Consider the following 57671-nt stretch of genomic DNA (forward strand, 5'->3'; position numbering starts at 1 on the left):
CTCGCGCTCCGAGCGGCGCGTGGCCGGCGGAGGCGGCGGGAGCACGGCGTCCGCGGGCGGGATGTCGGCGGGCGGTGGGTCAAGCAGGCCGTCCGGGATCGGGGTCTCCGGCGGGGCCGGAGGGATCACGTCGTCCGCCGGACGGATCGCCGCGGACTCCGTCGGGACGGCCGCACCGGCGGCACCCGGCTCATCCGGGAGCGCGGGCTCATCCGGGGCCGCGGGCTCATGAGGCAGCAGGGGCTCGGGCGTCACCGACTCGTCCGGGGCCACAGGTCCACCCGGGGTTCCGGGCTCCTCCGGGGTCCGCCCGTCGCCGTCGCTCATGTCAGCCTCCGATCGCTCCCACATCGGTCACGCCCACGTCGGTGCGGTGGAAGTTCTGGAACGACCGCGACGCGGTGGGCCCGCGCTGCCCCTGGTACCGGTTGCCGTAGGGGCCGGAGCCGTAGGGGTTCTCGGCGGGCGAGGTGAGCCGGAAGAAGCACAGCTGCCCGATCTTCATCCCCGGCCACAGCTTGATCGGCAGGGTCGCGACGTTCGCCAGCTCCAGCGTCACATGACCCGTGAACCCGGGGTCGATGAACCCGGCCGTGGAGTGCGTGATCAGGCCGAGGCGCCCGAGCGAGGACTTGCCCTCGAGACGCGCGGCGATGTCGTCCGGCAGCGTCACCTGCTCGAACGTCGCCCCGAGCGCGAACTCGCCGGGGTGGAGGATGAACGGCTCGTCCGGATCGACCTCGATGAGCCGGGTGAGCTCGGGCTGATCCACCGACGGGTCGATGAACGGGTACTTGTGGTTGTCGAAGAGGCGGAAGTAGCGGTCCAGGCGCACGTCGATGCTGGACGGCTGGATCATCTCCGGCTCGTGCGGAGCCAGGCCGACACGGCCCGACGCGAGTTCTGCCCTGATGTCGCGATCGCTGAGAAGCACGGCCTCAGCCTAGTCACCGCACGGGTCGCGCCTCACGCGACCTGCGGCATCCGCGTCACAGGGCCGGGGCGCTGCGACGCGAGAGCAGCGGGAGCAGCGCGGCCGCCGTCACGGTCACCGCCGCCGCGACCACCGCCACCGGGAAGCCGTCCGTCACGAGCACGGCCGCGATCGTGCCGAACACCGCGATGCCGAGTCCGCCGCCCAGGGCGAAGCCCACCTCCTGCACCGCCCCGACCTGTCCCGCCTGATCCTCGGTCGTCACCTCGAACAGCGTCGCGGCGGCGAGGGTCCCCGCGATGCCGAACCCGAGCCCGACCAGCACGAGGGGCAGCGCCACGATGCCGGGGTCGAACGCGAGCCACACGAGCCCGAACGCCTGCAGCAGCAGCACCAGCACGGTGAGTGCGTTCGCCGACAGCCAGCGCAGCGCGAGCGGCGCCAGCACCCCGCCGATCGCGATCGCCGCGGCCTGCGGCAGCAGCGCGATGCCCGCCTCGGCGGCACTCTGTCCGCGCGCATCCTGCAGGTGCAGGCTCACCAGGAGCACCGACGCCGACGACGCCCCGCTGCTGACGATGATGCGCACGATCGCCGGACTGAATCCCGGCACCCGGAACAGCGCCAGGTCGAGCAGCGGGAGGGGCAGCCGACGCTGCCGCCGCACGAAGAACACGAGGCTGGCTACCGACACGACCGCGGCCACCGCGGCCGACACGGGAGCGGCCAGCACCTCGTGCAGCGCGAAAACGAGGGCGCCGAGCGCGACGATCGACGACAGGATGCTCGGCACGTCCCACGACGGCGGCTGCGTGCTGCGCGAGTCCGGCACGAGCCACAGGGCGAGCAGGGCGGCGGCCACCGCGAGCGGCACACTGCCCAGCAGCAACCATCGCCAGCCGGGCCCCTCCGCGAGGAGCCCGCCGAGCACGGGTCCGAGGGCGCTGCCCGTGCCGAAGGTGGCGGTCCAGAGCCCGTACGCGAGCACGCGCTCCCTCGCCTGGAAGGTCGCACCGATCGTGGCCACCACACCCGCGACCACGAAGGCCTCCGCAACGCCGAGCAGAGCCCGGATCACGATGAGCAGCAGGCCGCTGGTGGCGACGCCGCCGATGCCGTTGAGCACCGCGAAGCCGACGAGCCCGATCACGACGATGGTCTTGCGCCCGAACGCGTCGCCGATCCGCGCCGCCAGGATCAGCGTCGCCGCGAGCGACAGCGCGTAGACGTCGACGAGCCAGAGACCCTCGGTGTCGGTCAGCGCGAGGTCGTCGCGGATCGCGGGCAGCGCCGTGGACACGCTGCTGATCGCCAGAGCGCCGATGAGCACGCCGAGTAGGAGCGGCACCATCGCCATCCAGAGCCGGAGAGAGGAGCGGACGGGGACGACGACGGGGCTGGTGGTCACGGACTCAGTCTGTAAAGTACAGGCAAGGGCCACAAGTACCGACATTGTCGTCACGTACTTACCGTTTGGATACTGTGGAGGGCGCGATGCGCGAGAAGACGGCCAGGATCGTCCGCGAGTGGACCGAGACCTGCGACGCGGAGGTTTCGATCGCCGTGCTCGGCGGCGCGTGGAAGCCGAGCATCCTGTCGCTGCTCGCCGAGCACGGCGTGCTGCGCTTCGGTGAGCTCGGGCGCCTGCTGCAGGACCCCACGTCGCGCGTGCTCACCCGGCAGCTGCGCGAGCTGGAGGCGGACGGCCTGATCACCCGCACGGTCTACCGCGAGGTCCCGCCCAAGGTGGAGTACCGGCTGAGCGAGCTGGGCACGACCGCGACCCCGCTCGTCGACGCGCTCACGCGGTGGGGCACGATGTACGCGGGGCAGCAGCGCGACACCCCCGCGACGGCGGACGCCACGGCCTGACGCCGCGGTTCACGCTTTGGCCATCGCCCCGGAGACAGGTAGGCTTGCCCTCACCTGCTCTCGGGCGGGTTCGGGGCTGTAGTTCAATGGTAGAACTTCTGCTTCCCAAGCAGACAGCGCGGGTTCGATTCCCGTCAGCCCCTCCACTGTCACTTCCAAAGCTATTCCGGACATTCTTGAGCTACTTCAGACTGATGTTCTCTGGGGTTACTCAGCCACGCTCGCTATAACGCCAGGAGAGCGGACGCCGAGCTTCTGACCCCTCGCGAAGGCATGGATGGATAGCCGTGGCGCTAAGCGAGAGGCGCGTGCACGAGGAATGGCTTTGGGACCTTTCAGCCAGTGCAGCGCCGTGGTCGCGCTCTCCCGAGGACTCCGAGCAGCGCCGACACTCGCTGCAACAACTCCGGGTTCTCATGAGCCGAGCGCTCGCTAGCCCTCGTTGAATCGAGCGCCCGCGTTCCTACTCAACCTACCCTGGCCCCGCGCCGACCGTCTCCGCCAATTCCCGCAGCGCGTCACGAACGAGTCGCACTGATGGAAGCGCGAGGGAATCTGGTCGTGCGAGAACGTCCACGTGCCGGACCAGCGGTTCGCCCTTAAGCGGGCGAAGCACCATGCCATCCGTCGCGAGAGCCGCGGCAGTGATTCGCGGCATCACTGCAATTGCCGCCCCGGTCCGTATGACCTGTGCAGCGAGGAAGAATTCGTTGATCCTGTGAGCGACCCGCGGCGCCTCGCCTGCCAGACCCGCAATGTGCTGCAAGACACCCGCTAGAGGAAAGCCCTCGTGAGTAGAAATCCACCGCTCGCCCGCGAGTTGCCTCGGATGAATGGTCGACTGGGCTGCGAGTGGATGGTGCTCGTGCATGGCAATGTCGAGCGGCTCGACGAGCAGCGAAGTCACAACATGCCTTATTCGAGGCCACTCAGGCTGATGCGCGAGTCTGTGAGCGATGACCAGATCGTAGTCGGCAGTGAGACTCATGAATTCGTCGTGCGCGACATCGGCGTCCGCGAGCTCCACCAGAACATGGCCTTCGACACGTGCGAGCAGTGGACCGAACAAGGCGTAGCCCGCACTGTGGAAGGCAGAAACGGTGACTGCCCGCTCGGGACGTTCGAGGAACGTCTCGATGGCGCCCTGGGCTAGTGCTTTTGCTTCTTCGACCCTGGTTGCGGCGACCGCGAGTGCCTCCCCCGCTTCTGTCAACACGAGCCGACGACCGCTGCGGACCGTCAGCGGTACGGGTATTCCCGCCTGAAGAGCAGCGAGCTGCTGAGAGACTGCGGAGGCACTGACGTTCCATGCGGTCGCGACCGCAGCCACACTGCCTCGGTCGGCGAGCTCACGGAGAAGCACAAGACGATTGGAATCCATAAGGTTGAGCTTATGCGTGAGTGAATGTGATTCGTATTGCTCTAAGCCGTCACTGCTCGAAGACTGGCATCATGCTCTCTCAGTTTCGTACCGAACGCGCAGTCGACTTGATGCTGATAGGCGTGGCCGCGGTGTGGGGCGCGAGCTTTGTAGCGGCCAAAGACCTCTCTAGCGAGGTCGGCGCGCCATCAGCCGTCGCCCTACGCTTCCTCGCAGCTGCGGCGGTGACCGCGTGCATCTGCGCGATCTGGGGAGTGCGGCTTCCGCGAGGGCGCGGTCTCGTGATCTCGGGCGTGCTCGGCGTCTCCCAGGCAGCGGTCATCGGCCTCGAGACCTTCGGGGTTCACCTCACGTCCGCCACCAATGCCGGACTACTCATCAGCCTCGCGCTAGTCATGACACCTGCACTTGAAGGGCTTGCATCTCGATCTTGGTTGCCACGGTCGTACTTCGTGGCGGCCATGACCGCTGTTGTCGGCGTCGCACTCCTCGTCTCTGCGGGGGGCTTGCGGGCACCCTCCGTTGGAGACTGTCTAATCATCATCGCCGCCGCCGTTCGAGCGATTCACGTCACGGCGAGCGCCCAACTGACTCGAGGACGCACCGACAGTTCTCTGGGCGTGGTGCTCATCCAGATGCTCGTCTGCGCCTCCCTGTTCTCGATACTCGCTGGCGCCGAGCTTCCACACGCTGCGCTCCGGCTAAGCGTTGCCGGATGGTTGAATGTCCTGTTCCTCAGCCTGGGGTGCTCGGTTTTTGCGTTCGTGGTGCAACTCTGGGCGGTTCGGCGCACCTCTGCATCGCGAGCAAGCATTCTCATGGGAACCGAGCCCGTATGGGCGCTGACCTTCGGTGTTCTGCTGGCAGGTGACCAGATCGGCATCCTCGGCGTGCTGGGAGGTGTGCTGATCGTCGCCGCAAGCTACGCCGGCCAAGCAATCGAACGAAGCCATCGACGATCCGCCGAGCGCTCATCCACTATCCCTCCCGCAATGGGCGCCTCTGCGCCGGACGAGAGGGCCAGCGCCACCGCGGCTTCGCTGCCAGAAGCGGCGAGTCCCACGAGCGTCACACGCAGCCGGCTCTCACCGCGATAGCCATTGAAGATCGCTACTGCAGTCGCGCCCATCGCGGGGATGTCATAGCGAGAGGCCGTGCGTTACAGGTTCGTCTTCGCCTCTTCGAACAATGTCGAGCGTCTGGGTGGCGCGTGTCATCGCCACGTAGAGAGAGTTGACGCCGAATTGTGGCGTGTTCGCTATCCGGTCGGGGTCGACGACTATAACGCTGTCGAACTCCAGTCCTCGAGCATCATCGGGGGTGCCTATCCACGGTTCCCAATCGCCCTTGCCGAGACCAGACAGTGACGGCGCGAAGAGTTCCGACGAGATCACCGCGACCGACCGTTGGGGCGCCCGCGCGTGGCGGCGGCGTGCGATGCCGAGAGCGGTCACGTCTGGGGCTGGACTGCTGTGCTCCCGCACGGGCTCCGTCGCTGTTCGGAGCGAGGCGGGGCGGTCGTTCTCGACGTCAACGTTCGGGAGGACGGACAAGGCGTGTTGCATGAACTCTGCCGGCGTTCGATAGTTGACCGTCAACCGATGTTCGTCCCGTCGGCGTAGTTCGTCGCCGAGCACGTCATCCCAAGTTTCAACGTGACGAGCTGTAGCCGCTTGATGCAGGTCGCCGACGAGCGTGAACGACCGCGAGGGACATCTCCGCACGAGCGCCCGCACCATCATGGGTGTGAGGTTTTGGGCCTCATCCACCACCACATGCCCGTACACCCACTCCCGGTCCGCGAGTGCCTTCGCCGGAAACGCGGCGTCGTAGTCGTGTCGCTGTCGATGAGCCAGCATGCGAGCAGAGACTACGGAGCCGGCAGTTCCGGTGTCGTCTGCGGTTGTGTCCGACAGGATGTCCAGCACCCCCTGGGCGTACTGGAGCTCGGCTTCTGCCTCCGCGTCCTCGCGAGCTGAGAGCAACGCCGCTGGTCGGGGATCCTCTCCGAGAAGAGAGGCGGCCTCGTCGAGAAGTACACCGTCACCAATGCTTGTCCCCGGCGATTTGAGGTCCGCGGCAAGATGGTCGGCGGCAACCCGGGTATAGCCCGCATCTACGAGCATCTCAGGGCTGGTGGCGATGGCTGACAGCACATCCTGTGGCGCGAGCACCGGCCAGAGCCGGTCTACGGCCGCCGCGAACGCGTCGTCCGTCGCTAGTTCGACGAGGGCGTCGGCGACGTCTTCGTCGGTCACGGACAGGTTGAACCGTTGAGCGCGGTGCGATGCCCATCCTCTTGCAACAGCAGATTGCAAGTAGCGCTCGAAGTAGGGCCGGCCGCGATTGTGCTGTGGGTGTTCGGCGCGCGCTTGCTCACGAACATGGTCCACCAGGCTGGCGGGAAGAATGAGATGCCCGCCGGATTCGAGGTGAAGTTCCACAGCGGCAGGTGTGGGGGAAGTGATAATTGACACCGCGCTCGCGATGGCGCCAGCGATGGCTTGGCGGCCTTTGAGCTCAGCGATGTACGGCCCGTCCGTCTTTGTGGGCTCGACACCGACGAGCTCGGGTATGGTCGCCATCACAACGCTGGTTTCGCCGAGTGACGGCAAGACTGAGGAGACGTAGTCAAGGAACTTCGCGGACGGCCCGATGAAAAGCACACCGGCGCGCTCAAGGCGGCTGCGGTTCTCGTAGAGCAGGTACGCAGCGCGGTGCAGTGCGACCGCCGTCTTCCCGGTTCCGGGAGCTCCGTTGATGAGGAGCGTGCCAGCCAGGTTCGCTCGGATGATGGCGTCCTGCTCGGCTTGGATTGTTGCCGCCATGCTTCCCATACGGTCCGCGCGAGGCGCATCGAGCGCCGTTAGTAGTGCAGTCGTAGTACCCGTGACGGGGGTAGCGGTTCCGAGGAGATGTTCGATCTCGCAGGAGAGAATCTTCCATCCTTGGGTTCGAATGTGCGAGCGCGTCCGCACGCCCATCGGGTGCATCGGCGTGGCCGCGTAGAAGGGGCGGGCGGCCGGCGCGCGCCAGTCAACAAGCAATACCTCGTGCGTGGCCTGGTCGAGCACGGACTGCCGACCGATGAACAGCGCATCGCCGTCAATCTCCACTCGTCCGAACAGAATCCCATCCTGGGATCGCCGTAGTTGCTCCGCTCTGCTCGCGTGGTGAGCGATGCGGATGTCCCGCTCGGACAGCGCGACCCCGTCGCCGCTATCGAGCTGGGCTTGGAGCGCGTACGTTTCAGCCTGCTCTATCGAGGCGGACAGCTCGGCGCGAACGAGGTCCAAGCGCGCTTGTGCGTCTTGGATCAGTGCAGATTGTTTCCCGGCGGAGGATATAAGTGTCGGCTCAGACAAGGCGCTCTGAAAGGGTGTCGACCAGCACCTGCCACGCCGCGTCGATATCTGCGTCCGGCGGGAACCGCTTCGCGATCTCGAGGCTTGCTATCCCGTGCGCCCAGGACCACGCAGAGCGCGAGAGGGTGTGGTCGGCCTGCGTCTCGCCGAATATCGAGATCAACCCCGCCATCGCTTCCTCCTCCGCCCCGGGCTCGAGAGTCGCACGGTCCAGTGGCCGCGCTGTCATCAACAGATACAACTGAGGCCTCGCCAAGGCCTCAGCGCGGTAGATCGCCGCGAAGCTCGTCAACGCCGCCGCCCGTGTCGGAGCCGCCGGCGCCTGAGCCATAGCGGCTCCGAATCTCCGAAACCCGCGAGCTATGAGGCCCTGGTAAATGTCGCCTACCCCGGCGAAGTGCTTATAGAGGCTTGGTGGTTTGATAGTCGCTGCAGCGGCCAGCGTCCCTACACCGAACCCATCGATACCGACCTGCTCGAGAAGTTCTTCAGCAAGATCCAGCAGCTCCTCGCGCCGCGATGACGGCTTCATGCTCGCGCCTTCGAAGGACCGCGCGTACCCACGGGTCGGATGGTTCCGTCGCGCTCCCTCATGCCGAATCCGACGGCACGGTCGACGCTGATGTGTAGGAGCCATGCGACTCCTGCCAGGAAGAGTTCCAGCCCTGGGCGGAGCCCCCAACCGAGCGGGGGGACGGGAAGCATCGCTGCAAGCATCAAGGCGACAGGGATCCAGGTTGAATGAAGAATGTTGTAGAGACGCACGTACTGAACCCGCATGATGCCGCTGGACTGGAATCCGCGCAGGATCGGCACATCCGGCAGGATTGCGAAGACGGCGATAACCCCTGCGGCCACCCAGCCATACTTCACCGACTCGAAGATCGCGAAGCCCAACAGCGTGAACGCGGCGACGCACCAGGCGATTCGAATAGCGTTCATACGGCTAATCATATTAGCTCCGTCAGTGTCTCGCAAGAGCGAGGTGGGCAACCGCCGCCGTCAGCGACGCCATGGAACTTGCACACCGTGGTCCTCAGCTTTCCTCGTCAGAAGCAGTTGTTCCGTACTGGTAGAGCACGTCTGGCTGCTTTTCTTCGTTCTCGCCATCGGTAGTCCCGACCACCACGAACCCATGCCGTTCGTAGAAACGACGCGCTCGCAGGTTCCGTTGAAAGGTCCAGAGCCGAATGGGCCCGGCCGCGGCGTCCATGGCGGATCGAAGTAGCAAGGATCCGATTCCCCGCCCCTGCTGACCGGGACTGACATACAGCTGTTCAACCCAGCCCGGAGTCGTCGCGAGCACGCCGACGAGGTCCTCGTCGTGCGTGACGAGCGTGACCACCTGTTCTCTGAGGAGAACGTTGGAGACCCATCCCACATCCTCTTCTAGTGAGTGCACCACCGGAAGCCACGGCATCGCCGCCTTCTTCGATTCCCGGATCAGTCGGGCGATGGCAAACGCGTCGCTATCCGCCGCGTTTCGTAAGCACAGATCAGAGGGCGCCGGCAGGCCTGGGATGCTGTTCATGCCTCGGCCTCCTTCCAGAAACGCGAAACTCGTTGAGCAAGCCATTCGGGCTGCTCAAGGGGAATCAGAGCGCGCGCATCGCGGGCAACTGACCACGACCCTCGGGGCGTCGCCTCCGCGGCCCGTCTCGCGTCTTCCGCGGTGAACTCACCCCGGTCATCAGATGCGATGAAAAGAGTGGGAGCGGCGAGAGAACGCAGGTCCGCCGATACATCCGTGCGATTGAGGATGAATGACTGGATAGCTCGAGCGATACCCACCGGATCTGCTCGCCGCATCGCACTAACAACCTCGCCTCGCAGCATCTCGTCACTCAAGGAGTCCGGCGACAGCTGCGATGCGAGAACCGCGTTCAGGAGAGGTCCCCTATACCCGAAGGTGCGCAGGAGCGGCCGCAGCAGGGTGATCTTGCGTCGAAGTTCCGGGCTGATTTCCTTCGGAGGGGAGCTGATTGCGATGAGCGACCGCACTCGCGCGGGAAACTTGATGGCGACGGCCATGCCGACATGTCCGCCCCAAGCGTTGCCCACCCAATCCACAGGGCCGTCGATATCGAGCTCGTCCATGACCTCCCGCGCGACGGCAGCGCATTCTTCCACCGTCGCCACCCGGCTCAGCGTCTGGCTGCGGCCGTGTCCAGGCCCGTCGATGATGTGTAGAGTCCGTTCAGCTCCGAGGCTGGGGACGACTCGGTCCCAACTTGTCCCATCGATGAACATGCCATGCCACAGCACGGCGTCGGGTCCAGTTCCTTCGGTTCGGACGTGCAGGGCTCCTAGGGAAGTGGAGATCTGCTGAGTGGCCGAGGTGGCGGTCATGATGTTGTACCTTTCTCACTTCTGAGGACGAGGTCGAGGCTTTCGACGACTGTCTGATAGCTGTCTTCGACGGGTTCCGAGCGCAGAAATCCGTCAGCGGCCTCGATACTGAGGAAGCCGTGGAGGGCACTTCGCACGAATCGCGCGAGGTGGACCTGGCGCGTGGGGTGCTCGACTCCGTAGCGCTGCAGCACGCGAACCAGGGGTTGCACCGCGGCGGACTCTGCTTCGCGTAGTTCTTCCTCGAAACCGGGCAGGACACGGATGGTGCTGTTCACGAGGCCGGGGTGAGATCGCGCGAACCGGCGATATGCCGACGCGAACGGGATGATGGGCGCATGGGTGTTCTCCTCGAGTGAGGCGGCGAGTTCTCTCTCAAGGTCGCGATAGGCGATGACCGACAGTCCGAGTCGAACGTCCTCGACACTGGCAACGTGTTTGTACAGCGAAGGGGGCCGTACGCCGAGCCGTTCGGCCAGGGTCGTCAGTGACAACTGGTCATAGCCGTGAGCGTCGACGAGTTCCACAGCCTCAGCCAAGACGGTCGCGCGGGTTAGGCCTTTGCGGGGCATGTCTGCTCGATGAACTCGATGACGCGAGGCGAGACTGCGTTCGGCACCTCGGCGTGCGGGTAGTGACCGGCGCCATCGACGAGCAGCCCGTCCATCGCGCCTTTGATGGCCTCCCGCGCGTATGCGATCTCGCTCGCAGGGTTCTTGAAGTCTGGATCTTTGCTTCCGACAACCACGAGAGTGGGACGGCTGACCTCGACGATGCGAGCGTCTGACGCGGTGTTGTCGGAGAGGATCATGCGTCCGAGAGCTCGCCATCGACCCGTTTCTTTGAGGTTCTGCCTGATGGCCGCGATGTGGTCATCGAGATCGGCCGGCTTCGCGGATGTGTAGAGCGACTTGTAGTATCCCGGCCACATCCCTCGGGCGAGCGGCGAGGCCATGAATTTCTTGAGCATTCGACTCGCCATTGTTGGCGGTTCCTCGCGGATGAAGCCACCGAGAAGCACGATGCCGGTAACGAGGGCAGGCTCTAGGACGGAAGCGAGAGTCGCGGCGCCACCGACGTAGGAACTCGCTACGAGAGTGGCCGGCCCGCCGTTCAATTCTCGTATAAGCGCCAGGTAGTCGCCAGCGATTGCCTCACGGGTGAACTCGGGCCACTCCGGAGAGGAGTCGCCGAACCCACGAGCATCCACGGTCACGACGCGGTGGCCGGCTGCGACGAGGTCGCGACGGAGGAAACGGTACTGTTCGCGGACATCGCCCATGCCGGTCATCGCAATGACGAGCGGCCCTGAGCCCGTGTCGTCGAACGCCAACTTTCGTTCGCCGTCAATGGTCCTGATGCTGAGGTAATTGGTCATGAGGCTAAGGCTAATAGCCTTAGCCGTGTGTGTCAATGGGTACATATAGGGCGGCCCCCGTCTCCCCTCTCAGCACGGATCACCATGGATGGTACGACTCCATCGGAACTGGTTGACTGAGCTCCCGCACGAAACCAGAACGCCTCTGCCTGTATGTTCGCGGTGCGCCAGTCAACGCGGATCTGCGTGTACTGCCGCGCGGAGGCCCAACGATGAGCCTCGATGAGCAAAGCTGACCCGATCCCTTGGCCCCTCCTGTTCGGATCGACCGCCATGAGAGCTATCTCCGGCCCGTTCTGGGTGAGCTCCAGTGCTACGTACCCCGCGGGCCGGTCCGTGCGCGACGCCTGGTGCGCGAAGATGACCACGTCGTCCCCGGCTGCCCACTCGCGGAAACCTTCTTCGAGCTCGTCGAAGAACTGGGAGGACCGCGGCGAGAAGACTGGGCTCTGCTCCTGTTGCTTGGCTATCAGTGGAACGCGTGGAAGCAACGCGTCGAGGTCTGCGCCACGACGTATCTGCACGTCGCTGCTCCTATCCGCCCTCGGGCGCTGCACTGGGATCTTGCCATACGCCTGCTGATGACCGAATCCGAGGGAGAGCAAAGCCCGCTCGGCGGTATGCCCGGTAGGGAAAACGCACTCGTGGGTCCAGTATCCGGCTCTAGTCCACGCGTCAGCCGCTTCGGTGTAGAGAGCGGTCAGTACCTGCGGGGTATCTGCAATCCAATCGCCGGCACGGCCTCTTCCGGGTTGCTCAGGCTGGTCGAGGATGAACCCGCGGACGCGACCCGCGTCATCGATGGCCTCCCATCCAACGTAGGAGGATCCGGCGCGAACGATCCGGTGAGGACCTTGCACTTCAATGTTGATGACGATCTCTCCAATCAGACGAGCGCGGTTGCGCGTAGGGCTATCTCGTGCGCGGCGAGCGCGTTGGGGGCACGCCGAGCGTTTGTGGACGAGGTGGGCGGGGTCCGGCCGGCACCCGGTAAGCGCCGGGCGATGTGCGTTCCGCGCGAGTACGGTCTACGGTCATCCGGCACACCCAAGCCTTGATGGCGGCTCCGATAGCGCCAGTGAAGGCGACGGGTGTAGGGGTGTCATCGCGGCGGGCGAGCTGAAGGTACCCGTCCTCGCGACCGAGACTGATAGATGGCCCAAGGAGACCGATGGAGATCGGCTTGGGAGTCTTCCCTCGCATGCGGGCGAGTATCGTGTCCGCGGCTGCTCCTCCGAGAGGCAATGCAGTGCGTGCCCCCATCGGAAGGTGTCGGGCCACCCAGTCTGGCGCCTTGACGGCGTCTCCCGCTCCGAGGATCTGTGCGTTGCCGACGCAGATGAGCGTGTCGTCCACCATCAGCCTTCCGTCCCGGTCCACCGGAAGGCCGCTTCGTCGGGCAAGGTCCGGGACCTCGAAACCTGCGGACCATACGACCAGGTCGAACGGCAGTCGGTCACCGTCATCCATGGTCACTCCGTCGGCTGTCACCTCCGAGACGGTTGCCCCCTCGATGACGGTCACTCCGAGTCTGCGCAGACGCCCGCGAATCGAACGGCGCGCCGGAGCGCGCATAGCACTCAGCATCTGGCGTCCGGCCAGCAGCGTGACCTCGGTACTTGTATGAGCTTGCGCCAGCTCGGCAGCGGTCTCCACGCCGGCCGGGCCCCCGCCGACCACGCACACGGTTCGGATACGTGAGGTCGCGAAGCGGCGAGAGATCTCTTGTGCTCCCTCGATGGATCCGATGCTGACCGCGAAATCCGCCGCCCCTTGAACCTTGGTGGAACTGCAGGAACCGACCGCGTAGACGAGCCAGTCGAACGCAAGGGGATGAGAGGCGTCCGCGGTCTCGACGTGAACCGTACGGCTGACCGGGTCGATGAGCTGTGCGCGCCCGAGGAGGACGGTGACGTCGGCGTGGATCATCGAGGTGAGGTCCAGAGCGGCGTCTCGGATTCCGGCCGCGTGTTCGTGTAGTTGAATACGGTGAATGAACTGATCCGTCGGGTTGATGATGGTGACTCGGGTCCGCGCTCGTTCTTCACGGGTCAAGGATGCGAGAAGCCGGTTGGAGGCGATGACCCCCGCGTAGCCGCCACCAATGACGACCACGGAGACGACCTTGGACCTGGCCGCTGCATCTTGTCTCACGGTCGGCCCTCGTCGTGTTGTGCGTGGCGTGGCCGGGGCTGGCGATCTGTGATTCGCCAGTAGTAGCCGAATGGATCGAGCAGCCGAAAATCTTCAAGCCCCCATGGGCGGGACGTCACGTCCTCGTCAATGGGCCAGGCGGTCTCCTCGACACGCCGACGCGCAGCCGCCAGGTCGTGCACTTCGAGCACAAGTTCCACACCGATGGGAGGGCGCCGCGGACGAGTATTGAGCGACGCCCGCTCGGCAGCTCCGACGCGCACGTCGCCTCTCTGGAGCACCAAGTAAGGGGATGCCTCGGTGCGCTCATCCCGCACGACGTCGAACTCCAGGACTTCGGAGTAGAAGCTTGCAGCCAGGTCGAGATCATCAGGGAAGATCTCGATGCGCAATGCGCTCACGGTAGATCCTTTCGATTGAGGAAACCGTGGCGTCGGCGATGCACCCGGCACCACGGTCTCCGGGTTCAGAACTGAGCGATGAAGCTGCCGATGACGCGGTCAATAGCGGCGAGGTCGGGTTCGCTGTTCGCCTGAACGGCAACGGTGATGGTGTAGCTGCCGTCATTGGCAGTGGCGGCGAGGAACACATAGGCGGCTCCAGCCCCGCCGCACTGCTCGTACACCTGATACGTCCCGGTGTGCACTCCGTCATCGAACGGCGCAGACTCCTGCGGAGTGCAGTTCGCGGCGAGGAACTCGTCCGCTCTCTGGACAAGAACGTCCGGCGTGACTCTCGAGCTCGCGTCCGGCGATGCGGCCACCCAGACCCCGGGAGTGTCCCAGCCGTCCGAGAATCCAGCCATGTCGGGCGTGGCGATAACGCTGGACCAGGTGCCGTCATCGTTGGTGTACCCCGCTCCGTCGAGCTGGTTCCAGGCCGCAGGGACCTCGACTTGAATGTTGCCGGAGTCGTCGGTGATGCTGACGAAGTCACCGGTCGCGACCTCGCTGCTCCCCTCGGCTTCGTCCGGCGTGCTCAGAACCTGGACTGCCTCTAGGGCTTCCCCGTTGAATTGGCCACGGTAGTAGATGCCGTCAGCCGGTCGATAGACATCGACGTCGAGCGTTGCGTCCTGTCCGTGGGTGCGGAGCACATCGCAGTAGTCAGCGAGTGTTCCGTCCTGTGCGAGGGTGACGCCCTGCAATTTGGTGAGGAGGTCACCAGGCTCGATGCCGGCCTTGTCGGCGGGCGATCCGGACTGCACCGAGCTCACCCACACGCCGAGTCCTTGCCCGCTCTCGTCCGCGATGGCCTGCGCATTGATGCCCAGGCTCAGGATGTCCTTTCCGGCGATGAGGTCATCGATGACGGCCGTCACCTCGTCACGATGAATCGCGAGGTTCGTGTCGTAGGTGTTGTTGCCGGCGTAGTTAACGCCGACCAGTCGTCCCTTGTCGTCGATGAGTGGACCGCCGGAGTTTCCCCCGCGGATACGAGCGTCGTGTTCGATGACGGTGTCCAGGGATGCCCAGGGCGTCTCGCCCGGCGTGGATGCCTTCGATACGATGCCACGCGTCATGGTGAACGTAGGATCCCCCAGGGGGAAGCCCGCCGCATACACATCCGTCGCGGTCTTGATCTCCCCCTCTCGCCAATCGAAGAACGGGAACGAGTCGCCGGGAAGCTGAATGACCGCGAGGTCCAGGCACTCGGACGAGCCGAGAATCTTCGCGTTGTAAGTCTTGTCCGTGTCGCCCCCGAGCCAGACATCGAGCGTGCCGGCTCCCACCACAACGTGGTTGTTCGTCACGGCGATGCCGTCGGACGAGACGAGGAAGCCGGAGCCACGTCCAGCGGCTTCGTAGCCTCCCTCTTCGGGCGATACAAAGGTGCCAACGGCTTCGATCTGGATAGTGGCGGACTGAACGTCCTCGAACGTCACCGCCTTGCTGGATGACGAGGAGGGAGCCGCGGGGGCGGTGCATGCGGACAGTGAGACGAGCGCAAGCGTGAAGGCGCTGAGCGCCAGAGCGGGGCGACTGGTGGCCCGACGGGTTAGAGAAGAAGTCATGGTGCGACCGTAGAAATCAGCGCTTTCGACGTCCTTTCCCGCGACCCTCGCCAGGCTTGCATCGCTCTTGCACGTGTTCCCTCGGCTCGGCCGACGACCGACGTCATCCCGCGTCGAGCGTCGGAGATAGTGACGGGTGCAGGTGGACGCTCCCCAGCGCGATGGTGGCCTGTGCGGCGCCCTGTCGCAGGCTCTCGTCGATGCCATAACCTCCGAGGGCGGTGTGCAAGAAGCCCGCCATGAACGCGTCGCCGGCACCGTTGGTGTCCACGATGTCGACGGGGAGGGCCTGGGTGGAATATCGCGTACCACCCGCGTCCAGGGCGACGGCTCCGGCCGCTCCGCGCGTGCACACGGCGAGTCGTGGTCCTCTCTCAAGGCACGAGCTCATCAGCGCCCACGGGTCGCTTATGTTGTCGTCGTTCATGAACACCACGTCCGCCGCTTCCACGAAGGGCTCGTGATACGGGGAGGCGCCGTCGTAGTCGTGTAGGTCGACCCAGAGTTCAGCTGCCCATGCAGCCTTGGGCCGCCGCTCGAGCAGTGCTGCACCGAGATCACTGAGATCGACGACGGCGAGGTCCGTCCTTCCGAGCGCCGTTTCCAGCGCATGGAGAGTGTCCTGGGAGGCGGAGGACGGCGTGTCTACGTAGATGGATAGCCGCGCGCCCGCACGAGTCATGAGGTTGACGTGCTTCTCGGTGCGGCTCGAAGCATGCGCGTGAAGCATGACTCCCGCTGCGGCGAGCGCGGCGCGCACCTGCCGACCTTCTGGATCGTCGGCGAGGAGCGCGTGGAGCTCGCTGGACGTTCCTAGCTGTGCGAGGTGAAGCGCCTTTCCGGCCGACGTCCCCCCGATGGTGTGAGCGGACCGCCGAGCGAACTCCATGTGTGGCGTGGGTTCGGGAAGATGGTCCAGTTCGATGAGGTGGTTCCAGGATGCGGGGCCTACGATTACGACGCGCGGGGTACGCGGCTGTGAGGTTTCGGGCATGGGCAGCGTCACTCTTTCGTGGTGGTCGGGCCGTGAATGAAGAAGACGGTGTGCAACGCCGAAGCAGCGCCGCACACCGTCAGTATCTGAGGCTGGGGTCCTCAGATGGCTTCCCCATGGAGGGGATAGGGGAAGCGGCCTGCAGGGTCGTGCTTGCGACGCACCTCTCGGAGTCGCGCGGCGACGTCCGGCGCCCATGACGTCACCGGAACCCCCGGGATGGGACGGTTGGCACGGCCGAAGAAGTTGATCTGCGTGGATAGCGACCTCCATCCGCCCATCGTCGTGAAGAGGGTGTCGATGACCTCGGGGATGACCGTGTGGAGCAGCTCCGGTACGGGAGCGCCGACGACGTGGAGGCTGTACGCGGCACCGCGTCCTCCGACAGCGTTGTCTGGTTCGGGGGTGCGCGCGAGCGCACCTCCGAGCAGTCGGACTTCCACGGCAGCGAGTGGGACATCGGCGTTCGGTCCCGCGACTGCCAGCAGCGCGTCTGCAGCGGCCGCGGTGAAACCGTGGAGGAGGATGCCGCCTTCCATGACGGGCATGGGATTCACCGGGTCGGCGTGGATGCGCCCGATCTCCTGGTAGGGCATCACTCCCACCGCGTCGATGAGCGGACGTGCCACCTCGCGAAGGGGTGCCATCAGTGCCTCGGCGTCGTCAGCCGCGCCGACGTATCCAATACGCACTGCGCAGACGAAGCGTCCGCGCAGCGGCTCGGGAAGCTCGGGGAGCGGCGGAAGCCGGAGCATTGCGACCGAGGTGGTCATTTCGTCCGGGAGGTCATGGGACCATTCGGCGAAAGTACGGAGGACGGCCGCGGCGTCCTCCGCCGCGTAATACAGCGCCCCGCCGTAGAGGGTCGACAGTGGGAAGAGGTCGATCTCGACCTCGACCACAACGCCGAAGCCTCCCTTGCCCCCGCGCAGTGCCCAGAAGAGGTCCTGGTTGAACTCTGCGTCGGCGCGAACGAGCCCGCCATCGGCTGTGACGACGTTGATCCACCGGACGTGGTCGGCGGCGAAGCCGAACGTTCGGGCCACGGGCCCGATGCCACCGCCGAGCAGATACCCGACAACGCCGACGTGCGGCGCGGATCCACAGAGCGCCGCCAGCCCATGCGGAGTAGCCGCATCGAGGACGTCCGTCCACGTTGCGCCTGCGCCAACGCGAGCAGTGCGAGCCGCCGGATCCACCTCGACGAACGCCAGCCCATCGGTTGCGATGGCGATTCCCTCGGTGACGGCCGCCTGGGCTCCATGGCCCTTGCCCAGGACCTGCACAGGCAGGCCGTGCCGGTTGGCGAGCGTCACGGTAGCCGTAACGTCGCTAGAAGACTGTGGCACCACCACCAGTTCAGGCGTGTGGGTGATGTCCCGGTTGAATCCCAGCAGCGCTGAGGTGTACTCGGGGTCGCTGGCTGCGTAAGCGTGCGAGACCCCTGCGGCGCGGAGCTCGACGACGAGCGAGACGTCCAGATTGGTCGACATGATTCCTCCAGTGAGATCGACGGATGACTATTTCTCTCTCGGTCACCTGTCGCCGACCTTGCACCGGTCCGCTCGCTACCTTGCGTCGGGTCTTAGGACTTAACGCGTGGCAGCGCGCGAAGATACGCGGCGACCACCGCGTGCACGTCGAGTTGCAGATGCGGCGACGCAGCGTGGACGGTCCGCGAGAAGGTCATCGCGTCGGCGAGCAGCATGATGTCGCGTCCCTGCTGCGGGGTTGCGAGAAAGCCGAAGCGCTTCAGTAGATCGGGAGCAGCGGCGAACGCACCCGCGAGAAGTGGAGATTCAGAGGAGAGGATCCCGCTGAGCGGGTCTGCGGCGAGGTAATCCAGCACTAGCGCGTAACGAGCGCGCATGTCGTCCGGGCGCGACACCAACGCCGAGACGAAGTCTTCCACCAGCCCTGCCAGCTGCTCGATGCGGCCTTCGGCGTCGTCGGCGGGCTCGGCCGCGGCGAGGGCGGCGAAGTAATCGTTCAGATCTGCGAGGCTGCGTTCGGCGAGTCTGTCCGCCACGATCTGCAGCAGGGCAAGCCTCGTGTTCGCGTAATAGGACGTCGATCCTTGCGGGAAGCTCGCTTCTCGGTCGACGGCGCGGTGGGTGAGGGCGCGTAAGCCGCTCGTTGCGATGACTCGGATCGCCGCGTCGGCGAGGAGCTGCGGCCGATTCGGTGGCGAAGTCTCATTTTCTTGCACCCGCGACACTCTACAGGTGTATAGTCGCCTCGAAAGAGCCTCTACATCTGTAGTGAAACGGAGAGATCGATGCGTATCGCGATTATCGGAGCTGGAATCGGCGGGCTGGCCACCGCAGTCGGTCTGCAGCGTGCCGGCGCGGAGGTGGTCGTGTTCGAGCGCGCCGCCGAGCTCGCCCCTGTCGGGTCCGGCCTCTCGGTGTTCCCGAACGGAATTGCCGCGTTGGACTCCCTCGGACTCGGTTCGTCGTTCCGCGCTATAACCAGCGCGAATGCAGCGGCACTCGACGCGGGGCAGCGTCGTCCGGATGGAGGCTGGCTGGCACACTTGCCTCAGGAAGCCGTCAGTGGACTTCGTGTGGTTCACCGGGCGGAGCTTCACGAGATCCTCGTTGAGGCTCTGCAGCCCGGCACCCTGCGCCTCGGCACTGTGGCGTCTGCGTCGCGTGACGCCACCTCGACGGACGTCGAGGTGATTGAGGTTGATGGAGAATCACGCATCGAAACGTTTGATCTGGTCGTCGCCGCGGACGGCATCAACAGCGCCGTTCGCCGCTCCTGGCCCGGCGACCCAGGGCTGCGGTATTCGGGGTACTCAAGTTGGCGTGGAGTAACGAGCCACCCGGTCGATCTGTTGGGCGCCGCTGGTGAGACGTGGGGCCGGGGACTCCGGTTCGGCATGGCACCGCTTAAAGACGGCCGCGTCTACTGGTTCGGCGTCGCGACGATGCCGGCGGATGCGAAGATCGACGACGAGTACGCGCGCGTTCGTGAGCTGTTCGGCGAATGGCACGATCCGATTCCCGCCCTCCTGGATGCCACAGACCCTGCGGTCGTCTTCCGCCTCCCCATCAACGACCTCGCCGAACCACTGCCCACGTTCCGTCGAGCCAATTGGGTGTTGCTCGGCGACTCCGCCCATGCGATGACTCCCGATCTGGGTCAAGGGGCGAACCAGGCGATGGAAGATGCAGCGACCCTCGCCGCTCTCCTTTCCGGAATCGCGAGCAACCCAGCCCCGGCACAGGACCTCGTCGATTCGGCGCTGGCCGAGTACGACCACCTTCGACGGCAGCGCACACAGCCCATCGCCAAACGCGCCCGGATGCTCGGCGCGCTCGCCCACGTGCCGTCCCGCGCCGGCGTCGTTCTCCGCAATGCGGTCATGCGACTGACTCCCGCAGCCGCCATGGGCAAGCAGGCCGCAGCGGTGCAGACCTGGATGCCCCCGGCACCCACCGGCCGGGTGGCTCCTGCTGACGTGCGGTGACTGACATGGCAGGCACGTTCTCTCCGCTACATGCGAAGGTCGAGGCGCCCGCGCTCCGTCTTCTCGGTGACATGCAGGTGAGTTCCGATGTCCTGCCGCCGGTGCTCCCGCAGCCGGGTCGCGTGGCGTCTCTCCTCGCGCTCCTGGCTCTCGAGCCGGGAAGAGTGGTCTCCGCGGAGCGTTTGATGGATCAACTGTGGGAGGACACGCCTCCGCAGTCAGGAGTTGCAGCGCTGTACGTCTACGTATCGCGCCTACGGCGACAGTTGGCTCCCCTCGGCGTATCCGTCACCACCCGCGCTCCCGGCTACGTCCTCGAGGTAGCTCCGGATGTGGTCGATATCGTCCTGTTCTCGAACGTCGTCGCTGCGGCCGAGTCGGCGCTTGAGGAGCGGGATCTGGAGGAAGCCGAAGTCTGTCTACGTCACGCGCGCGCACTCTGGCGTGGTGACCCCTTCCAGGGAACATCCGCATGCAGCGATCTTCTCCTCGAAGCGCAACGTCTTCAGCGTCTTCGAGACCGAATGTCGGAGTTGGACGCGCGACTCCTGCTGGCGACCGGACAAGCCCGTGCCGCGGCTGACCTCGCCCGGACGCTGACGGAGCGCGACCCTCTCAACGAAGCCCACTGGGCACTGCGCATGGAAGCAGAGCGGGACTGCGGAAACGTCGCCGTGGCCCTCGCGCTGTTCGAGGAGTTCCGTGAAATCCTCGCGGACTCCCTGGGCATCGACCCGGGTGCCCGGTTGAGACATCTGCATACCGATCTCCTCCAGGACGATCTCCGAACCGACCTGAACGTGACGTCCGCGAGCGACACTTCTCCGCCAGCGGGCCACGCCGGAATCGGTAGAACGACGCACGTGGACGAAATCCGCTCGGCGATCTCCTCTGCCGCCGACGGTCACGGGCGTCTGCTCATTCTCGAAGGACAACCGGGCGTCGGCAAGACGTACCTCGCGGAGCAGGCCGCGCGAATCGCCGAGGATGTCGGGCTGGTGACGGCATGGGCGCGGACCGTTGAGGGCACCGGCGCTCCGCCCCTGTGGCCCTGGCAGCGAATCCTTGCCGCGCTTCCTGGGGCGAGCGATCCGACAGGTGCTGGCGAGGTCGCTAACCTGCGGTCTCAGGTCGAACCATCCGACGACGCAGACGAAGCGCGCTTTCGCCTGTCAGAAGCGCTCGTTGCACGGGTTCTCACCCAGTCCAGCCAACAGCCCATGCTTCTCGTGTTCGATGACGTGCAATGGGCCGACGACCCGACCCTGCATGCCATCGGAGTGCTGGGCTCAGCCCTGCGATCCTCCGCCTGTGCCGTGATCCTGACCGTGCGTCAACCAGTCGCGCACCGGCCCGCCCTCGCATCAACACTCGCAGGTCTCCAACGGGAGACGACGACGCGACGGGTACCAGTGAGCGAGTTCACGCTGGCCGAGATCGCCGAGGAACTGGCTCGCACGTCCGAGCTGAGAACTGATGACGTCACTGCAGTCGCAGAGCGGCTTCGTGAACGAACCGGCGGTAACGCCTTCTTCCTTACGGAACTCATGAAGGCAGCTGACGGCGTCACCCTGCCAGCCAGCATCGCAGACCTCATCCACGAACGCCTCGCTCCACTCAGTCCATCGTTGCGTGACCTCGTCGATATCGCCGCTGTCGCCGGCCTTCACATCGACGTTCCGCTCCTGGGCGCAGCGCTGGGCGCTGGTCTCCCGGAGATCATGTCGGGAGCGGACGAGCTCTGCGCGGCGGGGTTGTGGAGACAAGAGCCTGATGGATTCATGTTCGCGCACAGCCTCGCAAGAGACTCGGTACTCTCCGCGGTGTCTCGAGCGGGTATGTCGAGGGCACATCAACTGCTCGCAGACGCCCTGGAGCGGCGTTACTCTGCCGATCTCGAACCGGTGCTCGAGGCAGTCGCCTACCATCGACACCGTGCAGCCGCTGGAATGAGCGACGAGAAGGCATTTCTCGCCTGTACGACAGCGGCCGACCGAGCCACTCGAAGCCTCGCCTTCGACCAAGCGGCGACCTTCCGAGAAAGAGCTCTGGGCTGCATCCCGACTGACGAGCTAGAGCCCCGAAGGCGGGCTGAGACACTCTTTGCCCTCACCGCGGAACGACGTGCAGCCGGCGATGTCGTGGGCGCCGCTTCTGCGCTTCGCCAAGCGATCAGAGCAGCCCAACAACTTCAGAACCGCGCCTTCACGGCGCAGGTGCTCGCGCTCCTGGGCGAGGCGACACTGTGGAACTGGCGGCAGTACGGCGAGGTCGACGTCGATGCCATTTCGCTCCTCGACGATCTCCTGTCAGACCCTTCCCTGCCGGATGTTGAACGCTCCGATCTATCCATCGCCCTGGCTATGGAGCTGTACTACGCCGACGAACCGGATCGATCCCGCGCGAAAGCACTCACCGATGAGGGCGTTATCAAGGCGGCGCAGATGGGTGACCCTGCACGCCGTTCGAAGGCATACAGTGCAGCGGTGTTCTCCGTGTGGAGACCGGACAGTGAAACCGCGCGCCTGTCGATCCTTGACGAATGGCTCGCCCCCTCCTCGGCCAACGGCGCGATCCCTGGCGAGATCGTTGCGCGTCTTCACCGCGCCAGCGTTCATCTCGTGTTGGGCGAGATCGATGCGTGGAGCGAAGACATCGAACGCGCTGGAGAGCTACTCACTCGCGCGGGTCGCGCGGAATTCAATGCACAACACGCGGCTCAGATGGCGGGAGCAGCTCTACAAGCGGGAAGGCTCGGTGACGCAACGGAGCTGATGGCTCGAGCTGACGCGATTATGCGACGAACCAGCATGTGGGGAGGCGCGTGGGTCACGTGGATGCAGCGGCTCGCCCTCGCACGAATCGAAGGTCGAGTCGCCGACATCGCCGACGACCTCCTCGCCGCAGCCTCGCCGGATGGGCAGCGTGCGCTTCGCTGGGGAGCGGTGCTCGCCCTCGCGGAGGCTGGCCGCATCGACGAAGCTCGGGCGATGCAGGGGCGATGGAACCTGCGGACCATGCCGAAGTCCAGCACGTGGACCACGGACTTTGACGTCGCTCAAGCAGCAGAGGTTGCTGTTCACTTGGGAACGCCGCTGCTCACAGACGCCTACGAGGCGGTCGCGAGGTCATCTTCCCCGTTGTTGATGGCGGGCACGGGCGTTGCCATCCTCGGGCCGCGAGACGAGCTTCTTGCACGCATCGCCACGCGCCTCGGCCGTAGTTCCGCCGCAGCAGAGCATCAAGAACGGGCACGCCGCGTCACCGAGCATGTTCGCGCTGCTCTGGGCGTCGAACCATCCTGGCCTTTGAGAAGCGAGTGAGACGGTCGGAGTAACGACGGCACAATGGCCCGTGGTGTCGGAACACCACGGGCCATCGCCATCGCTAGACGCTGATGAGACGGTGGCCCTCGATGGTTCAACCATCGAGGGCCACTGTGTTACTGCTCCGTCCGACGCCGCCTGACCAGGAGGACTCCGAGCAGTATGGCGACGAGGCCGACTGCACCTCCGGCGCCAATCCCCAGCCCGGTTACAGCCAGAGCGGCGGGACCGTTCGCTCCTGCGCTCGGCGACTGTCCAGAACCGCGTCCGTCGGGCTCCGTCGGGTCTGTGGGGTTGGCCGGGTTGGTGGGATCCGTCGGGTCTGTGGGATCCGTCGGGTCCGTCGGGTCCGTCGGGTCCGTCGGGTCCGTGGGGTCCGTCGGGTCCGTCGGGTCCGTGGGGTCCGTCGGGTCCGTGGGGTCCGTGGGGTCCGTCGGGTCCGTCGGGTCCGTCGGATCGGCGGACGGTGTCCACCGCAGGTAGTTCAGCTCCCGAATGTTGTCGCCCGCGTCAGCGACCCCGGCCCAGGGCGTCCGGAAGTGGACATCGCCCGGTACGAGGGTGTTCGAGTAGGAGGCGAAGACCACCTCCGATCCGTCCGCTGTGACCGACATGAGAGGCCGCCCGGGCCAGGGCGACATACCGACGTCGCAGCGACCGTTGTCGCACTCGCCGGCGAACACGGTCACGCCCGGATTCCCGTCTCGGTCGACGTCGATACGTTCCAGTTCCTCGGTGGCGACGTTCCAGCGGTACATTCCTGCACCATCGCTTCCCTCGAAGAAGCCGAACATCACCACCTGCGAACCGTCGCCGCTCAACAGAGCTTGGACAACCGGCGAGGATGCCGCCGTGTCGGGGGCTGTGTCTCCGCTGACTTCGGTGACCTTACCGGTCTCGAGATTGACAAGGTACACGTCGTCCTTGAGGTCGGTGTCACCCCCTTCCTCGCCTAGGTCGCCTCGTCCGTGGACGAGCGCGAGCGATCCGTCGTCGGAAAGGTCAAGCAGATCGAACTCGATGGGAAGGATCTGACGCGAGCCGGCCTCGCCCGCCTGCCAGTCCTTCCAGAACAGCATGCCGACGGACACAGAGCTCGTACGCGCGATTCGGGAGCCGTCGCCGCTGATGCGAGGTGCTGACGAACCATCAAGCTCGACCACCTGTTCGTCATCACCTTGCAGGTCTCGGACGTGGACCGCTGCGCCATCCTCGGTTGCCGCGACCACCCAACGCCCATCTGCGCTGACTGTCGACTGCATCAGGTCGGCGTAGCCGCTGAGTTGCGAAGTGGCACCGGAGTCCAGGTGGAGCAGTGTCTGTCCGACGGACGCGAGCGGGTGGTCCGGGGACATGCGCACGTCGAAGTAGCGCAGATCGACCGGGACCTCGTAACGCGTCACATCTCCGGTCGTGGTGTCTTCGATCTCGACCGCGCCGACTTGCTGGCCCTGGCCCGGAACATCGAATGCATCTGTGCCGCGGAGCAGGTAGCGACCTCCGTCCGCCGACACTGATGGAGCGAAGCCGATCTCATCCGCGTAGGTCATGAACGGCGAAGCGGCGTGGTCCCGGAGGAAGTCGGTCCCACCGATGTCGCGGCGAGCGGCGACGTCGACCTGTAGATCACGTTCAGTCGCGACGCCGAACCGGTCCGTGACACGTACGCGGGCTGTGTAGGTTCCCGGCTGGTCGTAGCGGTAGAGGAAGAACTCATTTCGCTCGCCGGACGATAGAGAAGGCAGCAGCGGGCGATCCAGAGTGCTGTCCCACTCGCCGTCCCCATCTGCGTCGAGCTCGTAGCGGACAATCACCTGCTCGGAGTCAAACGCGAACACATCGAAGCGGGTGTCGTACCCCGCCTCCGGTCGGTTAGGCGTGAGCAACCCGTTGATGATGGGAGCGGTGTTGGCAGCAACGCGCACGTTCACTTCCAGCTCTGCGGGTTCATGGAATGCGTCGCCGGGGAAGTGGACCAGCATCTTGTGCACTCCTGGGGCCAGAGTGGTTCCGATGTCGACCGGCAACCCGTACCGGGCTCCGTCGCGGACCACCGCGCTTCTCGCGCCCTGCCACGTCACTTCGATGCCCGAGTCATCGACGGCACCCAGGATCCCAGCAGGTCCACGAAGGACCACGGGCAGCGTGACGAGTGAACCCTGGCCGACGGTCGGGTGCTCCTCTACGGTGACGGTGGCACGTGTGACGTACACCGTGACCGTCGCGGGCTCCGAAGTGTGCACCCCGTCCTCTGCGACGTAGGCGAAGGAGAGCTCTCCAACGAAATCCCGATCCGGGCGCACGAGCACTCGGTCATCCGCGATGGTGACGGCCGCGTCCGTCGGCTGCTCGACCACCCTGTATGTGAGGTCGTCCCCGTTGGGGTCTGTGCCTCGCAGTCGTCCGGTCACATCGGTCGCGTACGGAGTCTGCAGAGTGATGTCGGAGACGCGAGGCATGTCCCCTCCGGGACCGTCCGCTGTGGGCCCGACCCGCGACGCAGTCAGAGCGACGACTCGCGTGTTCCCGACTGACGCCGTGACCTCGGACCCTGCGTAGCCCGTAGCAAGCTCCGCCAGTTCAGCGGTATAGATCCGGTCGCCCGCAGCGTCATCGCCTGCCGTGCCATCGTCTCGCAGCGGAGTGCGGAATGTCGTCTGCTTCGCGTCCACCGTCCGCGAAGACAGCGTCGTCGGCGCAGTTGTCGCGTCTGGCAGGACGAGTGCGGCGGTGAGCTCGGCGGGAGCCTGCTCGTCAGGTTGAGCGAGTTCAGCGGTCACCCGGATGGGAAGCCCGTCCACCCACACGGCGAATGACACGGTCCGCGCTTCTGCCGTGTGGAAAGAAATCGCCCAGTTACCAGTCGTCTCTCCATCGATCTTGCCGCTGCGATCCGAGAGCACGCCGGTCTGTCCGGCAGGAACCTCGAAGGTACTTCCGTTCACACTTGAACGAATAGTGGCTGTCACCTCGCCGGGCGCGGAGAGCGTCACTCCCACGGCAGATGCTCCTCGCGGGACAGAGAAGGCCCATGTGCGTCCACCGGCCGGCACATCCATCGTCTGCAGGTCCAGAAGCTGTGGCGCATGAGGCGGGTCGCCAAGGCCGGAGAGCCAGTCGGAGACTCCGTCGATGAACGAACGCACCGAATCTGCGATCCCATCCACAGGTGACGTCGACGGAACCGACGTCAGGCGCGGCAGAAGGAAATCGGAGGTGATCTCGTCGTCACCGAGCATCTCTTCTAGACGCACCGCATAGGTGGATGCGTCGCTGTAGCCGCTCAGGACAGAGCTCGTGGTGCTGAAACCGTCGCCAGGCTCGTCGCTGAAGCACGTCGTGTCTTCAGCGTCTCCCGCCACGACAGATACGGATGCTCCGTGCGTACGGGTGACGCGCTCGTTGAACTGCGTCATCACGTCGGTGCGGTACTCCAAGTGTGCCGCGTCGAGGAAGAGGTCGGCGCAGGCCGCTCCGGCGTTCGGTGTTCCGAGGAGAATCAGGCGTTCCACGGTCCGCGCATCTTCGGACACATACTGGTCGAGGAACAGGCGGGCGGGGATGCCGCCCGTGGAGTGGGCGATGATGTCGACCCGCTCGGCGTTGGTGAGTGCCCTGACCTCGTTCACTGTGGCAGCGATGTGCTCGGCAGCGGCCTCGACGTATCCTTCGGGTCCAGCGACGACGTCGGCTGCTGCAGTCTCGATGTGCCAGTCCTCGCGTTGAGCGGTCAATTGTTCGGCGAGGGCGGTGAACCCGTCTGCAGTGCCCCACCCTCCGACGGTGATGACGGGGCGTGGCTCGACGGTTACCTCTCCGGTGAGCGCCTGAACCGGGCCGTCATCCGCGACCAGTGCGATGCGAATACTTGCGGGCGCGCTCGGAGATCCCTCGTTCCAGGAGAGACCGGTCGTGTCCCACTCCCACGTCTCGTCGCGGCGCTCTCCGGGGCGGAGACTGAACGGTTCGCTTTCGTGCCGCAGTTCACCGTTGATGAAGAACTGAGCCCGGAGCCCTTCGACGGGGTCGCGATCCGAAGCGTCGTTGTTCGCAGCGGTCGCGGTCAGCCGCACTGTGCTGCCGTCGACCGTACGGTCCACGACGAGCACTCGGTCCTCGGGGGTTGCATCGACGCGCTGCTCATCCATGCGTCCTCCAAGCTCCAGGCGTGGGGGCTGCGGAGCCTGGCCGTACGGATACAGCAGAACATGGGTGTAATCGTCGAGGTCCAAAGCGCCCAGGGACGCGACGATGACTCGGTCGTCGGTGATTCCTGAACTGCTTGTGTACGAACCCCACCCCGAGTCTTCGAGGTCGCCGACGTGGTCGAGCAGAGAGTAGACACCCTCTCGCCACACCCAGCCACGGTCGAGACGCTGAGGCCCCACGGCGACGTCCCCTACAACGTCACCACGAAGGTTCACGCCGGTAGGAACGCCGTCTCCAAGGAGGACACCGTCGCTCGCGCTTGTCCAAGACCACGCTCGCTTCGTGCCGTCCGTCGCTGCGGTCGAGCCAACCACCCGACCATCCTCGCTCAGGGCGGTCGCGACGACGTCGATGCCAGCGAATGCAACAGGGAGGGTGATGGCGACGGGTTCTCCAGCGGCCGGATGGAACCAGCTGCGAGCGCCATTGACGTAAATCAGGTCGCCTCGTGCGTTCACATCAACCACAAGCCCCGGAGCGTCGAACGCGAGCGGCTTCTCGCCCGGGCTGGGCCAAACGATGTTCTGGACGGCACCGCTTTCTTGCGGCGTCAGGTGACCGAAGACGCGACCACTGTCGTCGATCCCGACGATGTCAATATCACCGCCCGCAAGGAGCGGCATCGACTCCCAGAGTGTGCCGGTGTCGCTCCAGCACCACAAGAGATTCCCGTGGTCGTCTCGACACGACCCGACGAGAAGGTCATCAGTGACGCCCGAGATGGACTCGGCACCTGTGAGCTCTGTCTGCCGCCCGGTCTGGAGGGAGACTCGATAGGCCTGACCCTGAATAGTGACGTAGGCATCTTCATTAGTGAGCACTCCCACTCGGGCCCGGCCGATACCGGGGAGCATGCGCGTCACCCAGTCAGGCATCTGCTCATTCTCGAGAATCGTGACGGACGTCTCGACATTGCCCAAAGTCAGTCCGGCGGCTCCGGTGAGACGCACGAAGAAGTCAAGGTCGCCACCTTTGAGCTCGTCGTCGAGGATCTCGACTTCAATGAAGTTCTCGGTCTCGCCGGGTTCGAAGGTGACGACGCCGTCGCCGGCAACGAAGTCCTGACCCGCAAGGGCCGTGCCGTTCACCGTCTCCCATCCGACTTCTGCGGGTTCGTTTGGCGCCCCGGTGAGGGTAACGGGGATGCGCACCGAACTGTCGTTCTCGCCGACGACTGCCGTCTTCGGAAGATCAGCGCACAGCTGCAGCAGCACCTTCACCGCATCGGGGTGGTGCTCGATCTGCGAACACCCGTCCAGCGGTGCGTACTCGCCGCTGACGGAGCTGGCTCGGATGATGTCATACTCTCCGGGGACGGCGGCGTCGGTATCCGTGCGAAGGTCGAGAAGGCCTGCGAGTTCGGCGGTGCCCGTGACGTTCAAGGCGTCCTGGTGGAGCTGGCCGAGGCGGATGCGCAGGGAAGCGTCGGCGCGCTGTCGGTAGTTTCCATCGATGGTGAGAGTGTCGTACGTATCGTCGGTCCCAGGTTCAACAGCCCCCTGGTTCTCTACGGTTCCGAAGACAGCGCCAGAGCCGCTAAGAGCTGCTCCGGCGGCGATGGCGACGATTCCAGAGTTGGCGTCGATTCCTGCGCGCTCGGCGACCTGTGCGCGCCCGGCGAGCACGTCGACGCGCGAGGCGATGACGTCAGCGCTGTCCCGCACGTCGAGGATGCTGCTAGTGGTCAGTTCGCTCGCCAGCAGTTGTGCATCGTCGTGGAGGATCACGTCGCCCGCGAGCGCGGCTGTCGTTGCCGACGTCCACCCCGAGAGATCCATTCGGCCGCCGGCGTCGACATCGAGTCGGCCTGCTGTCTCGATCTTCGTGTCGGCGCTTGCGTCGAGGACTCCGCCTACGATGATGCGTGTCCCTTCTGCTCCCGAAAGCGCTCCGTTGAGAGTCGAGGCGCCGTCGAGACGGAGAGTGGCACCGTTCGCGACACTCAGCATCGATTCTGGTGCGAGCTCGAGCGCGGCGTCGACGTCGAGCGTTGCGGCATCGACGGTCACGATGCTGTCGAGCGCGAAGCGGCCGCCGCCGCGGATCGTCAGGGTCGCGCCTCCATCCAGCACGCCACCAGAAACGTTGAGGCGTGCGTCGTCGACGAGTGAGATATCTGGCTGCGTGGCCGCCAGGACGAGGAGGCTGGCCGCGTCGAGGGTCTTACCCGCTGCGAGGGTGGAAGCGCCGGTATCCAGGCGCAGGCGCTGCGTCTGAAGGTTGGTGGCCACCTCTCCTCCACCCCAGGTGAACTGGTCGGTCACGGTCAAGCTCTCCGGTCCAGCGACGACTCCGCCGATGAGTTCGGCGCGGTCTGCGGTGACGGGGACGTTCAGCGTCATGGTCCCGTCGCTCACGAAATAGTCGAGTTCGGCATTGTCTTCCGACTCGAACACGACCTCGCCGCCGACGAGAAGAGTGCCGAGGTCGATGTCGCCGAGCATCAGGATGCGGGATCCCTCGAGGGCTTCCAGTTCGCCCTCCCCGGTGAGAGAGCTCGGCTGTCCCCATCCGGTCCGTGTGTTGACACCGACGTAGTTGTCCACGTCGATGGTCCACTCGCCCCAGAGCGTTGCACCACCGAAAAGTTCAAGGCGGCTCTTGCTGCCGCCGACGTTCGTCTTTGATTCTGGCTCGGTGATGACGAAGCTGGTGATGCTCAGCACGGACGAGTTCACTCGGAAGGAGTCTTCGACAACGATGGTGCCGCCGTAGATGGCAGCATCCGCGGTATGTACGGACTCCAGCTCTTGAACGGTGAGGGCGACACCCTCGCTGATCCCGAGCCGAGGTACCGAGCCATGTCCAGAACGATCCGTGAAGTGAAGCGCTTGGACGCTCGACTGGCCTCTGACCACGAGGGAGCCCTCCACGACGACGACGGCGTCAGCGACGAGCCGACCGACGTCTGCCGAGAATCCCTTCGGCACCACGAGCTCGCTGTCAGTCGCGCACGCCACCTGGGAGCTGGTGGGAACAGCGGACGGGCTCCAGTTTCCAGGTATATCCCATCGACCACCCCACCCGCCGACCCACGTCACGTCACAGAGCGGAGGTTCTTCGTCGGCGAAGGCTTCAGCAGCTGTAGGGGCCGGCTCCTGATGCTGGGCGAGTTCGTCCTGCAATTCATTCACCCACTCGGGCGCGGGCGGCGTCTCCACGGCATTCTGCGGATATGTCTCTGCGGCGTAGGTCGGAGACACCGTGAGGCCCGCAACTAGGGCGACGGTGAGGAGCGCGGCGGAAGCCGCTCGGAGGGCGAAGGCGCGTCGGATGTTCATTGAGATCTCGTGTCAGCGGGTTTGTGCGGAGGGGTAGAGGGACGGGAGGAGGTGTTCGAAGAGTCCGACCTCCTCGACGTTATGGCAGATCCATGCTTCTTCCATTCCCGGTCTGAATACGCGAGAGCGGAGATAGGCGTTGATGGGAAGAGCCCAGGCCGAACGGGCGCCCACATCCATCACCGATGTGTAATGGGTGGCGGATTCCGCACGCGACCACGTGTGCTCGAGCTGGAAGAACACGACCCCCGCGATGCGGAGAACAAGTCGTATTCCGGTAGGGTCGAGCTTTTCCACTCGGTCAATTGAGTCGATATAGAAGCGCTCGTCACGTCCCATCGCTTCGACAATGCGGAAGCGTGCGCCTTCACCGGCGCCACCTCCCGGCGCCGAGCGCTTAAGCTCCCAGTGAATGTGGTCGAGCGGGTGCCAGGCGCGATACCGCGGGACGGTTTCACCCGCGTAGGACATGTGCTCACCGATGTGAGAGAACCATTGGAGGAGCATCTCGGGGGTCACCCCCTGCAGCGGCTCGTGGTCGATAGTGATTCGCAGCCGTCTGTGCGGGAACTCCTGGATCGAGGTGCGCCCTTCCGGGACGGAGCGCAGGGGAAACACCACGGGGAGCGGCTGCGGGAGCGGAAGCCTGTGCATGAAGATGCCCTTCAGATGTGTACGGGTGCTTTCAGTGCCATGTTGCGGCGAGGGTCTTGCACGGGCCTTTCGCGATGCTGAACCTGCGACTCGATCCGTGCGAGATGCCGGCGGCTACGCCATCCGACCGCGGCGGTACCAGTCCGCGGTCGCGCCGACAGACTCCGCATAGGGTGTCGCGTTCGCTCCGAAGCGTGCGGTGAAATCGGAGGCGTCGATGACGAACGGCTGCTCGAACTGATAGATCATCTCCGCTCCTTCGCGTGCGAGGGGCCAGACCATACCGAGGGCCTTGCCCGTTCTGCTGGAGATGCGGGAGAAACGGACCGGGCGGTCGTTCGACGGAGCTGCGAGCTGGATGAGATCGCGTGCCGTGGTGGGCGGGGGTGTAGGAATCATCCAGACCCGCCCGGCGGAATCATCGGCCTCGGCGAGCGTAATCAAGCCACGCGCGAAGTCGTCGATGAACATCGGAGTAATGGGGAGATCAGGGTTGCCGATGTAGATCGGTCGCTTTCCGCGCGCAGCCGCTCCGATGAATGAGGCGTTCAAGAGAGAGCCGACGTGCGGCCCGAAAAGCTCGGGCGCTCGGCCGATGGTGACATCCGCCACGCCCCGATAGTGCGCAGTCAGCAGCATCTCGCCAAGCCAGGCGCGGAGGACTCCCTTATGGCTCACGGGACTTTCCGCGGTCCGCTCGGACATCGGACCGTTGACCTTGCCATACATCCATGTGTCGTCGGCAAACACGACGCGTGCACCGACGTCCCCGGCCGCCTCGATGATGGCGCGCGTGATTCGCGGGAACTGCGACTGCCAGTTCTCGAACGTCGGCATGACGCAGTGATAGACGACCGATGCACCCTCCACGGCCTTTCGGAGGCTGGCGGGGTCGAGTGCATCGGCACCGACCGAAGTGACCCCGGCCGGCAGATCGGCTTGGACGCGTCGGCTTACCGCGCGCACTGCCGTTCCGCGAGCGCTGAGCTCTCGGACGATGACGCGTCCGGTTGCCCCGGTTGCGCCGACTACCGCATGAATGTTGTGAGACATGAAGGACCCTTCCCAGGTGGGTGGCGACTGTTGGGGTCAGCTTCTGCGGTCACGCTTGCACGATCCTTTCCCTCCCTCCACTCAGTCGACGCGGTGTCTGAGGTGAGCGTGAGTAGGCGGCATAGAGCGTGAGTTCAACCGCCAAGACATTGCGCCTCGGTAGGCATTCGCCATGACTCGAGAGAGGCAACCGAAACTCATCTACTGGCGCTCAGCGGCCGGGAACTCCCATCTGAGCCAGCAGGTGCCTCACCGCCAAGCGCTCCTGCGGATGAGAAACGCGCACACTGGCGCGAAGCCGCTCGCGTCGTTCCACAGCCACCCGCGTGGGAGGGACGAGTGCACCGGCTTCACGTACAGTGACGGCAACGCGGGTCGGAAACTGATTCGCGCCGTCGGCGGAGTCGACGATGTCAGACATTGGAGAGCCCTTTCTACAACATTCGGCTACTACTATTAGCCTCGGGACCTCTCCTTGCATGAACCTTTCGTTGCGCTCCCGTGCCCTCACAGATAGCAGAGCGCGGACTACTCGCAGGAGGTCCGCGCCTAGGGGGAATCGTCGGGCAAGCAACTTGCGGTGCAACGGCGCGTGTCAATCCAGTACCGACGGAGAGCCGGGTAGCCGAGCTCCGACTGGTCGGATACGTCTTGAAGCACCCCGCCTACTCGCTCGATAGTGCGGTAGGAGCCGACATTGTCGTCATTGCACGTCACCATCACCCTGTCGACGCCGATCTCTCGCGCGCGCCGCACAGCCAGGGCGAGAGCGGCCGTTGCGTACCCTTGGCGCCGCATAGTCGCACGCACTGAGTAGCCAACGTGCCCGCCGACGGCGCGAAGCCAGTCATTCAGCCGATGACGAACCGACAAGAAGCCGACAACCTCGTCGTTGTCGACGAGCCAGAACAGGTCGTTATGGACCGCATCATCGGGGAGCTCGACAGAAGTATCCGCCAGCAGCTTCGCCTTCTCGATGAGCAGGTCGAGGGTTGCCCGGTCGGGTGTGACGGGAGCCACGAGGCCCGACCCGTTGATGTGCCCCTCGCCGAACTCCGCGATGGCGCGTGCCCAGGAATCGAACAACTCGACGCTGGGTCTCTCGAGAGAAACCGACCTCGCCAGTTGAGCGAGTTGTGGCGGATCGAAATTCGACATGAAGTGCCTCCAAGGGTGCGATGCCTTCTATGGCAATGCTCTTCGCGGCCCCTTGCACTCAGCTTTCGCTCCCTCTAGGGTCGACGCTGCAGGCGGCTCCCCTCGACCGCGAGCACCAACGCTCTCCATGAGAGATCGATTAGATCGAACGGTTTACGCCCACGGCGTCATCTCCGTCCGCGAGCGCATAACGCAGAACCATCTCGGCGTGTGTCCAAAGGAGGGCACCGCCGGCCCCTGCAATGAGCTTCCTATTGGCAGTCGGGATCCGACTGGCCAGCGTCTCCGATTGGTCCGGTGAATGGCCGAGATCCTTCGCTCCGACAAGTATGTCTACCGGGCGCTTGATGGCTCCAAGAGGCAGGTCCCAGCGCCCCATTGCCAACAGCGTGTCCCGCACGTATCCGGCTCCGTCGTTCGCAAAGCCCTCTTCCAGCGCGCGACGGTACATGTCGACGAAATCCCGGGAGCTGTAGACCCTGCGGTCCTCGTCGGACGCGCTTTCGAGGATCATCTGCTCCATCTCCCGCGGACCGAAACTGGCGAATAGGCTCGCTGCCTCAGCTGGGTCGGTCTCGACCAGCTCAGCGAGGGCCGCCGCGTGGGGCGCGAGCAGTCCTCGGATTCGCGGATCAGCAACCTCGTCTGCGGGCGAGACCAGGACAAGACGCGAGGCCCAACCGGTCACCGCTGCAGCGACGCCGAAGATGCCTCCCTGCGAATTTGCAACCACAGGGACGGGCCTGTCCTCCCCGAGCACGCAATTGACGAAGGACTGATAATCCTGCGCGGTGCTCCAGACATCCCGCATCATGTGGTCGGATGAGCCCTCCATCCCGGGACGGTCCATCGTGATGAGCCGGACGCCGAGTACCCCAAGGGCGTCTAGACCGAACCGCATGGTCTTCCCTGTAGCAGCTCCGGCCACGAAGAGCACAGGTCGACCTCCCTCGGGACCGGAGCTCGTTCCCGTCAGCTGGCGACCATCGGGCAGGGGCAATAGGTGTTCACGTACGCTCATAGCGGCCTCATTATGGCAATGATGAATGCCTATCGCGACCCTTCAAGTGTTGTGCGGGTCCGCCTCGCCTGCTCGCTACCGCACCTAGGTAGATGCCGGAAGCGGGCTCAGGAATTGTGGCCGTGGTACCGTCGGACTTTGTGCCTACTCCTCAGTCTTCTCTCGACGCGCCGATGAGGGCGACGGCCGACCGCCAATTCCGTTCCTCAAGGCTGGGATAGCGCCGCGACCGCATCGGCATGAGAAGAAGAGTGGTCATCGTCGATCTCTTGCCCTGCAGATGGGTTTCTTTGAGGATCCAGCGTATCGCCGACCAGGCAGGCTTACCGGCCGGGTTGGGCTTGCCTCCACCAAGGCGCAGAGTTCCTTGCGCATGAATAGAATCATGGAGGTTGTCGAGAGAGGCTGAACTATGGGGTTCAAGGTCCGCAAGTCCATCAAGATCGCGCCCGGCGTGCGACTGAATGTATCCAGCAAGAACATCGGTGTATCGGCGGGTGTCCGGGGCGCCCGCGTCAGCGTGAACACCAACGGGCGCATGACGCGTACGGTCGGGATCCCGGGCACCGGCATCTCGCACACACAGTCGTCGAGTATCAGCGCGAAGCGTCCTGCATCCCGTCCGCGGCAGCAACCACAACCGACAGCTCCACCGAAGCCGAAGAAGATCAAGCCGGGTCTCACTGCCCCGGCGTGGGAGAAGCAACTGTTCAAGCAGCTCAGCGGACCCGGTGACGCATCGGTAATCCATGCGGTTGGTCAGCAGACCCCCGCGGCCGCGCCAACGGCCGCAATGGTCGAGGTGCTGCGGGTGGCTGCTCCGAACCGCGATGACGCACGGGCTCGCGTACTGCTTGGGTGGCTTTTCGACTCTGGATACGACCCCACCAGCGACCCGTTCATCACCAAGTACGTGGATACAGCCGAAGTCAGCATCCCGGTTGCGACCGGCGTGACGGCGATGATGAAGTGGGACCGTCAGGCCCTCGGCCTGCTGGCCGCCGAGCTAGAGCAGGCCGCCGGCGATCCCGAGCGAGCCATATCCATCGTCGAAGCACTGGAGCCGACGACAGTTGCTGCCGTGTCCCTCGCCGAGCTCTACGCGGAGCAGGAAAGATGGGCAGACATCATCGACCTGACCAACGGTCTCACCAACGAGGACGTCGCAGCGACGTTCCTCCTCATCCAGCGCGGCACGGCGCTGCGTGAACAGGGGTACTTCGAGGCCGCTCGCGAAGCGCTGAAGGAAGCGCTACGCGTGCGTTCGCGCCCCGTCGAGCTGCGACACCTCGCGCTTGTCGCACGAGGGCACACCTATCTCGCCGAAGGGAAGAAGGCCATGGCCCGCAAGGACTACGAGCGGGTACTGGCGGACAACGCCGCCTATCCCGGACTCACCGAGATGCTCGCCGCGGTGAGCGCGTGAGCACCCCTCCCGCCGGCTGGTTCCCCGACCCTGAGAATCCCAAGCAGACCCGCTGGTGGGACGGACAGCAATGGAGCGCGCAGACCGCGCCGCCCCCACCGACCGGCATGCTTCCTCCGCCCGCGACAACCTTCGCGACCGCAGCAGCGAAGCGAAAGATACCCACTTGGCTGTGGATTATCGGCGGGCTAGCCGCCGTGCTCGTAACAGTCTTCCTCTCCCCGCTCGTCGCGCTGATCGCGCTGATCGTCACGATCACCGGTGTGGTCGCCCTTGTCCGCAACACCCCGACTTGGCTGCGCTTCACCTCGCGCCGACGAGCAGTGATCTGGACCATCGCGTCCGCCGTGGTCTTCTTCGTCGTCGGAAGCATCAGCACCGCGCTCTACCCGACGGACGAGAGCACCGCTGTTGAGGCGCCTGCTGATGTCGTCTCGACAACGACCGCGAGTCCAACGCCCACTCCATCCGCGACGCCGTTCGCGGATGACGCGTCAGAGGTGCAGGCCTTCGCGGGTCTGGCCGGCACTGCGAAGGATGCATCGGCGACGGCTAACCAAACTGCTCTCGCAGTTCTCGCCACCCTCGAGGTGAAGGGTCGCGCCCCGAAAACCGGATACGACCGAGACGAGTTCGGCCAGCGATGGCTCGACATCGACCGCAACGGCTGTGACACCCGGAACGACATCCTCGCCCGCGACCTCGCCGACGCCACACGGTCGGGTCCGTGCCGCGTGATCTCCGGGTCGCTCGCCGATCCCTTTACCGGAACCGAGATTGCGTTCTCCCGCGGACAGGGCACGTCCGAGCTGGTGCAGATCGACCACGTCGTGTCACTGTCCGACGCCTGGCAGAAGGGCGCTCAACAGCTCACTGCAGATCAGCGCGCGACCTTCGCAAACGATCCGCTGAACCTCCTCGCGGTCGATGGCTCGGCTAACGCGCAGAAGGGCGACGGCGACGCGGCGACATGGTTGCCCTCGAACCGAGACTTTCGCTGTGCCTACGTCGCGCGGCAGGTAGCGGTGAAGGCCACCTACGGTCTGTGGGTGACGCAGGCCGAGTACGACGCTATGGATCGCGTGCTGGTGACCTGCCCGGACGAGCCCGCACCTAGCTCAGCTTTCGCTGCACCCGCTCCGCAGCCGACATCGGAACCAGCGCCCGTCGAGCCAGATCCAGCGCCGGTCCCGGCACCAGCACCCATCCAGCCCGCACCCGCTCCGGTAGAGCCGGTACCCGCTCCGGCGCCACCCGCGAACACGTTCTACGCGAACTGCGATGCGGTGCGCGCGGCAGGCGCTTCGCCCCTCTACGCCGGCTCGCCTGGATACAGCCGGAAGCTTGACCGAGACGGAGACGGCGTCGCTTGCGAATGAGCGATGCGCAAGCACGCTCTGAAGTGGCACGACCATCTACAACATCTGCCTCAACGGCCAACTCCTGCAGACAGCGACATCGACCGTCGCTACGCGGTCGTCAGCCGCGGATGATGGATGTGGCGACCGTGAGGAAGGTCGCAGCAGCTAGGCAGGCTCTCACCTCGAGCTCCGCCGGATCTCGAACGTGCTCGGGCGGCAGGCGTGCCGCGGTTCGCTGTGGACTTGTCAGATGTCGAACACAGGCCCCGGCGCGAGGACTCCTCCCCCTGCTACGGTCGCGGCCGCTCGGCAGCCCAATGGGTTGCTTCGACCGGGGATATGTTCTCCGCGACTCTCTCTCACCGACTACCCTGCGGCGAGTCCGGGGCGATTGCGGCAGATCCGCCAGAAAATTGATGTCACGGTCAGTCCAAGGACTCTGCCAAGGCCGGAATGAGCCGTTTCGCCAGTCGAGAGTAGGGGACCACCTCGATCTGCCAAGGTGACCAAGTGCATAACGTAGCCCTGTAGGGATTTCAGAGGGTAGCTAGGGCCCCCTTTACTACTTACTTACTCTTGATCTCTCATATGAACTACCTACTACTTGGCAACCTTGCTAACAGCCCCCGATCCCTTGGAATCACTGGGGAAACTCCAGCCAAGGTGCCCTTGGTCAGCAGTTGTCGTTTTCGTCTACCACAGGTCCACCCGCACTAGATCTGCCGAAATATTTTTGGCAGATCCGATGCGGGTGCATCAACGGTGGAGTCATGGGCGACGCGAACTTGATGCTGTGGAACGTTCGCGTCAGTCAGCACGTGGGCCAAGTGGAGCTCGCCGAACGATCCAACGTTTCTCAAGCTGTCATCTCGGGGATCGAGAGAGGCCGCCTCACTCCCTCCGCCGACGCTGACGCTCGCCGGGCAGGAGATCAACCCGCAGTCGTACGCGATCTGCAAGGCCGACATGACCGTCAAAGGCCAGTCGGTCGATGCCCCATCTTCTTCGGCGACACCCTCATCAAGGACAGCCACGCTGGCGCGACGTTCAGTTACGGTCTCCCTAATCCGCCGTTCGGCGTCGATTGGAAGTAGCAGCAGAAGGCCGTCACGGACGAACATACTCAGCGCGGATTCGCGGGACGGTTCGGACCTGGCCTGCCGCGCGTCTCGGATGGATCGATGTTGTTACTCATGCACCTCATCTCGAAAATGCGCTCCGCCTCGGATGGAGGCGGGCGGGCTGCCATCGTCCTCAATGGCAGCCCGCTGTTCACCGGTGGAGCAGGGTCAGGCGAGTCCAACATTCGCACGTGGGTGCTCTAGTGCGATCTGCTCGAAGCAATCATCGCGCTACCCACCGACATGTTCTACAACACCGGCATCGCCACCTACGTCTGGGTGCTCTCGACCAAGAAAAGCGCCGAGCGCACGGGCCGGGTACAGCTCATAGACGGCACGAAGCTCTTCCGCAAGATGCGCAAGGGGCTTGGCTCGAAGCGCAACGAGCTCGGTCCCGACGACTCGCCCTCCCTGCATCGGCCGCGGCACGCTCGGCAACCGTGGGCTGCTCGACCGGGGGGTGCTTCCCGCGACTCTCTCTCGCCTACTACCCTGCGGCGAATCGAGCAGACTGCGGGGAAACTGCGCACATTTGGTGCATTGCCCACCCCCTGCCCAGGCGGGGAGGGGCCTCGATCCCTGCCGGGAGAAGGGATCGGCGCGATCTGCCCAGGTTGCCAAGTGCGGAACGTACCCCTGTAGGGGGATGAGAGCGAAGTTGGCCCCTTTTACTACTTACTTACTTTTCCCTTATGAATACTCACTACAACTTGGCAACCTGGGCAGAGCCCTCGGATCCCAGTCGGGAGTATGGCAAACTCCAGCCCAGGTGACCTTGGCAGCACTGGCCACACCTGGCAGAATCCAGACCTCAGCACCTCTGCGGGCGCCGTGCGGTGCGGTCGTCGGTGATGGCGACGAGGACGAGGATCCCCGCCATGGTGGTGCTGATGGTCAGGCCGGGCAGGCTCGCGCCCAGAACTGCGACCGCAGCGCATATGAGGATCGCGAGCGGTCGTGCCGGTGTCATGCGGCCGGTGGCCCTGAGCTCGATGAGCAGTTGCGCAAGGAGGAAGAGGATCGGGCCTGCGGTCACGGCGACCCGCTCGGCGGTGGCGAGAGGGTGGAGGGGGCGGGCGATGACGAGTTCGTCTCCGACAGCAGAGAGGATGATGCCGGCGATCACTAGGATGTGACCGTAGGTGTAGACGTCTCGGGCCCGCCGCGTTCGGGTGTCGTCGCCTCGCAGGGCATGTTCGCCGATCTTGCTGGTCGTGAGGAAGTACAGCCACCACATCGCCGCGGTGCTGATGAACGCGATGATCAGCGCCGCCACCGTCGCCGCGTTAAGGTCGTGTGATGTTGCCGTGACGCCGGTGAGGATGACGGTCTCGCCGAGAGCGGCGATCACGAACAGTCCGAACCTCTCGGAGAAGTGCGTGGTTGCGATGTGCCACGTGGTGGGCATCAGTCGCGGGCGTCCGGGTATCGGGTACAGGAGGATTGGCGCGAGGTAGTCCACGCAGAGCGCGACGGTCCACCACCACATTCGGACGGAGGGATCGGTGAGGCCCCCTGCGACCCAGAACACACCGGCGAGGAGGAACCAGGTCATGATTCGGCCGGCCTGTTGCCGTTCGACGCTTCCGCGTCGGGCGGCGACGACGGTGAGGAACCCGTGACGTAGTAGCTGTATCGCCACATATGCAGCGGCGAAGAGCAGCCCCCGCTCCTCGAACGCGTGCGGCAGGGCGATGGCCATCAGCAGGCTGCCCAGCATCAGAACGATCAGCAGAAGCCTGACGGGATTCGTCTCGGAGTTGAGTTCGTTGGTCGCCCAGGTGGTGTAGTTCCATGACCACCACACGGCGAGCAGCACGATCACGGCGCGCCCGGCCCCCGCCCAGGTGAGCTCGTCGAGGAGGAGATGGGAGATCTGTGTGATCGAGAAGACGAACACGAGATCGTAGAACAGCTCCAGCGTCGCCGCACGCTGGAGCGCAGCGCCCTCACGACGCCGGAGCTGCTCATTCACCACGGTAGGGTGCCGTCCTTATCGGTGACGGTTCCGGTGGGCGTCGCGGAGCCCATTGTGGCGATCCGGACCGCCGCTTCGGCTCCTTCCACCACGGTCTGCCCGACGTTGCCGGTGAAGTCCGTGGCGGTCTGCCCGGGGTCCACCGCGTTGAAGCGCACCTCGGGGATTGTCTTCGCATATTGCGTGGTCAACATCGTCACGGCGCTCTTGGAGGACCCGTAGGCGGCGAGCACGTACTGCGACTCGACACGGTTCGGATCCTGGGTGAGGGTGAACGACCCCATACCGCTGGTCACGTTGATCACCGACGGGTCCGTTCCCTCGCGGAGCAGCGGCAGGAACGCGCGGGTGACACGCACGACCCCGAAGACATTCGTCTCGTATACGTCACGCACCTGGTCGGCGGTCATCACGTCGGGTGCGGCGACCTCACCGAGGATCCCGGCATTGTTGATGAGGATGTCCAGATGCCCCACCTGGTCCCGGATGGTAGCCGCCGCCTCCTCCACCGACGCGTCATCGGTCACGTTCATGCGGACGTAACGGGCACGGAGTCGCTCCGCGGCCTCACGGCCGGAGGTGGAGTCTCGCGCGCTGATCCACACGTTCTGCCCGGCCGCGATCAGGCGACGGGCCACCTCGTAGCCGAGCCCCCTGTTGCCACCGGTGATGAGTGTCGTCGTCATCCGAGAACCTCCCTCCTGCACCGTCCTCACGCCGCCGGCCGGAACGGACGCAGGATGCGGATCCCGTCTTCGATGGAACCATCGATGAGTTCGAGCATCTCCGGCACCAGAGCCACCATCCGGGGTGCGGAGAGATGCGCATCCAGCAGCTCCCGAGTCTCCCACCGCTCATAGATGACGAACGCTCCAGGCGCTCCCTCCACTTCATGGGCTTCGTAGTCGATGTTGCCGGCGTCGTTGCGCGAGGGCGTGACGGCGGCGGTGATGAACGCTCGCAGCTCGCTCTCCCGTCCCGGCTTCGCCGTCGCGTCCCACAGCACGGTCACGTAACCATCGGATGTTGCGGTCATGATGAATTCCTTCGATAGGCGCGGTCTACGATTCACCGCAATATTTACAGTAAGTGGCTGTAACGAAACAACCTGAACGGGACGCTAGCGGCATCTTTGGGTTACAGTCAAGTTGTGTAACCGAAAGGAAACAGCATGTCCCCGAAGACGCCGCGGCGAACCGGCGAGTCAGAACGACCGACATCAGCGCACGGCGGGCGTCCACGAGACCCCGCCATCGAAGAGGCAATCATCGACGCCACCCGACTGTTGCTGGCCACCAAGGGCTACTCAGCCCTGACCATCGGGGACATCGTGGCCCAGGCCGGCGTCACCCGCCCCACCCTCTACCGGCGGTGGCCGAACAAGTACGAACTGGCCGTCGAAGCGCTGCAGTACGGGCTGCGCAAACAGCGGGAGGCATACCCGCCGTTCGATCTCGACACGCTCACCCCCCGGGACGCGTTCGTCGAAGCCATCCACCGCCTCGATCCGCGCTACCACAACCCCCGAGCGATGACGCTGCACGGGAACTTCATGGCCGAGGCCGAACGGGAGCCGGGCCTGCTCGAGCAGATGAGAGCGCAAGGAAACCAACCCCGCTGCCAGGAACTCACCGACGTACTCCAGGACCTGCAGCAGCGCGGAGCTGTGCGTGCGGACATCGATGTCGACACCATCGTCAGCCTGTGTTTCGGCAGCTACTTCGCCGACTTCAACCGATTCGGCGGCGACGTCCCCGCCGACCTCCCCGAACGAGTGGCGTCCGCCCTGTGGCCGGCCATCGCCGCCCTTCCGGAGTCACCGGATCAGGAAGCAGTTACGAACTGACGGGCTCCGCGACCGGGACGTCAGCCGGTTCGGGGACGAGGTACAGGCCCCCGGGAGAGTTCGCGGTGAAAGCGAGCGCCTCAGCCCAGGCGCGGTTGATGGCGGGCTGACGGCTGCCGTGGTACTTGAAGACCATCGCGCTGCCGCCGTGCATCTGATTATCTCGTAAGCGGATGCCCATGCCCTGCCCTAGTTGTGAGGCCCTGCGGGGTCGCGCCGTCGAGCGTCAGCAGCTTTCGTGACGCCGAACTGTGAGTAGTCGGCGTGACCGTGATACCCCCCACACGACAATGAGGCGCAGAGCGGTGTCCCCGGTGTTGACGAGGTCGTGGTCCACGCCCGCAGCGGCAAGGACGGTGTCCCCAGGCCCAAGGTCGTAGGCGGTGCCGTCCACGGTCATCCGCGCCTGCCCCTCCGTGATGAGATACATCTCATCCTTCGGGTTCTCGTCGCGGTCGTGCGTGTACATGCCCTCATCGCCGCCCGGCGGCAGCTCCCAGCTCTGCACCGCTACCGGCAGGTTGCTGGTGTCGTAGAAGTGCCATTGCATGCGCACTGGGTGCGTGGAGTCGTGGAGGTCGTAGTCATAGGCCCAGTCGTCGCGGCGCTCGAGCATCGCGTCCTCCCGCTCTGCCTCAGGCGACATAGACGAGTCGCTTGTTGACGAATTCGTCGATCCCGAGAGGACCGAGTTCCCGACCGAAACCGGACCGCTTGACACCACCGAACGGGAGTTCCGCACCCTCAGCCACGGGCGCGTTGATGCTCACCATGCCGCTCTCGATGCGGGAGGCGAACGCCGCGGCGCGTTCGACGTCCGCGCTGAAGACCGCAGCCCCGAGACCGAACTCGGTGTCGTTGGCCAGGTGCAGCGCCTGCTCCTCGGTGCCCGCGTGGTAGACGACCGCGACCGGGCCGAATAGCTCCTCGGAGTACGCACGCATCTGCGGTGTGACCCCAGTCAGCACGGCGGGCGCGAAGTACGCGCCGTCCACTGTGCCACCGACGTGGAGCGTCGCTCCCTTCGCCACGGCGTCCGCCACCTGTCCTGCCAGGTGCTCCGCGCCGCTGCGGCTCGCCAACGGGCCGTATTCGCCGTCTGCGAGGCTCAGGGGGTCACCGGGGGTGAGGTCCGAGGCGAGTCTGACGAGCTCACGCACGATGTCGTCGAACCGCTCTCCGACGACGATGATGCGCTTGTTGGAGTTGCAGGCCTGGCCGAGGTTCTCCATCCGCATGCCCCACGCGGTGTCTGCGGCGTCTTTGGCGGAGTCGGTGTCGAGGATGACGTATGCATCCGATCCACCGAGCTCCAGCACCACCTTCTTCAGGTGCTCTCCGGCGGTCCGGGCCACGGCGGCACCCGCGCGCTCCGACCCGGTCAGGGACACGCCTCTGACCCGTGGGTCGGCGATGATGGACTCGACCTACTAATGGGTGGCGAGAACCGTCTGGTATGCCCCGTCGGGTACGCCCGCCTCGAGGAGCAGCGCGTTCAGCGCCTGCGCCGACTGCGGGCACCATTCGGACGGTTTCAGCAGCACCGTGTTACCGAGCGCGAGGTTGGGGGCGGCGAACCGTGCCACCTGGTAATACGGGTAGTTCCAGGTGTCTCATCTCACCTCCAGCCGGTCGTCGAGCATGCCCACCTCCGCGAGCAACGTCTCGACCCGGTGATCCTGGTCCGCGCGCAGGTGGCGGGGTAGGTCGCGGTCGGACAGCGCCCGCTCCAGCCATACCCCATCGGCGAGAAGTCGAGCACTGCGCACCGCCGAGGGGGTGTGCTCCAACGACCCGAACCATTCCTTCAGGGCTTCGTCCCAGCGGTGCAACGCATAGTCGCGGGATCGCGGGTCTGCGAGTGCGCTCAGCAGCCGCGCATCGCGCGGACCGTTGATGACGTGGTCGGCGTATGCACGAACTCGCTCGACGTCCTCGGGCGTTCCCTCAACGCGTTCCTCAACGCCTCGCCGAGGATCTTCGACGAGGGCAGAGATATCGTCGCCGGTGAAATCCCCGAAGACAGCATGTGTCAGCATCAGCCCCCTCCTTGTGGGTGTTCGTCATGGACAACTCTCAGTGCGGCACGCAGTGCGGGTCCGCCGAACAGCGGCGTCTGCTCGGCGGCGAATACGAGGTGTCTGCCGAGCGCGCGCCGCAACCGGGTCGACCATGCCTCGCGCATCGACCACGATGAGCAGCGTCGAGACGCGCGTGGTGAGGACATGGTGGCGTATCGCGGCGCGCGCTCGGTTCCGCGCTACTCCCGCTCGGCATGCCGACGCATCGACCCGGTAGTGTCACATAGGCAAAGAACCCGGTATACCTGGATCGGGAGGCATCATGCAGGCACGTAATCACGCGAAAGACATCGATCTACCCGACCACCGAGTGGCGGTCTGTGGAGATTGGCACGGGAACCAGCACTGGGCACGAATGATCTCCCGAGCCCTGCCCAAACTTGCACCCGATGTAACTACGCTGTTGCATCTCGGTGACTGGTGGATGCCGCCCCATGCCGTCGACGAGATCTTCGGCGAGACATCCATCACTCGCTTCTACGTCACGGCTGGGAATCACGAGCAGTGGGACGAGATCACCCCGCTCCTTGAGAAGCACCCCGGCGAGGCCGTGCAGGTCTCCGAGCTCACCTGGATACTCCCGCGGCCGGCACGCCTCACCATCGGCGGACGCTCGGTGCTGTCCCTTGGCGGCGCCTCATCCGTTGACCGGGAGTCCAGGCCAGAGGGGGTGACGTGGTGGCCTGACGAGGCCATCACCGACACACAGGTCGCCGAAGCCATCTCCGGCGGCCCCGCGGACCTGATGCTCACGCACGAGTCTCCGGCAGACACGCCTGTCCGCGCTGTCCGTGAGATTCTGCGGAACAACCCGCATCGGTTCACGAAGGCGGCGTTGGAGGCATCCGCGACATCACGCAGGCGAGTCAACAAAGTCTGGGATGCCGTGCGCCCCGAGCTACTCGCGCACGGCCACATGCACGTCGGGGCAGGCGGACAGACCGCGGACGGCCGCCGCGTGGCGAGCCTCGGGCGTGATGACGACGAGGGGAACCTCGGGATCCTCGACATGAGCAACCTTCGGATGACGACCCCAAGCCTGGCAATCCTCCGCGGATACGCCCGCGACAACCGTCCTCGCTTGACCCGCGAGCAGCGGATCAAGACCACCGCAGAAGCCATGCATTCCGTCGCCCTGGACGGCCTCCGACCAACCGCTCAAGCCCGACGTGACGCCCAGGACTACATCGACGGAGTCCGCACCCTCGAGGAGATCATCGAAGACGTCCGGCGCCGCCACACCCGCATGGAGGAAGAGTCATGACCGAGCTCGACAACTCGGCCGGCCGAGGGATCGACACCGGCTGCTCGATCAACGACGACATCCGCGCTCGCCGAACAGCTGGGGGATGATTGCCGCGCCCCCATGCCGGGAGAACGCCGTGGCGCGTTCTTATACTTCAGCCGAGTATAAGGACGCGCCACGACACTTCCTACGACGGGCGACATCCATCCCGAGGAGGGCTACCAGGCCGGCCACCTACAGACCCGGGCCCTTGTCAGCGCCTGCCGCTCGCGCCAGCGGAGCCCACGCTAAAGACGTGACTCCGCCATGAGTTGTTCGACCGATAACCCGAAAGCGTCAGCGATACCGACCAACGTCGTCATGCGAGGATTTGACGGCCCGGCGTCCTGCTTGCCGCTCGCCGACCGTCCGGCTTCGATGAGCTGAAGCTGGTTCTTCGTGATGCCGACCCGAGCGGCGAGCATCTCCTGCGTCAGGCCCGACTCGTGGCGAAGCGCACGGACCACACCGCCGAATCTTGTAGCCGCTTCAGGACCCCACATCGCACACCACGCCTTGACAGGGGGCGGTGCGTTTCAGCCGCGAAAGCGCCCCGTTGGACGTGTCTAACGGTACAAGGTTCCATTCGGGAGTCTCGGCTCACCTCTAGAAATCCCGGTAAACCTGGATTATGGTGCTAGGCCATGACGGACCCTTCTCGACGGCACGTACGAGCTGGTCGCGCGCGATCACTAACCGCCGTGAGCCTCGCGCCATGCCAACTGCAGGTCAATCAAGATCCTGCACCCTTGCTCGAGTTCATAAGCACTACCTCCGACCGCGAGATCCACAGCAACGACCGCGGTCGGCATCGTCGCCCGCTCGTATGCAATCGGAAGGGTGTTCTCGAACAGCAGGTTCTTGCCTTCGTAGTCTTCGAACAGCTGATTCCGTTCGGCGAACTCGGAGATCGTTCCGTCGCGAACGTAAGCGGCTCCGTAGTTGAACACTCGCTTGTATCTCACTCCGAGGTGCCGAGCAGCGGGTCGTCCGGTTTCGATAAGGGGACTCCACGAAACCGGCGGGGCCCCATCTGCGCGCGTGTAGAAGTGCACGCGGGTGCGTCCTGATGTCGCTCGCACGATGTCCTCGGGGGATGACGTTGCGATCCTTTGACGCACGCGCGCCAACGTGCTGGTCGAGAGCCAGGTCGGGGTTCGTCCAGAGAGCTCCCACAGCAAGCCCCAGGCGGTTGATGCACCGAGGACTCGTCCGGTCCCGCGCTGTGCCGTAGCTCGGTAGCGCTCGACAGCCGCCTTGCTGGTGAGCCACAACCCCGAGCGCAGCTGACGTCCGGCGATGAGCCTGTCCTTCAGCAATGCCTCGGCATGCCTCTCACTCACCGTCAGCATGGTCGCCACTTCACCTGCGGTGATCTCCCGCTTCTCATATCGCATCGTGCAAACGATCTTATATGGGAGCATTTCGACCGCGTCGTCGAGCTCTTCTACCGATTGAGCTGGGATTTTCTAGCGTGTCACGCCGACTGGTTCAACACATCCTCAATTTCTGGATATGACAAAGATCACAGCCCCCGAAACCGGCACCGCGACCTGGATTCGAGACGCAGTCGCCCAGTCCGCGCCGCTCGACGCCGGCCTCCTCGCGCAGGAGCTCTACGTCGCCGACCCGGTTCGAGTCGGAAACGCGTACCCGCACCAGCGGAACTACCACGGCTACTACTGGATGGCCGCGACCCAGAAGCACGTCTGGCATGAGTCGCTGCTGGAGCGTGACTCCTTGATGTGGCTCGACCACACGGCGGACATCGTCGCCATCGCCTCCCAACCGATGCTGCTCGTGAACGGAGACGGCGTCTACCATTACCCGGACTTCATCGCCCTCGACGCCCGCGGTGAGCAGACCGTCTACGACGTGAAGCCATACGGTCGGCTCAACGCCAAGGCGCTCGCCCAGTTCGAGTGGACCCGCACCGTCTGCGAGACCGTCGGCTGGAACTACCGCATCCTCACCGAACTCCCACACCAGCACCGCGTCAATCTCACCTGGCTCGCTCAGTTCCGCCACCCCGGGCACCACCCCGGCGCAGACGCGGAGGAGGAACTGCTCGCCGCGCTCGGCCCCGACTCCACCGTCGGCGACGCCATCACGCTTATCGCCGCGAGGAGCACGCCCCTCGCCCGAAGCCACGTCTTCCACCTCATCTGGACCGGCGCACTGTCCATCGACATGAACGCCCTCCTCTCCAACGGCACCCGTTTCGTCACCCCCGCATCTCACCGTCAGGAGTTCCCCCGTGCCCACGCCTAACATCGCCGTCGCCGTAGCCATCGACGGAGACATTTACGAGCTCGGAGCCGCCACCACCAAGGGCGTGAGCCTCATCCACCGCGTCACCGGTGACAGCCGCACCGTGACCCACGCCGAGCTCGCCAACATGGTCCCCAGCGAAGAGCAGCGGTCGCCCCGGCTGCTCGACCACGTCCCCTCCCACGTCCTGCACGCCGCAACGGTTCTGGCCACCGACATCGAAGAAGTCCTCACCGGTGAAGGCCGCAACGGCAAGCGTTGGCCGGAGTACGACCTGGCGACCACCAGCCAGGAGCAGCGCATCGCCCGCAAGCTCCTCGACCTGGAGCGCACCGGGCGAGGCATGGCTCGGTCCACCTTCTTCAACAAGCTCATGAAGTACCAGCGAGACGGACTCGTCGGCCTCATCGACGGGCGAGCTATTAGGAATTACATCCCGAACGAAAAGGTCGAGGCGGCCGTCATCAATCACCTCATCAAGACCATCAACGACCAGGTCACGTGGTCCACCGGCACGAAGAAGCGCATCATCGAGCAGACCACGAAGTCAGTTCAGGCGGTGCACCCGGACATCAAGCTCCCGAGCAAGTCCGCGTGGTACCTGCTCATCGACCGACTCGGTCACGGCAAGCACGTCACCGGCAGCGCGAAGACCCGCAAGTCTCTCGCCAACCGACCCAAAGACCGCATGATGGGCAAGAGCGAGCCTCTCCTCCCCGGCTCGCAAGTCGAGGTCGACACCAACACGATGGACCTGGAAGTCCAAACGCCAAAGGGCGAGCGCAAGCGCGCGCGACTGTCGCTCATGCTGGACGTGCACTCGCGCACCATCATGGCCTTCACGTTCCGCTTGGAAGGAACCAAGGGCGTCGACCACACCCTGCTGCTCGCCCAAGCCCTGACCCCACGCGCCAACCGCCCCTCCCGCTCGGAGTATCGCGAGGCTCTTCGTCGGAAGCACCCGCGCCTGCCGCTCCTATCCGACGAGGAGTACGAGCGTCACGCTGCGGAGCACCCGTACATCTACCCGGCCAGCATCACTGTGGACCGCGGTACGGACTACATCTCCCCGACCTTCCGGAACGCGGTGGAGCAGCGTGGCGGGAGCGTTGTCCTTTCGGCACCGCACACGCCGACGAGCAAGCCGCACGTCGAACGTCAGTTCCACACCATCAACACGATGTTCGTTCAACACCTCGAGGGCTACGTCGGTCGCAGCCCCGAGCACAAGGGCGGGAAAGTCCCGACCGAGAAGCTGCTCACCCTCGAGGCGCTTCGCGAGCTGTTCGAGGACTGGGTTATCAGCGTGTGGCAGAACGCACCTCACAGCAGCCTCCGCGACCGACTACACCCGACTCGACACCTGACCCCGAACAAGAAGGCCGGCCAGGCAGCACTGAGCGTCGCGCAGCTCCACCTTCCACTCACCGAGGACAACTTCATCCTCATGCTGCCCAGCAAGTTCCGCCGTATCACGGCCACAGGCATCAAGGTCGACGCGCGCGAGTACGACTCTCCGGAACTCAACATGCTCCGTAACACGCTGTCGGACATGCCTCGCCACAAGGGCAAATGGGAAGTGAAGGTCGACCCGTACAACCCCGAGGCCGTGTGGGTCATCGGCGGAGGAGGCGAACTCATCGAGTGCCTCGAGCGCGGCGCTGAAATCCGGCGGTTCGAGCCCGACTTCGCGCCGGTCGAGGATGACTACCGAATCCTCACCGCCCAGGCCGACGCGGAACTCACCGGCACGCCTTTTCCGCAGCCCAAGCGGCCGACGGCCCTTCCCGAGTTCACCGTCACCGAGGAGGACCTCGACGACGACGACGACATCCTCCCCACCTTCTGAAACGGACCACAATGCTCTCCTTCACCAGCCACGACTCCGACAAGACAGCGCTCAACCGCTGGGAGTCGCTGCTCCACTACCTGCAGCACCCGCTCACCGCGCCGGCGCCGCTCGACACCAACTCGACCGTCAGCCGCTACGAGCACGACCAGCAGCGGATGGACTATCTCTCCGGTGGCATCGTGCTCCTCACCTCGACCGTCGCCCAGGGAAGACTCCTGCTGACCCGCGCCTTCCAGGCGAACCGGTCGCGGAACTCCGGCCACGCCGGTGTCATGCTCTCCGGGGACTCCGCTCTCGGCAAGACCACGACCGCCAAGCGACTGATGCGGTGGGTGCTCGAGGAGTACACCAGGCAGGTCCCGCACTGGGAGCAGGACGAGCACATCCCGGTGATGTACGTCGAGGTGCCCTCCGGCAGCAACGCTAAGGACCTGCTCCGCGAGTTCTGCGACTTCTACGGCCTCTCCGTCCTGTCCCGCGACACCACCGCAGACCTGCGGACCAAGGTCGTCGCTGCCATCCGGCGTGCACGCACCCAGCTCATCGTCGTCGATGAACTCCACAACCTCTCCGGCCGCGCGTCCGGGCTCGGAGAAGCCGTCGACCTCCTCAAGGGTCTCCACAACGACGTCTCCGCCACATTCCTCTACTGCGGGCTCGACGTAACCAACTCCACCCTCATGCACGGCGCCCGAGGACAGCAGCTAATGAGCCGGTTCGCGGTCGTCGAGCTCGAGTCATACAAGTGGTCCAGCGCCGACCACCGCAAGGAATGGAAGCAGCTCATCCGAACGTTCGAATCCCAGCTCCAGCTGCGTAACCACCCGGTGGGGACCCTCAATACGCTCGCCGAGTACCTCTACCAGCGCACCGGAGGCTCCATCGGCTCCCTCAGCCGGCTACTCACCGGTGCCGCCATCGACCTCATCCAGAACAAGGCGAAGGTTGAGCTCCTCGACAAGAATCTGCTCGACGCCTACACGCTCGACCTCACCGCCGAGACCTTCTACCGCAAGGTCCTCGCCAAGAACGCGTCGAAGGGCAAGACCGCTATCGAGAAGGTGATGGCATGACCCCCGCCACCCTCTACCGCCGATTCCCATTCACCGTGCGACCTGGACACCGCGAGACCCTCGACTCGTTCACACGCCGCACCCTCATCGTCAACGGCGAAAGCACCTCGCTCCCGCGGCACCTCGTCACGCTCGCCAAGGCACACGACGCCCACGCAACCTGGGAGTCACTCCTCAGCACCAAGGTCCGCCGCCCGCTCGACAGGCTCATCGAGGCCCCACCCCTCGACGACGCTGGGCTGGACGAGTGCGAGTCGTGCCGGTCGCAGACCACCGAACGTTGGGCGTGCCTGCTCTGCAGCCACGGTGAGCACATCCAGCAGCACCCTCACCTCGACGACCTCGTCTGCGAGCGCCACCGGCGATGGACTGGCCCGGGCACGACGGCGGAGACCCAGACCGCGGTGACGGCAACCGAGGTAGCTGCACACCGCCGGTTTCAGCACCTCCGTCGTGGCGGCGGTCTAGACGTCCACCTGTTCTTCGGGGTCCTCAGCGCGCTCGAAGGTGACCTTGACCAGCCGACGGCCGACGTCTTCCGGCATGCCGTCGCCATCGTCGACTGGGTCCAGCGGGCCGAGACGGTGCACCGCCTGTTCGACCCCGCCGTCCCGTACGCCACTACGTTCGCCTGGCTCCGAGAGGCTATGGCGAACATCGTCGCGAACTCGACCGCGGCCGCCGCGCGAGCGGTCTGGCTGCACCTCTGGCCCGCACAGCTTGCGCTGAACACGGCGCTCCGTGGCTACGCCGGCTATCATGCTGGCGACGCCCACGACTTCCAGCTCCCCGTCGACATCACCAGCTGGTATCCGCGACCCTCGACGCTGCAGAGCACGCGGGAGTACCTCGCGTGCACCGGGGACGACAACCTCTCGGCTCTCGCACGCCTCGCCCGAGACAGCGACAAAGCGCCGACCGTGGCGGAACCGCAGTTCCGCACCATCCACTGCACACGAGGCCACCTCTACATCGAGGTCCGCACGACGGACGAAGAAGACGTCGAGACTCCGTGCCCGACCTGCACCGGAGTCCACGTCGAGCGGGGCGTGAACGACCTCGCGACCGTGTCGCCTCTCATCGGGGCACAGCTCCACCCCACCCTTAACGGCGACCTGACCGCCGCAGGCATCACGGCACGGAGTCACACGGTGGTCTGGTGGAAGTGCCCGGAGAAGGGTCATCCGTTCCGGGCGATGCCTTTCAACCGGACGCTCAACGACGCCGGCTGCGCCGTATGCCTCCAGCGCGTGACTATCCAAGGCGTCAACGACCTCGCCACCACGCACCCCCGCATCGCCCGCGAGCTCCATCCGAAGACCGGATACGCCAAGAACGCCACGCAGCTGAACGCCGCGGACCCGAAGACGCGCGACTGGCTCTGCCCGAAGGACCACGCCTACCGCGCCTCCGTCAAGGCACGCGTCCGCGGCAAGTCGTGCGACGAGTGCAAGAAGCAGCGCACTCGCACCTCCGGACGCAGCATCGTCGACACTCACCCGCACCTGGTCCCGAGCTGGCTGCCGGAACTCAACGAAGGACGCGAGCCCGCGGACTACACGAAGGGGTCAAAGCTCGAGGTCATCTGGTTATGCACAAAGAGCGGGCACACGCACACCTTCCCGATGCGCCTCGAAGCCCGCACCCGGGGTTGCGACTGCCCCTACTGCGCGGGCCGGCTCCTCCTCGAAGGATTTAACGACTTCGCGACCACCGACCCGGCACTCGTCGGCGATTGGCACCCGTACCTCAACCGCAGGAATCCGAATGAGGTGATGCGCGGGTCAACCGACAAGCACCGCTGGAGGTGTAAAGACGGTCACGAGACCCACCAGAGCATCCCCAACCGGCGGCTGTCGGGTGGGTGCGTGGAGTGCGCGTGGCACGAGCGGCCCGGGAACAAGTAGAGACTGAATGAGAGGCCGCGTCGGACGCGCCTCTCAATCAGATGTAACGGATCCAGATGGGTCTCGCGCTCGTTGAAGTTGTGCCGTAGGGTATGCCCAAGATGGGTTTTACCCATCTAAGCCATAGCTTTCGCGTGGTAATGTCTGCATGGATCAAGGAGAAGACCATGAAGCACCTGGAAGGGTTCGTCGCCGCAGGAGAAGTCGTCGCGGACGAGCGCGCCCGGATCGCATTCGGCAAGGCGGGCGTCCGCCGCGACGACCGCTACGCCATCGCCGTGAACGACGACGGTGAAATCCTCCTGACCCCACTGGTCTCGATCCCCAAGCGCGAACTGGTCGTGTGGGAGAACCAGCTCGTCCGCCAGGAACTGGCCGAAGGCCTGCGCCAGAGCGCAGCCGGCGAGGTCGTCGACCTCGGGAGCTTCGCGGAGTTCGCCGACGACGAGATCGACGAAGAAGACGACGAAGCGAACTAGCCCTTGTCTTTCAAGCTCTCATTCACCAGGTTGGCGGAACAGCAACTTCAGGCGTTGGACAGCCCATCAAGCCGCGTCCGTTTCAAGAAGGTCCGAAAGACTCTCGGACTCCTGCAAGGGGATCCGAGGTATCCAGGACTCAACTCCCACAAGTACAGTTCGCTTGCCGGTGCCAACGGTGAGGACGTCTGGGAGTCCTACGTCGAGAACCGCACTCCCAGCGCGTGGCGCGTATTCTGGCATTATGGTCCCGGGGACGGGAAGATCACGATTGTGAGCATTGCTGCCCATCCCGACTAGGGGGTGGGCAATGGGGATGGACCCAGAGGCGAGACTGATCGCCGAAGCGGTGGTCACGTACGCAGATTCTTGTACGCTGCCGCAACTCACCCCCGGATGCCCGTATTACCGCTTTGAAGGCGGTTCTCCGACCTGCTCGGAAGAATGCCGCTCGCTGGCGCACCGCCTCGGCGCGGACGGACGCGACGAGCACAAGACTCAAATCGGGGGACTCGTCCTTCACGGGCGCGCGATCCCCATTCGAGTAGCTGGCGGCATGCGCGACTACGACGCGACGCGCGAATACATCAAGGACCGCGACAAGGAGCCGCGAGACCAGAGCACGGCGTCACTATTGCTATCGCTGGCGAACGCAGTCGTCATCAATGCACTGGCCGGCGACATTCGCGGCCTCGACGATGCGCTCAGGCTATGGGGAGAGGCCGAACGCAGAATCACCGCGTTGGACGAGGTCTTCCGTGCAGGCATCTCGGATCAGGCGGCTAGAGCGATCATCGCGAGAGTCGTGTTGGAGCATCTACACGCCAGCGGGCGGATCGACATAGCCGACGTGACCGGGGCGCCACTGGTAGATGAGGGTGCGAGCTGGCTGGAGGCCGCGACTCTTTCCGCTGAGCACACGGCCTCTCGGACGACTCGTCGCACGTTCCTCGACTTGCCAGACAAAAGCATCCTCAGCCAAGCCCTTCCTCAACTATTCGACTCAGAAGACGAGATCGATGAGTTGGTCTCCAACCCAGTCATCGCACATACGCTAACTGAGACTTTTCGACGACGAGTGATCAGGTGGCTGGGCAATCTACTGCCGGTCGACTTGACTGGGACCCTCAGCGCGAGAGCACCGCACGCGCCGATGTTCGCTGCGCTCGAGCCGATTGCGCCACGTGAGCCCATCGGCTCCTGGCTCTGGGACCGCTTTACGGTTACTCGGATCGAGGACTGGACGACGGCGTCCCTCTCACTTGAATGGGACTGGGCATCGCACTCTCGAACAGCTCCGTGCAACGCTCGGGCAATGGCGGAACGCGTTGTCGATGCCGACACCACCAGCCGTCACGCAATGATCAGAAGCCTTCGCAACTACGCACGGCCGCAGCGATCCGCTGAGTTCAACTCCTCCGAATACGTGGGCCGGGCGTCAGAACTGTTGATCTCGGGAAAGTGGGAAGCCGCGAGCCAAATCTTCGAAGGGGTGGTCGCTCTCTCGCCTGGCGACGCCGTTGCTTGGAACAACCTCGCGTTTTGCCGGCTAGCAGCCGAGCCGGGCGATGCAATCACGATGCTTCGGCGGGCCGAGGCTCTCAGCCGAACGCCTTCACTGGTGACGGCCGCCAACCTAAGCCTCGCACTCCATCTCGTCGGAAAGCACGACGAGGCGCTCCGCATCGGAAGCGCAGCCTTGGAATGGGCCGACCCCTCGCACAGCAGCGGCGCATGGCTGTGGGAGCACCCGGCTGCAGACCGCGATGCGGATCTGGACGCCGAGCTTGTCCTCGGTTATTTCAGTAGCGTGCGCGAGTATCTCGAAACCCTGCTTGAACATCTCGGCCATCCCACCGCTACCACGTGCAGCGCGGCGCTCGCTGGAGAGTCTGGCTGAGGCGCCTTGACACTGCTCCTCCTTCGCCGCGGCAGCCGAACCACCGCGTCAGATACGTTCACGACCCGTTCGGTCCCGTAGACGGCGAAGATCAAGGCGTCTTCGAGACCAGAAAGCTGCATTGACCTGGTTTTCAAATTGACATCTTGTCTGGAGTAGCTGTGGAATGGGCATCCGGCAGGCTGTTGGAGATCGGCAGGAACATCGGTCCGGAGAAGAGGACGAAACCAGCCCAGTAGTCCGGAATAGCTTTGGAAGTGACATCCACCACCCTTCGCACGATCGGCACCGGCACGGTGTCGCCCTCCGGTGCGATCTCGTCGATGCCACTCTGATGCTCCGCGACGACTCCGCCCTCGTCCACGGGCCCAGGCGGCGCAACGACATCGGGAGCCTGCGCAGCAGGAATTCCGGCACGGAGGATTTGACGCCTCCCCGAACGGCAACGTAGGTTACGGGACGGTAACGGTCCTCCCGAAGGGGCCGTGCCCCGAGATCATCTGCTCGCGGAAGGACCCCGTCACGACTGCTCTGCCCTCCGGACGTTCGCTCGAGAACGCCCCGCTCGACCCCGCAGCATCCGCGATCGACTCCCGGCCCCTGCTGCGCCGCGACCGACGTCGCACGTCCGCTCCGACCCCGCCGGAGGAGCCGACCCCCGCGGCGACCGTGACGCCGACCCCGTCCCCGCCCGCCACTCGGGCCGCCATCCGCTCCCGGGCCCTCCGTCCCGAGCCGCAAGGTGCACCGACCGTTGCTGCCGCCGCCGAGCGGACCGTTGCTGCCGCAGTAGAGCTGACCCTCGCCGCAGCAGCGACTCCGGTCGCCGCCGGAGCAGAGCCGACCCTCGCCGCAGCCGACGCGCCCGCCTCCCCCGCAGAGACTTCCGTCGCCAGCGAGCCGACCACCGCCGCCGAGCCTGACACGGCCGCCGAGCCGACCACCACCACCCCCGCACCGACCGGATCCCGCACCGCCCGCACCCCGCGGATCCCGCGGGTCTCGCGGCGTCCGCGGCGGACGGACCGCCCGCGGGGCCGGGGCGCATCGAAGATCAAGGCGCTCGGTGCCGTCCTCGCCGTCGGCGTCATGGTCACCGGGGCCGCCCTCCCGGTACTCGCCCCCGGGGGCGACCACGCCGTGGCGACCGTCGCCGGTGCGGCAGCGCTGAAGGACGCCGCCCAGTCGTACACGGCCACCGATGCCATCCGCGCCACCATCTCCGCGCGCGGCTCCTTCGCGGCGACCACGCCGGAGGAGATCAAGGAGACCCACGCCCGCGCGGCCGCAGCCGCCATCGCCGCGGGCATGCCGCTCAGCAGCGCGATGGACATCCCGATCGCCGACCGGGTCGTGATGCCGATGGCCGACGGCTCGTACTCGTTCACCGATGGCTTTGGGGCCGCCCGACCGGGCCGGTCGCATCTGGGTCAGGACTTCGCCGCCGGCATCGGCACCCCCATCAACGCCGCCATGAAGGGCTGCGTCTCGCGCTCCACGGAGAGCTATCAGGGCTACGGCGTCACGATCCAGGTCGAGAGCATCGTGAACGGCCAGGCGGTGAGCACCGTGTACTCGCACATGAAGAACGGCACGCGCGCCGTCGAGGTCGGTGACTGCGTCGAGGCCGGCCAGTACCTCGGCGACGTCGGCTCGACCGGCTACGTGTTCGGCTCGTGCCTGCACTTCGAGGTGCACATCAACACGGTCGCGATCGACCCGCTGCCGTGGCTCAGGGACAACGTGAGCTGACCGCGGCGCGCACGCTCCCGCAGTCCGGCGTCCCTACGATGGGATCATGCCGCCCGTCGACACCCTCGCCCTCGTCGGCGAGGTGCTGTCCTGGATCGGGCTCGGCGTGGGGGTGCCGCTGCTGCTGATCGCCCTGCTCATGCGGCTGGCCGAGGGCCCGTGGCTCCCGGTCGACATCGCGATCATCGAACGCGACGGCGTCACGATCGCCCGGTGGTTCGCGGGCGGCGACTTCCACGAGCGACCACTGCGCCGCGGCGAATCGTCGACCGCGGACGACGGGTTCACCACGGGCGTCGTCAGCAGCCACAACCCGGCCAGGGCACGGGTGGGCGAACCGCCGCACGCCCGGCGGGCCCTGCGTACGCTCGGGATCGTGTTCACCGCGGTCGGGGTTCTGGGACTGATCGGCTCGTTCGTGCCGCTGTTCCTCGGCTGACGCGGGCGCGGTCTACACCCCGCCGTACCGCTCCCCCACGGGCACGGCCACGGGCAGCACGTTCCCCGGAGGCGCGAGCGGGCAGGCCCACGCCGGGTCGTACGCGCACGAGGGGTTGTACGCGAAGTTGAAGTCGAGCACGATCGTGCCGCGCGCGGCATCCCCGCCCAGGTCGGCGCCCTTGATCGTGTCGAGCAGGTAGCGCCCACCGCCGTACGTGCCGCCCGGATGCCCGGCTGATGCATCGCGCACCGGCACGAACAGCCCGCCGCCGTACGA

The 57671-nt window shown here is 65.2% G+C and carries 50 protein-coding genes, 1 tRNA gene and 2 pseudogenes (1 of these 53 running past the window's edge); 19 read left to right on the plus strand and 34 right to left on the minus strand.

What is annotated here, in order from left to right:
- The 3 genes and pseudogenes from DW309_RS07345 to DW309_RS07355 form a co-directional block, all read right to left on the minus strand.
- Positions 1 to 327: pseudogene (locus DW309_RS07345) on the minus strand (hypothetical protein); the annotation flags it as partial.
- A 1-nt stretch (position 328) separates the two neighbouring features.
- Positions 329 to 934: a dCTP deaminase gene (dcd, locus tag DW309_RS07350; protein WP_136028727.1), complete on the minus strand. Its 606-nt coding sequence runs from the start codon at positions 932 to 934 to the stop codon at positions 329 to 331.
- A 55-nt stretch (positions 935 to 989) separates the two neighbouring features.
- Positions 990 to 2342, minus strand: coding sequence for an MFS transporter (locus tag DW309_RS07355; RefSeq protein ID WP_168387208.1), 1353 nt, complete (start codon positions 2340 to 2342; stop codon positions 990 to 992).
- 86 nt (positions 2343 to 2428) lie between these two features.
- On the opposite strand from DW309_RS07355, the gene DW309_RS07360 reads away from it, so the two are divergent.
- Together DW309_RS07360 and DW309_RS07365 are read left to right on the plus strand one after the other, a co-directional pair.
- On the plus strand, positions 2429 to 2806 hold the full coding sequence (locus DW309_RS07360) for a winged helix-turn-helix transcriptional regulator (protein ID WP_136044995.1): 378 nt from the start codon (positions 2429 to 2431) through the stop codon (positions 2804 to 2806).
- A gap of 72 nt (positions 2807 to 2878) precedes the next feature.
- Positions 2879 to 2952: transfer RNA gene (locus DW309_RS07365), tRNA-Gly, on the plus strand.
- 326 nt (positions 2953 to 3278) lie between these two features.
- On the opposite strand, the gene DW309_RS07370 is transcribed toward DW309_RS07365, so the two are convergent.
- The gene (locus DW309_RS07370; RefSeq protein WP_136044996.1) at positions 3279 to 4187 is read right to left on the minus strand and encodes a LysR family transcriptional regulator; all 909 of its coding nucleotides are present in this window, start codon (positions 4185 to 4187) and stop codon (positions 3279 to 3281) included.
- Between the two features lie 71 nt (positions 4188 to 4258).
- On the opposite strand from DW309_RS07370, the gene DW309_RS07375 reads away from it, so the two are divergent.
- Positions 4259 to 5284: a DMT family transporter gene (locus DW309_RS07375; protein ID WP_136044997.1), complete on the plus strand. Its 1026-nt coding sequence runs from the start codon at positions 4259 to 4261 to the stop codon at positions 5282 to 5284.
- A gap of 42 nt (positions 5285 to 5326) precedes the next feature.
- Here the strand turns inward: DW309_RS07375 and DW309_RS07380 are convergent, their stop codons facing one another.
- The 14 genes from DW309_RS07380 to DW309_RS07445 all read right to left on the minus strand — a co-directional run bounded on the left by DW309_RS07380 (position 5327) and on the right by DW309_RS07445 (position 18650).
- Positions 5327 to 7552 carry a HelD family protein gene (locus DW309_RS07380; RefSeq protein ID WP_524538334.1) on the minus strand — a complete coding sequence of 742 codons (2226 nt, stop codon included), beginning with the start codon at positions 7550 to 7552 and terminating at the stop codon, positions 5327 to 5329.
- Positions 7545 to 8084 carry a TetR/AcrR family transcriptional regulator gene (locus tag DW309_RS07385; RefSeq protein WP_168387209.1) on the minus strand — a complete coding sequence of 180 codons (540 nt, stop codon included), beginning with the start codon at positions 8082 to 8084 and terminating at the stop codon, positions 7545 to 7547. The genes DW309_RS07380 and DW309_RS07385 overlap by 8 nt, the downstream gene beginning before the upstream one ends.
- Entirely contained in the window at positions 8081 to 8494 is a 414-nt protein-coding gene (locus DW309_RS07390; RefSeq protein ID WP_168387210.1) for a DUF4260 family protein, read from the minus strand. Before DW309_RS07390 ends, DW309_RS07385 begins: the two co-directional genes overlap by 4 nt.
- A 94-nt stretch (positions 8495 to 8588) precedes the next feature.
- Complete coding sequence (locus tag DW309_RS07395) at positions 8589 to 9083, minus strand: GNAT family N-acetyltransferase (RefSeq protein ID WP_168387211.1); 495 nt, start codon at positions 9081 to 9083, stop codon at positions 8589 to 8591.
- On the minus strand, positions 9080 to 9901 hold the full coding sequence (locus DW309_RS07400) for an alpha/beta fold hydrolase (RefSeq protein WP_136045002.1): 822 nt from the start codon (positions 9899 to 9901) through the stop codon (positions 9080 to 9082). The genes DW309_RS07395 and DW309_RS07400 overlap by 4 nt, the downstream gene beginning before the upstream one ends.
- Complete coding sequence (locus DW309_RS07405) at positions 9898 to 10428, minus strand: TetR-like C-terminal domain-containing protein (protein ID WP_168387212.1); 531 nt, start codon at positions 10426 to 10428, stop codon at positions 9898 to 9900. The genes DW309_RS07400 and DW309_RS07405 overlap by 4 nt, the downstream gene beginning before the upstream one ends.
- Positions 10429 to 10454: 26 nt before the next feature.
- The gene (locus tag DW309_RS07410; RefSeq protein ID WP_168387213.1) at positions 10455 to 11279 is read right to left on the minus strand and encodes an alpha/beta fold hydrolase; all 825 of its coding nucleotides are present in this window, start codon (positions 11277 to 11279) and stop codon (positions 10455 to 10457) included.
- Between the two features lie 32 nt (positions 11280 to 11311).
- Complete coding sequence (locus DW309_RS20220) at positions 11312 to 12139, minus strand: GNAT family N-acetyltransferase (protein ID WP_446724687.1); 828 nt, start codon at positions 12137 to 12139, stop codon at positions 11312 to 11314.
- A 52-nt stretch (positions 12140 to 12191) separates the two neighbouring features.
- Positions 12192 to 13394 carry an NAD(P)/FAD-dependent oxidoreductase gene (locus DW309_RS07420; RefSeq protein WP_168387215.1) on the minus strand — a complete coding sequence of 401 codons (1203 nt, stop codon included), beginning with the start codon at positions 13392 to 13394 and terminating at the stop codon, positions 12192 to 12194.
- A gap of 35 nt (positions 13395 to 13429) precedes the next feature.
- Complete coding sequence (locus DW309_RS07425) at positions 13430 to 13834, minus strand: VOC family protein (protein WP_168387216.1); 405 nt, start codon at positions 13832 to 13834, stop codon at positions 13430 to 13432.
- 65 nt (positions 13835 to 13899) lie between these two features.
- Entirely contained in the window at positions 13900 to 15447 is a 1548-nt protein-coding gene (locus tag DW309_RS07430; protein WP_168387217.1) for a S1C family serine protease, read from the minus strand.
- A gap of 103 nt (positions 15448 to 15550) precedes the next feature.
- Complete coding sequence (locus DW309_RS07435) at positions 15551 to 16441, minus strand: carbohydrate kinase family protein (protein ID WP_136045008.1); 891 nt, start codon at positions 16439 to 16441, stop codon at positions 15551 to 15553.
- A 101-nt stretch (positions 16442 to 16542) separates the two neighbouring features.
- Positions 16543 to 17934: an FAD-binding oxidoreductase gene (locus DW309_RS07440; protein ID WP_136045009.1), complete on the minus strand. Its 1392-nt coding sequence runs from the start codon at positions 17932 to 17934 to the stop codon at positions 16543 to 16545.
- Between the two features lie 92 nt (positions 17935 to 18026).
- Positions 18027 to 18650 carry a TetR/AcrR family transcriptional regulator gene (locus DW309_RS07445; RefSeq protein WP_136045010.1) on the minus strand — a complete coding sequence of 208 codons (624 nt, stop codon included), beginning with the start codon at positions 18648 to 18650 and terminating at the stop codon, positions 18027 to 18029.
- Between the two features lie 69 nt (positions 18651 to 18719).
- Between DW309_RS07445 and DW309_RS07450 the strand changes: the two genes are divergently transcribed.
- Together DW309_RS07450 and DW309_RS07455 are read left to right on the plus strand one after the other, a co-directional pair.
- Complete coding sequence (locus tag DW309_RS07450; RefSeq protein ID WP_136045011.1) at positions 18720 to 19919, plus strand: FAD-dependent monooxygenase; 1200 nt, start codon at positions 18720 to 18722, stop codon at positions 19917 to 19919.
- 5 nt (positions 19920 to 19924) lie between these two features.
- Positions 19925 to 23242, plus strand: coding sequence for an ATP-binding protein (locus DW309_RS07455; RefSeq protein WP_136045012.1), 3318 nt, complete (start codon positions 19925 to 19927; stop codon positions 23240 to 23242).
- A 119-nt stretch (positions 23243 to 23361) separates the two neighbouring features.
- Here DW309_RS07455 and DW309_RS07460 read toward each other — a convergent pair whose 3' ends face one another.
- From DW309_RS07460 to DW309_RS07480, 5 genes are all read right to left on the minus strand, one after another.
- Entirely contained in the window at positions 23362 to 30735 is a 7374-nt protein-coding gene (locus DW309_RS07460) for a Calx-beta domain-containing protein (RefSeq protein WP_136045013.1), read from the minus strand.
- 12 nt (positions 30736 to 30747) lie between these two features.
- The gene (locus DW309_RS07465; protein WP_240753147.1) at positions 30748 to 31356 is read right to left on the minus strand and encodes a hypothetical protein; all 609 of its coding nucleotides are present in this window, start codon (positions 31354 to 31356) and stop codon (positions 30748 to 30750) included.
- A 147-nt stretch (positions 31357 to 31503) separates the two neighbouring features.
- Complete coding sequence (locus tag DW309_RS07470; RefSeq protein ID WP_136045015.1) at positions 31504 to 32442, minus strand: NAD-dependent epimerase/dehydratase family protein; 939 nt, start codon at positions 32440 to 32442, stop codon at positions 31504 to 31506.
- Positions 32443 to 32991: 549 nt separating this feature from the next.
- A complete protein-coding gene (locus DW309_RS07475) occupies positions 32992 to 33600 on the minus strand; it encodes a GNAT family N-acetyltransferase (RefSeq protein ID WP_136045016.1) in 609 nt (202 codons plus the stop codon).
- Between the two features lie 139 nt (positions 33601 to 33739).
- On the minus strand, positions 33740 to 34537 hold the full coding sequence (locus DW309_RS07480; RefSeq protein ID WP_168387218.1) for an alpha/beta hydrolase: 798 nt from the start codon (positions 34535 to 34537) through the stop codon (positions 33740 to 33742).
- Between the two features lie 496 nt (positions 34538 to 35033).
- Between DW309_RS07480 and DW309_RS19880 the strand changes: the two genes are divergently transcribed.
- The 4 genes from DW309_RS19880 (at position 35034) to DW309_RS20185 (ending at position 39171) form a co-directional block, all read left to right on the plus strand.
- Positions 35034 to 36047 (plus strand): DUF4236 domain-containing protein, encoded by a 1014-nt coding sequence (locus DW309_RS19880; RefSeq protein WP_136029804.1) that lies wholly within the window; start codon positions 35034 to 35036, stop codon positions 36045 to 36047.
- Positions 36044 to 37426 carry a GmrSD restriction endonuclease domain-containing protein gene (locus DW309_RS07490; RefSeq protein WP_136029803.1) on the plus strand — a complete coding sequence of 461 codons (1383 nt, stop codon included), beginning with the start codon at positions 36044 to 36046 and terminating at the stop codon, positions 37424 to 37426. Before DW309_RS19880 ends, DW309_RS07490 begins: the two co-directional genes overlap by 4 nt.
- A 770-nt stretch (positions 37427 to 38196) precedes the next feature.
- Positions 38197 to 38502: a helix-turn-helix domain-containing protein gene (locus tag DW309_RS20225; RefSeq protein ID WP_446724690.1), complete on the plus strand. Its 306-nt coding sequence runs from the start codon at positions 38197 to 38199 to the stop codon at positions 38500 to 38502.
- Positions 38503 to 38772: 270 nt separating this feature from the next.
- Positions 38773 to 39171: an N-6 DNA methylase gene (locus DW309_RS20185; protein WP_342590372.1), complete on the plus strand. Its 399-nt coding sequence runs from the start codon at positions 38773 to 38775 to the stop codon at positions 39169 to 39171.
- 169 nt (positions 39172 to 39340) lie between these two features.
- Here DW309_RS20185 and DW309_RS07505 read toward each other — a convergent pair whose 3' ends face one another.
- From DW309_RS07505 to DW309_RS07515, 3 genes are read right to left on the minus strand one after another with little or no spacing between them, the layout of a single operon-like run.
- The gene (locus DW309_RS07505; protein ID WP_136029800.1) at positions 39341 to 40504 is read right to left on the minus strand and encodes a low temperature requirement protein A; all 1164 of its coding nucleotides are present in this window, start codon (positions 40502 to 40504) and stop codon (positions 39341 to 39343) included.
- Positions 40501 to 41193, minus strand: a complete 693-nt coding sequence (locus DW309_RS07510) for an SDR family NAD(P)-dependent oxidoreductase (RefSeq protein WP_136029798.1) — start codon at positions 41191 to 41193, stop codon at positions 40501 to 40503. Before DW309_RS07510 ends, DW309_RS07505 begins: the two co-directional genes overlap by 4 nt.
- A gap of 26 nt (positions 41194 to 41219) precedes the next feature.
- Positions 41220 to 41543 (minus strand): putative quinol monooxygenase, encoded by a 324-nt coding sequence (locus DW309_RS07515; RefSeq protein WP_115364453.1) that lies wholly within the window; start codon positions 41541 to 41543, stop codon positions 41220 to 41222.
- Positions 41544 to 41678: 135 nt separating this feature from the next.
- Between DW309_RS07515 and DW309_RS07520 the strand changes: the two genes are divergently transcribed.
- Positions 41679 to 42353 carry a TetR/AcrR family transcriptional regulator gene (locus DW309_RS07520; protein WP_136029796.1) on the plus strand — a complete coding sequence of 225 codons (675 nt, stop codon included), beginning with the start codon at positions 41679 to 41681 and terminating at the stop codon, positions 42351 to 42353.
- Here the strand turns inward: DW309_RS07520 and DW309_RS19990 are convergent.
- The 4 genes and pseudogenes from DW309_RS19990 to DW309_RS07540 form a co-directional block, all read right to left on the minus strand.
- A complete protein-coding gene (locus DW309_RS19990; RefSeq protein WP_446724688.1) occupies positions 42343 to 42534 on the minus strand; it encodes a DUF7882 family protein in 192 nt (63 codons plus the stop codon). The genes DW309_RS07520 and DW309_RS19990 overlap by 11 nt on opposite strands.
- A 45-nt stretch (positions 42535 to 42579) precedes the next feature.
- Positions 42580 to 42969: a cupin domain-containing protein gene (locus tag DW309_RS07530; RefSeq protein WP_240753149.1), complete on the minus strand. Its 390-nt coding sequence runs from the start codon at positions 42967 to 42969 to the stop codon at positions 42580 to 42582.
- A gap of 19 nt (positions 42970 to 42988) precedes the next feature.
- Positions 42989 to 43951 (minus strand): annotated as a pseudogene (locus DW309_RS07535) (aldehyde dehydrogenase family protein); the annotation flags it as partial.
- 15 nt (positions 43952 to 43966) lie between these two features.
- Entirely contained in the window at positions 43967 to 44392 is a 426-nt protein-coding gene (locus tag DW309_RS07540) for a hypothetical protein (RefSeq protein WP_136045018.1), read from the minus strand.
- 304 nt (positions 44393 to 44696) lie between these two features.
- On the opposite strand from DW309_RS07540, the gene DW309_RS07545 reads away from it, so the two are divergent.
- Positions 44697 to 45698: an antitoxin VbhA family protein gene (locus DW309_RS07545; RefSeq protein WP_136045019.1), complete on the plus strand. Its 1002-nt coding sequence runs from the start codon at positions 44697 to 44699 to the stop codon at positions 45696 to 45698.
- Between the two features lie 269 nt (positions 45699 to 45967).
- Here the strand turns inward: DW309_RS07545 and DW309_RS20230 are convergent, their stop codons facing one another.
- Together DW309_RS20230 and DW309_RS07555 are read right to left on the minus strand one after the other, a co-directional pair.
- Positions 45968 to 46222: a helix-turn-helix domain-containing protein gene (locus DW309_RS20230; RefSeq protein WP_136045020.1), complete on the minus strand. Its 255-nt coding sequence runs from the start codon at positions 46220 to 46222 to the stop codon at positions 45968 to 45970.
- Between the two features lie 189 nt (positions 46223 to 46411).
- Positions 46412 to 47116, minus strand: coding sequence for a hypothetical protein (locus tag DW309_RS07555; RefSeq protein WP_136045021.1), 705 nt, complete (start codon positions 47114 to 47116; stop codon positions 46412 to 46414).
- A 118-nt stretch (positions 47117 to 47234) separates the two neighbouring features.
- Between DW309_RS07555 and DW309_RS07560 the strand changes: the two genes are divergently transcribed.
- The 6 genes from DW309_RS07560 (at position 47235) to DW309_RS07590 (ending at position 55201) form a co-directional block, all read left to right on the plus strand.
- Positions 47235 to 47990, plus strand: a complete 756-nt coding sequence (locus DW309_RS07560) for a TnsA-like heteromeric transposase endonuclease subunit (protein ID WP_136045022.1) — start codon at positions 47235 to 47237, stop codon at positions 47988 to 47990.
- On the plus strand, positions 47977 to 49839 hold the full coding sequence (locus DW309_RS07565) for a TnsB C-terminal domain-containing protein (RefSeq protein ID WP_136045023.1): 1863 nt from the start codon (positions 47977 to 47979) through the stop codon (positions 49837 to 49839). The genes DW309_RS07560 and DW309_RS07565 overlap by 14 nt, the downstream gene beginning before the upstream one ends.
- An 11-nt stretch (positions 49840 to 49850) precedes the next feature.
- The gene (locus DW309_RS07570; protein ID WP_136045024.1) at positions 49851 to 50915 is read left to right on the plus strand and encodes a TniB family NTP-binding protein; all 1065 of its coding nucleotides are present in this window, start codon (positions 49851 to 49853) and stop codon (positions 50913 to 50915) included.
- Positions 50912 to 52822: a zinc-ribbon domain-containing protein gene (locus tag DW309_RS07575; protein ID WP_136045025.1), complete on the plus strand. Its 1911-nt coding sequence runs from the start codon at positions 50912 to 50914 to the stop codon at positions 52820 to 52822. The genes DW309_RS07570 and DW309_RS07575 overlap by 4 nt, the downstream gene beginning before the upstream one ends.
- A 101-nt stretch (positions 52823 to 52923) precedes the next feature.
- Positions 52924 to 53301 (plus strand): hypothetical protein, encoded by a 378-nt coding sequence (locus DW309_RS07580; protein ID WP_240753151.1) that lies wholly within the window; start codon positions 52924 to 52926, stop codon positions 53299 to 53301.
- Between the two features lie 556 nt (positions 53302 to 53857).
- Positions 53858 to 55201 carry a tetratricopeptide repeat protein gene (locus DW309_RS07590; protein WP_136045027.1) on the plus strand — a complete coding sequence of 448 codons (1344 nt, stop codon included), beginning with the start codon at positions 53858 to 53860 and terminating at the stop codon, positions 55199 to 55201.
- Between the two features lie 133 nt (positions 55202 to 55334).
- Here the strand turns inward: DW309_RS07590 and DW309_RS07595 are convergent, their stop codons facing one another.
- Complete coding sequence (locus tag DW309_RS07595; RefSeq protein ID WP_136045028.1) at positions 55335 to 55565, minus strand: hypothetical protein; 231 nt, start codon at positions 55563 to 55565, stop codon at positions 55335 to 55337.
- Between the two features lie 305 nt (positions 55566 to 55870).
- Here DW309_RS07595 and DW309_RS19995 point away from each other — a divergent pair, with 305 nt between their 5' ends.
- A complete protein-coding gene (locus DW309_RS19995; protein ID WP_240753152.1) occupies positions 55871 to 56953 on the plus strand; it encodes a M23 family metallopeptidase in 1083 nt (360 codons plus the stop codon).
- A 46-nt stretch (positions 56954 to 56999) separates the two neighbouring features.
- Entirely contained in the window at positions 57000 to 57392 is a 393-nt protein-coding gene (locus DW309_RS07605; RefSeq protein ID WP_136045029.1) for a hypothetical protein, read from the plus strand.
- 12 nt (positions 57393 to 57404) lie between these two features.
- Here DW309_RS07605 and DW309_RS07610 read toward each other — a convergent pair whose 3' ends face one another.
- On the minus strand, positions 57405 to 57671 hold the final stretch of the coding sequence (locus DW309_RS07610; protein ID WP_136045030.1) for a DUF1684 domain-containing protein. 363 nt of this gene lie beyond the right edge of the window; 267 of the gene's 630 nt are visible here — the last part of the coding sequence; its start codon lies beyond the right edge, outside the window; the stop codon is at positions 57405 to 57407.

Origin of the sequence: Microbacterium sp. K41, assembly GCF_004794395.1 — a bacterium.
In the GTDB taxonomy this organism is placed as follows: domain Bacteria; phylum Actinomycetota; class Actinomycetes; order Actinomycetales; family Microbacteriaceae; genus Microbacterium; species Microbacterium sufflavum.

Excerpts from the sequence above, each read along its gene's own strand:
- DW309_RS07370 (WP_136044996.1), bottom strand. The coding sequence starts at position 4,187 with ATGGATTCCAATCGTCTTGTGCTTCTCCGTGAGCTCGCCGACCGAGGC.
- DW309_RS07560 (WP_136045022.1), top strand. The coding sequence starts at position 47,235 with ATGACAAAGATCACAGCCCCCGAAACCGGCACCGCGACCTGGATTCGA.
- DW309_RS07455 (WP_136045012.1), top strand. The coding sequence starts at position 19,925 with ATGGCAGGCACGTTCTCTCCGCTACATGCGAAGGTCGAGGCGCCCGCG.
- DW309_RS20185 (WP_342590372.1), top strand. The coding sequence starts at position 38,773 with ATGTTCTACAACACCGGCATCGCCACCTACGTCTGGGTGCTCTCGACC.
- DW309_RS19990 (WP_446724688.1), bottom strand. The coding sequence starts at position 42,534 with ATGGGCATCCGCTTACGAGATAATCAGATGCACGGCGGCAGCGCGATG.
- DW309_RS07575 (WP_136045025.1), top strand. The coding sequence starts at position 50,912 with ATGACCCCCGCCACCCTCTACCGCCGATTCCCATTCACCGTGCGACCT.
- DW309_RS07430 (WP_168387217.1), bottom strand. The coding sequence starts at position 15,447 with ATGACTTCTTCTCTAACCCGTCGGGCCACCAGTCGCCCCGCTCTGGCG.
- DW309_RS19880 (WP_136029804.1), top strand. The coding sequence starts at position 35,034 with ATGGGGTTCAAGGTCCGCAAGTCCATCAAGATCGCGCCCGGCGTGCGA.
- DW309_RS07510 (WP_136029798.1), bottom strand. The coding sequence starts at position 41,193 with ATGACGACGACACTCATCACCGGTGGCAACAGGGGGCTCGGCTACGAG.
- DW309_RS07460 (WP_136045013.1), bottom strand. The coding sequence starts at position 30,735 with ATGAACATCCGACGCGCCTTCGCCCTCCGAGCGGCTTCCGCCGCGCTC.
- DW309_RS07580 (WP_240753151.1), top strand. The coding sequence starts at position 52,924 with ATGGGTTTTACCCATCTAAGCCATAGCTTTCGCGTGGTAATGTCTGCA.
- DW309_RS07395 (WP_168387211.1), bottom strand. The coding sequence starts at position 9,083 with ATGAACAGCATCCCAGGCCTGCCGGCGCCCTCTGATCTGTGCTTACGA.
- DW309_RS07450 (WP_136045011.1), top strand. The coding sequence starts at position 18,720 with ATGCGTATCGCGATTATCGGAGCTGGAATCGGCGGGCTGGCCACCGCA.
- DW309_RS07385 (WP_168387209.1), bottom strand. The coding sequence starts at position 8,084 with ATGAAGCCGTCATCGCGGCGCGAGGAGCTGCTGGATCTTGCTGAAGAA.
- DW309_RS07360 (WP_136044995.1), top strand. The coding sequence starts at position 2,429 with ATGCGCGAGAAGACGGCCAGGATCGTCCGCGAGTGGACCGAGACCTGC.
- DW309_RS07540 (WP_136045018.1), bottom strand. The coding sequence starts at position 44,392 with ATGCTGACACATGCTGTCTTCGGGGATTTCACCGGCGACGATATCTCT.
- DW309_RS07400 (WP_136045002.1), bottom strand. The coding sequence starts at position 9,901 with ATGACCGCCACCTCGGCCACTCAGCAGATCTCCACTTCCCTAGGAGCC.
- DW309_RS07570 (WP_136045024.1), top strand. The coding sequence starts at position 49,851 with ATGCTCTCCTTCACCAGCCACGACTCCGACAAGACAGCGCTCAACCGC.
- DW309_RS07555 (WP_136045021.1), bottom strand. The coding sequence starts at position 47,116 with ATGCGATATGAGAAGCGGGAGATCACCGCAGGTGAAGTGGCGACCATG.
- DW309_RS07470 (WP_136045015.1), bottom strand. The coding sequence starts at position 32,442 with ATGTCTCACAACATTCATGCGGTAGTCGGCGCAACCGGGGCAACCGGA.
- DW309_RS07390 (WP_168387210.1), bottom strand. The coding sequence starts at position 8,494 with ATGAACGCTATTCGAATCGCCTGGTGCGTCGCCGCGTTCACGCTGTTG.
- DW309_RS20225 (WP_446724690.1), top strand. The coding sequence starts at position 38,197 with ATGCTGTGGAACGTTCGCGTCAGTCAGCACGTGGGCCAAGTGGAGCTC.
- DW309_RS07410 (WP_168387213.1), bottom strand. The coding sequence starts at position 11,279 with ATGACCAATTACCTCAGCATCAGGACCATTGACGGCGAACGAAAGTTG.
- DW309_RS07530 (WP_240753149.1), bottom strand. The coding sequence starts at position 42,969 with ATGCTCGAGCGCCGCGACGACTGGGCCTATGACTACGACCTCCACGAC.
- DW309_RS07515 (WP_115364453.1), bottom strand. The coding sequence starts at position 41,543 with ATGACCGCAACATCCGATGGTTACGTGACCGTGCTGTGGGACGCGACG.
- DW309_RS07605 (WP_136045029.1), top strand. The coding sequence starts at position 57,000 with ATGCCGCCCGTCGACACCCTCGCCCTCGTCGGCGAGGTGCTGTCCTGG.
- DW309_RS07590 (WP_136045027.1), top strand. The coding sequence starts at position 53,858 with ATGCGCGACTACGACGCGACGCGCGAATACATCAAGGACCGCGACAAG.
- DW309_RS20230 (WP_136045020.1), bottom strand. The coding sequence starts at position 46,222 with ATGTGGGGTCCTGAAGCGGCTACAAGATTCGGCGGTGTGGTCCGTGCG.
- DW309_RS07475 (WP_136045016.1), bottom strand. The coding sequence starts at position 33,600 with ATGTCGAATTTCGATCCGCCACAACTCGCTCAACTGGCGAGGTCGGTT.
- DW309_RS07375 (WP_136044997.1), top strand. The coding sequence starts at position 4,259 with ATGCTCTCTCAGTTTCGTACCGAACGCGCAGTCGACTTGATGCTGATA.
- DW309_RS07440 (WP_136045009.1), bottom strand. The coding sequence starts at position 17,934 with ATGTCGACCAATCTGGACGTCTCGCTCGTCGTCGAGCTCCGCGCCGCA.
- DW309_RS07545 (WP_136045019.1), top strand. The coding sequence starts at position 44,697 with ATGCAGGCACGTAATCACGCGAAAGACATCGATCTACCCGACCACCGA.
- DW309_RS07435 (WP_136045008.1), bottom strand. The coding sequence starts at position 16,441 with ATGCCCGAAACCTCACAGCCGCGTACCCCGCGCGTCGTAATCGTAGGC.
- DW309_RS07520 (WP_136029796.1), top strand. The coding sequence starts at position 41,679 with ATGTCCCCGAAGACGCCGCGGCGAACCGGCGAGTCAGAACGACCGACA.